We start from the raw sequence: 51,766 nt of genomic DNA, 5'->3' as shown, positions 1-51,766 counted from the left end.
TAGCTATGTTCGGAAGAGATAACCGCTGAAAGCATCTAAGCGGGAAACTTGCCTCAAGATGAGATCTCACTGGGATCTTGAATCCCCTAAAGGGCCGTCGAAGACTACGACGTTGATAGGTTGGGTGTGTAAGCGCTGTGAGGCGTTGAGCTAACCAATACTAATTGCCCGTGAGGCTTGACCATATAACACCCAAGCAATTTGCAACTGCAGATTGTGGTGGTGAAGACGAAAGACCCGAAAGTTCGCAACTTCACAANNTCACATATCCGAATTGGCTGGGTTGTCTGCAAAGACAAACCGGCAACCGAATTTCTTGACGACCATAGAGCATTGGAACCACCTGATCCCATCCCGAACTCAGCAGTGAAACGATGCATCGCCGATGGTAGTGTGGGGTTTCCCCATGTGAGAGTAGGTCATCGTCAAGATTCATTTCGCAAAACCCCTATCTGCACATGCAGGTAGGGGTTTTGTCTTTGTGCGGTAAAAAATCCTGCCTTCCCGTAGGCGCCGGCTTGCCGGCGAACACCGGCAAAGCCGGTGCCATCCAGTTGACCCAGTGTTATGGTTCCCCACCAGAACCACCCGCCTTCCAGAGAGCGCCCAATGGCCCAAACGACCTCACTGCACCCAGGTTTCATGATCGTCCAGGGTAACCGCCTGGATGACCTGCGCAACCTGGTGGTCAGCGTGATGCGTCGCTTCCCTTTGGCCCCACTGGAAAACGAAATCGCCCTGGTGCAAAGCAACGGCATCGCCCAGTGGCTGAAATTGGCACTGGCCGAAGATCCGCAAGACGATGACCAGGGCGGTTGTGGCATTGCCGCCGCCATCGATGTGCAACTACCCGGTAGTTTCATGTGGCAGCTGTACCGCCGAGTGTTGGGCCGCGATGAAATTCCCGAAGTGTCACTGCTGGACAAGGCCCCGCTGACCTGGCGCCTGATGCGCCTGTTGCCAGAAGTAATCGAACGCCCGCACTTCGAGCCGCTGCGCCGCTTCCTCACCGATGACAGCGATCTGCGCAAACGCTACCAGCTGGCCGAGCGCCTGGCCGACCTGTTCGACCAGTACCAGGTCTACCGCGCCGACTGGCTCAAGGACTGGGCAAACGGCGAGCACGTGCTCAACACGGCCCGTGGCGAGCGCAAGCCGCTCGCTGCCGGCAACCGCTGGCAAGCCGAACTGTGGCGAATCCTGCTCGAAGACGTAGGCGAGGAGGGCATGGCCCAGAGCCGCGCCGGCGTGCACCAGCGTTTCATCGAGCGCATCAACAGCCTGGAACAAGCGCCCGCCGGTCTGCCCGCACGCCTGATCGTGTTCGGCATCTCGTCGTTGCCCGCCCAGATACTCGAAGCCATGGCCGGCCTTGCACGTTTCAGCCAGGTACTGCTGTGCGTGCACAACCCCTGCCGCCACCACTGGGGCGACATCGTTGCCGACAAGGATTTGTTGCGCCACCAGTACAAACGCCAGCAGCGCAAGCAAGGCATGCCGATGCAGCTCGACGACGAACTGCTGCACCAGCACGCTCACCCGCTGCTCGCCGCCTGGGGCAAGCAGGGCCGCGACTACATCAACCTGCTCGACAGCTACGATGACCCCGGCAGCTATCAGTCCGTCTTCAGCGAAGGCCGCATCGACCTGTTCAGCGACGGCAACCCCAAGACCCTGCTCAACCAACTGCAGGACGACATCCTCGAGCTGCGCCCCCTGGCCGAAACCCGTGACCAGTGGCCCGCCGTGGACCCTGCAAAGGACCGCTCCGTACGCTTCCACGTGGCCCACAGCCCGCAGCGCGAAGTGGAGATCCTGCACGACCAGCTGCTGGCTCGCTTCAGCGCCGACCCGACCCTGCGCCCGCGCGACATCATCGTCATGCTCCCGGCCATCGACACCTACGCCCCGCACATCCGCGCCGTATTCGGCCAGCTCGAGCGCAACGACCCACGCTACATCCCCTTCACCCTGACTGACCAAGGCCAGCGTGGTCGCGACCCTTTGCTGATCGCCCTGGAGCATCTGCTCAAGCTGCCCGACAGCCGTTTCGCCGTGAGCGAAGTGCTCGACTTGCTGGATGTTCCGGCGGTGCGTGCCCGTTTCGCGATCCAGGAAAGCGACCTGCCCACCCTGCACCGCTGGATCGAAGGCGCCGGCATTCGCTGGGGCCTCAGCGCCGAGCAACGCGCCACGCTTGGCTTACCCGAAGGCTTGGAGCAGAACAGTTGGCGCTTCGGCCTACGTCGCATGTTGCTGGGCTACGCGGTGGGCGTGGGTGAAGGCTGCGACGGCATCGAACCCTATGACGAGATCGGCGGGCTCGACGCCGCATTGATCGGCCCCTTGGTGGCCTTGCTCGATGCCCTCGACATCGCTTGCCAAGCGTTGTCACAACCGGCCACCGCCAGCGAATGGGGCGAGCGCCTGCATGCCCTACTGCAGATCTTCTTCCTCGCTGAAAACGAGCACGATGAACTGCTGCTGGTGCAGCTCCAGGACCTGCGCGACACCTGGCTGGAAACTTGCGAAGCGGTCGGCCTGCAGGACCTGCTGCCGCTCACCGTAGTCCGCGAGGCCTGGCTGTCGGGCCTGGACCAGGGCAAGTTGTCGCAACGCTTCCTCGCCGGCTCAGTGAACTTCTGCACCCTGATGCCCATGCGCGCCATCCCGTTCCGCGTGGTCTGCCTGCTGGGCATGAACGACGGTGACTACCCACGTGCCCAGCAGCCGCTGGACTTCGACCTGATGGCCAGCGACTACCGCCCGGGCGATCGCTCGCGCCGTGAGGACGACCGCTACCTGTTGCTCGAAGCGCTGCTGTCGGCGCGTGACCAGCTGTATGTCAGCTGGGTCGGGCGCAGCATCCGCGACAATAGCGAGCGCCCGGCCTCGGTGCTGATCGGGCAATTGCGCGATCACCTGGCCGCCGGTTGGCAGCTGACCGGCGCCAAGCCTGCGCAGCAGGACGACCCAGGCCAGCAGCTGCTGCATGCGCTGACCCAGGAGCACCCGCTGCAACCGTTCAGCCAACGCTACTTCCAGAAAGGCAGCCCACTGTTCAGCTTTGCCCATGAGTGGCTGGTACTGCACCAAGCCCCCACCGACCAGTACACTCAGCACGCCCAGTTGTTGCCCTACAGCAGCGATGAGCCATTGAGCCTGGTGCAGTTGCAGGACTTCCTGCGCCACCCGGTCAGGCACTTCTTCAGCCAACGTCTGAAGGTGTTCTTTGAGGCCCTGGAAGCGCCAACCCCGGATGAAGAACCCTTCGCCCTCGACGCCTTGCAGCGTTACGGCCTGAGCGAGAGTTTGCTGGGCGCAGCGCTGGCCGCCCCCGATAACCCCGAGCAGGCTTTGCAAGCCCAGGCCCGGCGCCTGCAAGCCTGTGGCTTGTTACCGTTGGCCGGGTTTGGCGAGGCGTTGCAGGCCGAGCTGATCCAGCCCCTGCCCGACCTGTTGCAGCGCCATCGCCAGTTGCTGGAGCGCTGGCCGGTGCTGGTCGAGGGCGCTCTGCCGATCCAATTCCAGCACGGCGTGCACCGTCTCGAGGGGTGGCTGGGCCGCGTCCACCAGGCCGACGACCAGAGCCTGCTGAGCATCACCACCGTGCCCAATACCCTCAGTGCCGGGCGCAACAGCCTGAAGTGGCACCGGCTGATCCCGGCCTGGGTCATGCACCTGGCCGCCTGCGCCACGGGCTACCCGTTGCACAGCGCACTGGTGGCCAGCGACATCACCTTGCTCCTGGCACCGTTGCCACAAGACCTGGCGGCCGAACGGCTGGGCGAACTGCTGGTAGCACGCCAGGCGGGTATGAACGCACCGCTACCGGTCGCCGCCAAGACCGCCTTCGCCTGGCTAGCCCAGGAAGATCCGGACAAGGCACTCGCCGCTGCCATCCGCGCCTACGAAGGTGACGGCCAAATCAGCAACGGCGAGCGCAGCGAAAGCCTGGCCCTGGCCCGCCAGTACCGCGACTTCGCCGCACTGGCCATGGAGGAAACCTTCGAAGGCTGGTGCGAAGCCCTCTACCGTCCCCTGTTCGCTGCACCCTGGCAAACCCTGGGTAACCCGGAGAGCGCCCAATGACCCAAGCCCGCCCCCTGGCCCTGAGCTTCCCCCTGCACGGCAGCCAGCTGATCGAGGCCAGCGCCGGCACCGGCAAGACCTTCACCATCTCGGCCCTGTACCTGCGCCTGATCCTCGGCCACGGCGGCGAGCAGGGCTTTGCCCGCGAGCTGCTGCCGCCACAGATCCTCGTGGTGACCTTCACCGACGCTGCCACCAAGGAGCTGCGCGAACGCATCCGCGCACGCCTGGCCGAGGCCGCGCGGTTCTTCCGTGGCGAGCTGGAAGATGCCGACCCGCTGCTGCTTCTACTGCGTGACGACTATCCACAGGAAGATTGGCCACGCTGTGCCAGCCGCCTGGAAATCGCCGTGCAATGGATGGACGAGGCCGCGGTTTCGACCATTCACGGCTGGTGCCAGCGCATGCTGCGTGAGCACGCCTTCGACAGTGGCAGCCTGTTCACCCAGAGCCTCGAGACCGACCACAGCGAGTTGCTCGGCCAGGTCATGCGCGACTACTGGCGGCGCTTCTGCTATGGCATGCGCGGCGAGTCGCTGGCCTGGGTGCGGGGCAACTGGGGCAGCCCCGACCAGTTGCTGCCCCGCATCCGCCCCTTGTTCGGCCGCGTGCGCAGCGAGCAGGACGACGAAGACCCGCAACAGCTCATCGAGGCGACCCTGCGCCAGCGCAGTGAGCAGCTGTGCCAGCTCAAGGCGCCGTGGGGTGCCTGGGCCGACGAGTTGCAGCAGATCTGCCGCGACGCCGTGGCCGCCAAGCAGGCCGACGGCCGCAAGCTTCAGGCGCGCTATTTCGAACCCTGGTTCGACAAGCTCAAGACCTGGGCCGCTGACGAGCAAGCGATGGACCTCGACCTGGGCACCGGCTTCACCCGCCTGACCCCCGCCGGCATGGCCGAGGCGTGGAAGGTCGGCGAACCACCGGAGCACCCGGCCCTGCGCGCCATGCAAACCCTGCGCGGACAATTGCAGGGGCTCGCCAGCCCCGATGTGCGTGTGCTGGAGCATGCCGCCGCCTGGGTCTCGGCTCGCTTCGAAGTGGAGAAGCGCCGCCGCGCCGAAATGGGCTTCGACGACATGCTGTTGCGCTTGCAGCATGCCCTGGCCAGCGAATCCGGCGAGCGCCTGGCCGGGCTGATCCGCGAGCAGTTCCCGGTGGCACTGATCGACGAGTTCCAGGACACCGACCCTGTGCAGTACGGGATCTTCGAACGCATCTACCGCATCACCGAGAACAACCCGCAAACCGGCCTGTTCATGATCGGCGACCCCAAGCAGGCCATCTACGCCTTCCGCGGCGCCGACATCTTCACCTACCTGGCGGCGCGCCGCGCGACTGCTGGGCGCCTGCACAGCCTGGACACCAACTACCGCTCCAGCCAGGCCATGGTCGCGGCGGTGAACCGCGTGTTCCTCCAGGCCGAAGCGCGTGCTGAAGGCCGCGGCGCCTTCCTGTTCCGCAGCCATGGCGACAACCCCTTGCCCTTCGTCGAGGTCCGCGCCAAGGGCCGTAGCGAACAGCTGCTGATCGACGGCCAACCCAGCGCGGCGTTGCACTGCTGGCAACTGGAAAGCGACGACCCCGTCTCCAACACCTTGTATCGCCAGCGCCTGGCCGCCAGTTGCGCCAGCCATATCGTGGCGCTGCTCAATGGCGGCCAACAGGGCGTCAGTGGCTTCGCCGGTGGCAACGGCGCACTGCGCCCGTGCCTGCCGTCCGATATCGCCATCCTCGTGCGCGACGGCCGCGAAGCGCAGTTGGTGCGCACCGAACTGGCCGCGCGCGGGGTGCGCAGCGTCTACCTCTCGGACAAGGACTCGGTGTTCGCCGCCCAGGAGGCCCATGACCTGCTAGCCTGGCTCAAGGCCTGCGCCGAGCCCGACTCCGAGCGCATGCTCAAGGCCGCCCTGGCCAGCCTGACCCTCGACCTGCCACTGCTCGACCTGGAGCGGCTGAACCAGGACGAGCGGGTCTGGGAAGACTGGGTCATGCGCTTTCGCCGTTACCGTGACATCTGGCAGCGCCAGGGCGTGTTGCCGATGCTGCGGCGCCTGCTGCACGACTTCCAGCTGCCGCGCAGCCTGATGGCGCGCAGCGACGGCGAGCGGGTACTGACCAACCTGCTGCACCTGGCCGAGCTGCTGCAACAGGCGGCCGGCGAGCTGGACGGCGAGCAGGCATTGATCCGCCACCTGGCCGAGCACCTGGCCAACGCCGGGCAGGCGGGCGAGGAGCAGATCCTGCGCCTGGAAAGCGACGAACAATTGGTCAAGGTGGTGACTATCCACAAGTCCAAAGGCTTGGAATACCCGCTGGTTTACCTGCCGTTCATCTGCACCAGCAAACCCGTGGACGGTTCGCGCCTGCCGCTGTCCTGGCATGACGACGATGGCCTGGCGCACCTCACCCTCACCCCCGATACGCAGCAGATCGAGCGTGCCGACGACGAACGCCTGGCCGAAGACCTGCGCCTGCTCTACGTCGCCCTGACCCGCGCCCAGCATGCTTGCTGGCTCGGCGTTGCCGACCTCAAGCGCGGCACCCAGCGCAACACGCAACTGCACCGCTCGGCGCTGGGTTACCTGCTGGGTGGCGGCTTGCCGCTGGCGGCGTCCAGCCAACTCGGCGAATGGCTGCAAGCGCTTGGCGCAGGCAACCCGGCCATCGTCAGCGGGCCGCTGCCCGAGGCCGACGAACAGCGCTACCGCACACCGGCCAGCGACAGCGAGCTGCTGCCCGCACGCAAACCCCGTCGCGCTGCCGCCGAGCACTGGTGGATCGCGTCCTACAGCGCCCTGCGTGTCGGTGACCAGACGCTGATCGCCGATAGCTCCCTCGCCCAGCAACTGCTGGACGACGAAGTGCTGGACAGCCAGCTGCTGCGCGAAGTGCCGGCGCAGGCGGGCGATATCCACCGCTTCCCGCGCGGGCCCAACCCCGGGACCTTCCTTCACGGCTTGCTCGAATGGGCCGGCCACGAAGGCTTTGCCGAGATTAGCAAGCAACCCAAGGAAATCGAGCGCACGGTCGGCCGCCGTTGCAACCGTCGCGACTGGGCCGGCTGGATCCCCACGCTCAGCCAGTGGCTGCAACAGATGCTGGTGCAGCCCATGCCGCTGCAGGATGCCACCCTCACCCTGGCCGGCTTGAACCAGTACCAGATCGAGATGGAGTTCTGGTTCGCCAGCCACCAGGTCGACGCCCAGCGCCTCGACCAGCTGGTGGTCCGCCACACCCATGACGGCGCGCCGCGTCCCGCTGCCCAGCCAACCCAGCTCAATGGCATGTTCAAGGGTTTCATCGACCTGGCTTTCGAGCTGGACGGGCGCTACTACGTGGCCGACTACAAGTCCAACTGGCTGGGCCCCGACGCCCAGGCCTATGGCGCACTGGCCATGGAGCAGGCGATCCTCGACCACCGCTACGACCTGCAGTACGTGCTCTACCTGCTGGCCCTGCACCGCCAGTTGCGCGCGCGGCTGCCCGACTACGATTACGACCGCCATGTCGGCGGTGCCCTGTTCATTTTCCTGCGCGGCATCAGCTCGGCGGGCCACGGCCTGTATCACGCCCGGCCACCCCGGGCGCTGATCGAAGCGCTCGATGCGCTGTTCCGCGGTGAGCACGCCCCCGCGCAGCAGGACCTGTTTGCCGGAGCCGCGCCATGAGCCGCAGCCTTGACGATCTATTGCCCACCCCCTTGCAAGCCGAGCACCTGAGCGCCCTGGCGCCCCTGCGTGACAGCCACGACCTGCTGGCCCTGCTCGACCGCTGGGTGGAGCGCGGCTGGCTACGCGCGCTGGACCGAGCGTTTGTCAGCTTCCTCGAAGAGCGCGCCCCCGGCAGTGATTCGCTGGTGCTGCTGGCGGCGGCGCTGGCCAGCCACCAGCTGGGCCATGGCCATGTCTGCCTCGACCTGGCCCAGACCCTCGCCGAGCCGGACTTCGCCCTGTCGCTGCCACCAGAAGGCGATGCCTTGGCCGGGCCGCTGCTGCTGCCCTCGCAACTGCTGGCCAGCCTCGACCTGAACACCTGGCTGCAGCGCATTGGCCAAAGCCCTCTGGTAGCGGCCGGCGATAGCCCCGAACAGCGCTCGCGCCCCTTGGTGCTGAGCGCCGAACGCCTGTACCTGCGTCGCTACTGGGCTTACGAGCGGCGGATCGATAGCGCCCTGCACGAACGCCTGGCCCGCCAGCAAGCGCAGCAGGCCGACCTGCCGGCGCGCCTGGCGCAACTGTTCGAAGGCGGTGCCCCAGCAGGTGAAGTGGACTGGCAGAAGCTCGCCTGCGCGCTGGCCACCCGTGCCGGCTTCAGCGTGATCACCGGCGGCCCCGGCACCGGCAAGACCACCACGGTCGTGCGGTTGCTGGCCTTGCTGCAAGGCCCGGCGGTAGAGCAGGGCCGGCCCTTGCGTATCCGCCTGGCGGCGCCCACCGGCAAGGCCGCGGCACGGCTGACCGAATCCATCGGCCAGCAGGTCGAGCGGTTGCAGGTGGACGCCACGATCCGCGCGCAGATCCCCACCGACGTCAGCACCGTGCACCGCCTGCTCGGCAGCCGCCCTGGCTCGCGGCATTTCCGCCACAACGCTGGCAACCCGCTGCCGCTGGATGTGCTGGTGGTGGATGAAGCCTCGATGATCGACCTGGAGATGATGGCCAACCTGCTCGACGCGCTGCCTGCCAACGCGCGGCTGGTCTTGTTGGGCGACAAGGACCAGTTGGCCTCGGTGGAAGCCGGGGCCGTGCTGGGCGACCTGTGCCGCGATGCCGAAGACGGCTGCTACTGGCCGCAGACCCAGGCCTGGTTGGAGCAGGTAGGCGGCCAATCGCTGAGTAACGCCGGCCTGAAACCCGGAGACGGCCAGCGCAACCCGCTGGCTCAGCAGATCGTCATGCTGCGCCATTCGCGGCGTTTCGGCGAAGGCAGCGGCATCGGCCAGTTGGCAAGGCTGGTCAACCGCCAGCAGGCCCCGGAAGCCCGCGAACTGTTGAACAGCAAACCCGACGACGTGTTCTGCCTGACCCTCGGCGGCGAACACGACAAGCGCTTCGACCGCCTGTTGCTCGACGGCCTCAACCGCGGTGTCGAAGGCCCCCAGGGCTATCGCAACTACCTGCGCAACATCGGCCGCCTGCGCCCGCCGCCCGGCACCCCGGGCGACGATCCGCGCTGGGAGCACTGGGCCGGCGAAGTGCTGCGCAGCTTCGAGGACTTCCAGCTGCTATGCGCGGTGCGCAAGGGCGCCTGGGGTGTCGAAGGGCTGAACGAGCGCGTCGCCCGGGTGCTGCACAACGCCGGGCTGATCGACAGCCAGCAGGCCTGGTACGAAGGCCGGCCGGTGCTGGTCACCCGCAACGACTACGGCCTGGGCCTGATGAACGGTGATATCGGCATCGCCCTGCGCCTGCCGGACGAGCAGGGCCAGGCGCTGCTGCGGGTGGCCTTCCCGCGTAACGATGGCAGCGGTGGCGTGCGGTTCGTCCTGCCCAGCCGCCTGAGCGAGGTGGAAACCGTGTTCGCCATGACCGTGCACAAGTCCCAGGGCTCGGAGTTCAGCCATACCGCGCTGGTGCTGCCCGATGCGCTCAACCCGGTTTTGACCAAGGAGCTGGTGTACACGGGCATCACCCGGGCCAAGCACTGCTTCAGCCTGATCGAGCCGCGCACCGGAGTGTTCGAAGAAGCTGTAGGGCGCAAGGTACGCCGGGTGTCGGGTTTGATGCTGGAGCAAGTCTGATACGGGCGTACCACGCTGCTGTGCTATCGTTGCGGCATTATCTGGTAACTTTTTGAGAGATTTCCCACCATGACAGCGGCTGTCTCGGCCTTGAGGCGGGTGAAGGATTGCGCGCGCTCGCTGCTGATGGCCATGCTGATGCTGACGGGCTCAGCCGCCTGGGCGGACAACGCCGCCTCCACCGCACAAGTACAGCAACGGGCCAAGGCCGTGACCCAGGTGGTGCTGGGCATCCTCAGCTATGCGCGCTGGCCCGCCGAGCCCAACCCCCTGCGCCTGTGCCTGGTCGGTCCCACCGAATACGCCGACGACCTGATCAAGGGCAACCTGCAGAACTCCGGGCAGCCACTGAGCGTGCGCCGCTTGCTGGCAAGCGATGCGAGCCTGGCGGGCAGTTGCGAGGCGGTGTACATCGGCAAGCTCGACAAGGCCCAGCGTGACCAATTGTTCAAGGCGATCAACGGTCACCCGGTGCTGAGCATCAGCGAAGCCGACGATCCCTGCACCGTGGGCAGCCTGTTCTGCCTGCGGGTTGGCGATGAGCAGGTGGCCTTCGACGTCAACCTCGATTCGGTGGCGCGCAGCGGCGTGCGCATCCACCCCAGCGTGCTGCAGCTGTCGCGGCGGCGGGCGGCGCAGCCATGACGCGCCAAAGCCTGCGTTTCTCCCGGCCGACCCTGCGCGCGGTGCTCGGGCGTGGTCACCTGAGCGTGGCATTGCTCGCCGCCGGCCTGGCCGGTGTGCTGGTGACCCTGCTCGGGGTCGCGGCCCTGCGCGTGTACGCCAACCACAACCTGCACCTGATCGCCCGCTCCATCAACTACACCGTCGAAGCCGCCGTGGTGTTCGACGACAGCGCCGCGGCCAATGAAGCGCTGGCGCTGATCGCCAGCACCGAAGAGGTGGCCGACGCCAAGGTCTTCAACAACGACGGTGAATTGCTGGCCCACTGGCAGCGCGACGACCGCACCGTGATGGCCCGCTTGCAGAGCCAGGTGGCGCTTACGCTGCTGGAGCAGCCGATCAACCTGCCGGTGCAACACCTGGGCCGCCAGGTCGGGCATATCGAACTGGTCGGCCAGGGCGGCAGCCTGCTGCGCTTCCTGCTCAGCGGCCTGGTGGGGATCCTGCTGTGCACCGTGCTCAGCGCGGTGCTCGCCCTGTACCTGTCACGCCGGCTGTTCGCCGATATCATCCGGCCGCTACGCCACTTGGCCAGCGTGGCCCATGCCGCGCGCCGCGAACGCAGCTTCGACCGCCGCGTACCGGAAGCCCCGATCGCTGAACTCAACGAATTGGGCAACGACTTCAACGCCTTGCTCGACGAGCTGGAGGTCTGGCACAGCCATTTGCAAAGCGAGAACGAAAGCCTCGCCCACCAGGCCAGCCACGACAGCCTCACCGGGTTGCCCAACCGCGCCTTCTTCGAGGGCCGGCTGAGCCGTAGCCTGCGCAATGCCGAGCGCCAGGAAGAACGCCTGGCCCTGCTGTTCCTGGACAGCGACCACTTCAAGCAGATCAACGACACCCTTGGCCATGCGGCGGGTGATGAAGTGCTGGTCAGCGTCGCCAGCCGGGTACGCGCGCAGTTGCGCGAGCACGACCTGGTGGCGCGCCTGGGCGGTGACGAGTTCGCCGTGCTGCTGGCGCCGTTGCCGACGCGCGAAGACGCCCAGCGCATCGCCGACAAGATCGTCGCCAGCATGAAGCTGCCGATCCAGCTGGAGGACGGCACCCGCCTCACCAGCTCGCTGAGTGTCGGCATTGCCTACTACCCCGACGACGGCCGCGACCCGGCCAGTCTGCTTAGCGCCGCCGACGCGGCGATGTACCAGGCCAAGCGCGTGCGCCGTGGCCATTGGCAAGTGGCGCAGACGGAACGCTGAGCCACTGAAGCGAAAAAACAGGAGCAAAACCGTGATCGACCGTCTTTCAACCCTACGTTTGCCATTGATCGCCCTGCTGCTGGCCATGCTGGCGCTGGGCGGCTGCCAGAGCGTGCCCAAGGGCCTGACCCCGGAGCAGGTCGCCGTGCTCAAGCGCGAAGGCTTCGCCCCCACCGATGAAGGCTGGGCGTTCGATCTGTCGGGCAAGGTGCTGTTCGGCAGTGACCTGGATGGCCTCAACAGCCAGAGCGAATCGATTGTCGAGCGCATCGGCAAGGCGCTGCTGTCGGTGGATATCCAGCGCGTGCGCATCGACGGCCACGCCGACGCCTCGGGCAAGGCGGCCTACAACCAGCAACTGTCCGAGCGCCGCGCACAAAGCGTGGCCAAGGCGCTGATCGGTATCGGCATGCAGCCGCAGAATATCCACACCCGCGGCCTGGGCAGCAGCCAGCCGGTGGCGGACAACCGCACCAGCGCCGGGCGCATGGAGAACCGCCGGGTGTCGATTGTGGTGGCGTCTGACTGATTTCCCTGGGGCCGCTGCATGACCCAATCGCCGGCAAGCCGGCTCCCACTCCAAGGTTTGCACACCTTCTGTAGGAGCGGCCTTGTGTCGCGAAAGGGCTGCGTAGCGGCCCCAGGATTGTAAGTACGCCTCAGATTGCCGGGGCCGCTTTGCGGCCCACTCGTGACACAAGGCCGCTCCTACTGAAGGCCTGCAAAACAGGCCCACTCAATCTCGAGCGAACCTCATCTCCCGCGTCTCCCCCATCAACAACGGCGCATTGGCCTCCGTCACCTCACGGATGTAATCCCACAACAGGGTAATCCGCTTCAGCTTGCGCAAATCCTCGCGGCAGTACATCCAGAACTGCCGCGTCACCTCGATCTGCTCCGGCAACACCGTCACCAGCCGTGGATCCTGCGCCGCCAAAAAGCACGGCAAGATCGCCAACCCACGCCCCTGCAACGCCGCCGTGTACTGGGCGATCACGCTGGTGCTGCGCAGGTGCGCCTGGGCGTTGGGGATCAGGTTCGCCAGGTACAAAAGCTCCGAGCTGAACGCCAAATCGTCGACATAACTGATGAACGGATGATTCGCCAGGTCGCTCACCGCGCGGATCGGCGCGTGGTTGTCCAGGTAGTCCTGGGTGGCATACAGCCGCAATCGGTAGTCACACAGTTTGCAGCACACGTACGGCCCATGCTCCGGCCGCTCCAGGGCGATGACGATGTCGGCCTCGCGCTTGGACAGGCTGATGAAGTGCGGCAACGGCAGGATATCGACCGAGATCGCCGGCCAGGCATCGACGAAGTGGCTCAGTTGCGGGGTGACGAAGAAGCTGCCGAACCCTTCGGTGCAGCCCATGCGCACATGCCCCGACAACGCCACGCCCGAGCCGGAGACCTGCTCGCAGGCCATGTGCAGGGTGCTCTCGATCGACTCGGCGTAGCCCAGCAAGCGCTGGCCTTCGGCGGTGAGGACGAAGCCGTTGGTGCGGGATTTTTCGAACAGCAAGGTGCCCAGCGCCCCTTCCAGCGAGCCGATGCGTCGCGACACCGTGGTGTAGTCCACGGCCAGCCGCTTGGCCGCGCTGCTGGCCTTGCGGGTGCGCGCTACCTCAAGAAAGAACTTGAGGTCGTCCCAGTTCAGCGCGCTCAGGGAGGTGAGGTCTTTTTGCATGATGATCCGGTTTTTTTGTGCATTCTTGTTGGATGTTTGCACATCTATACTCGATCTCAGCCCCTACACGCCACCCCGTGTTCACCCCGGCGTAGGCGATCTCGTTCCGACAATAATTCCAAGGAGAGCGCAGATGAACGCACCCCACACCCCCAACCCGACCAAGGTCGAGCAGGTCAAGCTGCTGATCGATGGCCAGTGGGTCGAGTCCAAGACCACCGAGTGGCGCGACATCGTCAACCCGGCCACCCAGCAAGTGTTGGCGCGTGTGCCGTTCGCCACCGCAGACGAAGTGAACGCCGCCGTGGCCGCCGCCGAGCGCGCCTTCAAGACCTGGCGCGACACCCCGATCGGCGCGCGTATGCGCATCATGCTCAAGTTGCAGGCGCTGATCCGTGAACACAGCAAGCGCATCGCGGTGACCCTCAGCGCCGAGCAGGGCAAGACCATTGCCGACGCCGAGGGCGATATCTTCCGCGGCCTGGAAGTGGTCGAGCACGCCGCCTCCATCGGCACCCTGCAGATGGGCGAGTTCGCCGAGAACGTCGCCGGCGGTGTCGATACCTACACCCTGCGTCAGCCAATCGGCGTGTGCGCCGGCATCACCCCGTTCAACTTCCCGGCGATGATTCCGCTGTGGATGTTCCCGATGGCCATCGTCTGCGGCAACACCTTCGTGCTCAAGCCGTCCGAGCAGGACCCGCTGTCGACCATGATGCTGGTGGAGCTGGCGCTGGAAGCCGGGATCCCGGCCGGTGTGCTCAACGTGGTGCACGGCGGCAAGCAGGTGGTCGATGGCATCTGCACCCACCCGGACATCAAGGCGATCTCGTTCGTCGGTTCCACCGAAGTGGGCACCCACGTCTACAACCTGGGCAGCCAGCACGGCAAGCGCGTGCAGTCGATGATGGGCGCGAAGAACCACGCCGTGGTGCTGCCCGACGCCAACCGCACCCAGACCATCAACGCCCTGGTCGGTGCCGCGTTCGGTGCGGCCGGCCAGCGCTGCATGGCCACCTCGGTGGCGGTGCTGGTGGGCAAGGCCCGCGAGTGGCTGCCGGATATCAAGGACGCGGCCAGCAAGCTCAAGGTCAACGCCGGCAACGAGCCGGGTACCGATGTTGGCCCGGTGGTGTCCAAGCGTGCCAAGGAGCGCGTGCTGGGCCTGATCGAAAGCGGCATCAAGGAAGGCGCCAAGCTGGAGCTGGACGGTCGTGACGTGACGGTGCCGGGCTACGAGCAAGGCAACTTCGTCGGCCCGACCCTGTTCTCCGGGGTGAAGACCGACATGCAGGTCTACACCCAGGAAATCTTCGGCCCAGTGCTGGTCACGCTGGAGGTGGACACCCTCGACGAGGCCATCGCCCTGGTCAACGCCAACCCGTTCGGCAACGGCACCGGCCTGTTCACCCAGAGCGGCGCGGCGGCGCGCAAGTTCCAGAGCGAGATCGACATCGGCCAGGTCGGCATCAACATCCCGATCCCGGTACCGGTACCGTTCTTCAGCTTCACCGGCTCGCGTGGCTCCAAGCTCGGCGACCTCGGCCCGTACGGCAAGCAGGTGGTGCAGTTCTACACTCAGACCAAGACCGTCACCGCCCGCTGGTTCGACGATGACAGCGTCAATGACGGCGTGAACACCACCATCAGCCTGCGCTAAGGAGTCCGCCATGCGTATCGCATTCATCGGCCTGGGCAACATGGGCGCGCCCATGGCCCGCAACCTGATCAAGGCCGGGCATCAATTGAACCTGTTCGACCTGAACCAGACCGTGCTGGCGGAACTCGCCGAACTGGGCGGGCAGGTCAGCGCCTCGCCCAAGGACGCCGCCGCCAACAGCGAGCTGGTGATCACCATGCTGCCGGCCGCCGCCCATGTGCGCAGCGTTTATCTGGACGAAGAGACTGGCGTGCTGGCCGGCATCCGCCCCGGCACCCCGACCGTGGACTGCAGCACCATCGACCCGCAGACCGCCCGTGACGTCTCCAAGGCCGCAGCGGCCAAGGGCATCGACATGGGGGATGCGCCGGTGTCCGGCGGCACCGGCGGCGCGGCGGCCGGCACCCTGACCTTCATGGTCGGTGCCAGCAGCGAGCTGTTCGCCACCCTCAAGCCGGTGCTGGAGCAGATGGGCCGCAACATCGTGCACTGCGGTGAGGTGGGTACCGGGCAGATCGCCAAGATCTGCAACAACCTGCTGCTGGGCATCTCGATGATCGGCGTGTCCGAGGCGATGGCCCTGGGCAACGCGCTGGGCATCGACACCAAGGTGCTGGCGGGGATCATCAACAGCTCCACCGGGCGTTGCTGGAGCTCGGACACCTACAACCCGTGGCCGGGCATCATCGAGACCGCCCCGGCCTCACGTGGCTACACCGGCGGCTTCGGCGCCGAGCTGATGCTCAAGGACCTGGGCCTGGCCACCGAGGCCGCACGCCAGGCGCACCAGCCGGTGATCCTGGGTGCCGTGGCCCAGCAGCTGTACCAGGCCATGAGCCTGCGCGGTGACGGCGGCAAGGATTTCTCGGCGATCGTCGAGGGGTATCGCAAGCAGGATTGACGGGCGAGAGGGACTTCATCGCGGACCGTATGGCCTTCCCCCTTGTAACTGCGCACCTTGGGGGAGGGGCATGCGATTCGCGATTTTTTTTGCCCGACCGTCCAGCTACAGCCTGGTCTGTTGGCGCCGAATTATCCGATGACGTGCATGAGCTTTTTGTAGGAGCGGCCTTGTGCCGCGAAAGGGCCGCAAAGCGGCCCCAAGTTTTTGCGTTACCACATTAATCGCCGGGGCTGCTTCGCAGCCCTTTCGCGGCACAAGGCCGCTCCTACAGAAAACTGTGCAAGACAGGTGTTTTCACAGAACTTGCCGCGTTACCGAACGATCAGGCAAACACGAAATACTTGCGCACCGTCTCCACCACTTCCCAGGTGCCTTTCATCCCCGGCTCGATCACGAACACATCCCCCGCCTTCAGGTGCTTGGGCTCTTCACCTTCGGGGGTGACGATGCAGTAGCCATCGAGGAAGTGGCAGAACTCCCACTTCTCGTAGTTGACCTCGAACTTGCCCGGGGTGCAGATCCAGGTGCCCATGATTTTGCTGCCGTCGGCGGACAGGTAGGCGTTGAGGTTGACGGTGTGCGGGTCGCCGCCGATGCGTTTCCACTTGGTCGCGTCGACCACCGGGGTCGGGCAGGTTTCACGCAGGACGGTGATGAAATCGGACATGAGGTGGCTCCAGGCAAAAGGTGATGGACGCCTCACCATAGGGCCAGGCGCCGTCGGCCAGTTGCCTGTGCTCGACGTCCAGCTGTCTGCGCGCGCTATGCCGGGATATGCGCCTTGCAGTAAAGGACAAAAGCATTCACCCGCTCTGGCCAGTCTGCCAGGTGCTGTCGCGTATCGCCCAGGTAGGCGGCGCGGGCATCGGCTAGCAGGGGGCGATGAATCGGCGGCAAGCGTGGCAGCAACCATTCGGCGGCCACATGCTTGGCCGCGATCTCGCCAGTCGCCAGGCTGTACCAGATGCGCGCAAGGGCCAGCACTACGGTGAGCTCGTCACCCTGCCAGTCTTCAGGCGTATTCCACTGGGCGAGGGTGTCGCGCAAGGCCCGCTCCAGGTCAGCGGGTGGGACCGGGGCGAACCATTCGGCGGCCGGTGGACCCAGCAGGGTGAGGCTGTGCTGGCGCGCCTTGGTCAGCAGGATGGCCAGGTCGGGATCGGTCATGGCCGGCTCGACGTCGCCCGCCAGCAACGATTCGCGCAGCCACTCACCGAATTGCAACTCGCGTCGGGCCGGATACCGCCAGGGGTGAATGTCGGTGCGAACCAGCACGGTCACTTCAAGTGCGCGTACGTCAGGGTCGCTGGCGGGCGGCGCCGAGACGTCCAGCAATGCGCGCATGAGCGCCTGGCGTCGCGCGTCTTCAAGCGGTTGGGCCACGGTCACCAGCAAATCGAGGTCGCTCCCGGGTTTCAGGCCACCCGCCACCGCCGAACCATAGAGGTGAATGGCCAGCAACTGATCACCGAGGTGTCGGGCCAGCCGTTGTTGGGCTTCACGCAGTTGAGGGGTGATCATGCTATGCGTTACCGGTGGGGGGCGTAGCCGGCCATTGGGCCTGGAGTCGATGACGCAACGTGGTGATCGCGTCGGGTATGGCGCTACCCGGTACATCGTGCGATGTCGGGCCTTCCCCGAACTCCCGCCAGACGAACAGGGTCAGTTCCGCGCCATCGGTCCTCGACAGCGCGTGCTCCATAGACCCGAACTGCTGCAGCGCACGATAGCGTTCATCCCGCCAGAACAGTTGCTCGACCCAGTCATAGACCGGAATGAAGTGAAAGTGCAGGGGGCAGCCTGGTACGTGCCCGAAGCGCCCGATATACAGCCACTTTGGCGACAGTGCTTGTTCCATGGCCCGCTGCAACTTGCCCATCAGCAGGCCCATTTCGGCCAGCGCCTGGTCAGGCAGGTCGGCCAGGCTGTTGACCGGCGCTCGCGATCCCAGCATGAGGTAACCGGGCAGCTGCGACGTCAGGTGATGGTTGAGGATCCAGTGTTCGCTCTCGTGGACGATGTAGTCGGTGGGTATCAGCATCTACTCAGGCCCACCAGTAGCGCACGAAGTGGAAGAACACCGGCGCCGCGAAGCACACCGAATCCATGCGGTCGAGCATGCCGCCATGGCCTTCGATCATGTGCCCCCAGTCCTTCACCCCACGGTCGCGCTTGATCGCCGACATCACCAGCCCGCCGAAGAAGCCCATGGCATTGACGGTCAGCGCCATCAGCGCCGCCTGCCAGAAGGTGAACGGGGTGATCCAGCACAGCATGGCACCGACCAGCGTGGCCAGGGCCACGCCGCCGGCCAGGCCTTCGACGGTTTTCGACGGCGACAGGTTGGGCGCCACCTTGCGCTTGCCGAACAGCTTGCCGCACACGTACTGCAACACGTCGCTGATCTGCACCACCAGGATCAGCCAGGCGATCAGCAGCAGGTTGCGGCCCTCGAAGCCGGGGATGTCCAGGGTCATCAGCGCCGGTACCGACGACACGCAGTACACCGCGATCATCAGCCCCCACTGCACTTTCGAGGCCCGTTCCAGAAAGCGCGTGGTGTCGCCGCCGAAGCTGGCCAGGATCGGCAGCAGCAGGAACAGGTACACCGGGATGAAGATGCTGAACAGCCCGTACCAGTCCATGGCGATCAGCAGGTACTGCACCGGCAGCGCCACGTAGAACGCCGCCACCAGCGCCGGGTAGTCGCTGCGCCGGGTCGGGGTGAGGGTCATGAATTCGCGCAGGGCGTAGAACGACACGCCGTAGAACAGCACGATCACCCCGTACTTGCCGAACAGGAAGGCGATGCCGATCACCAGCACCATCACCCACCAGGCGTTGATGCGCGCGTTGAGGTTGTCGATCACCGCGTGCGGGGCGGGGCCGGCGCGCCACTTGAGCAGGCGGCCGATGACGCTGGCGAGCAGCAGCAGGGCGCCGATGCCGGCGAACAGTGAAAGGGTGTTGTGATCCATCTCAGGCTTCCTTCGGGGCCAGGTTCAGCAGGGCCTGGCGGGCCCGCTCGAGAAACGCGTGCTTACCCTCGTCCGCCTGCAGGTGCAGTGGCTCGCCGAAGCTCAGGGTGCACAGCAGTGGCAGCGGCAGGGCACGGCCCTTGGGCATTACCCGGTTGAGGTTGGCGATCCACACCGGCACCAGTTCGACCTGCGGGTTGGCCATGGCCAGGTGGAACAGGCCGCTCTTGAACGGCAGCAGCGGTTCGTCACCGAGGTTGCGCGTGCCTTCCGGGAAGAAGATCAGCGAATCGCCCTGGGCGAACGCATCGAGCACCGGTTGCAGCGGGTTGCCCTCGGTTGCCGTGGCCTGGCGATCGATCAGCACGCCGTTGAACACCTGGCGGATGAGGAAATCGCGGATGCCCGGCTTGCACCAGTAGTCGGCCCCCGCCACCGGTCGGGTATGCCGACGCAGGGGCTCGGGCAGGGCCGCCCACAGCAGCACGAAGTCGCCGTGGCTGCTGTGGTTGGCGAAGTACAGGCGTTGCACCGGCTTTGGCGTGCAACCCAGCCACAGGGCGCGGGCACCGGTGATCAGGCGGGCGGCGGAAGTGATGACGAAGGCGGTCAGGCTGGCGAGCATCGGGTTCATCCGGTGAAGGGCAGAGTGAGGGCCAGCAGCACCTGCACGGCCAGGCACAGGGCCTGACGGCGCAGCAGGGTCAAGGCGGCCTGGCTGCGGGCTGGCCAGTCGCGGTGGTCGCTGGCGGTCGGTTTGAGATGCAGTGCGAACAAGGCGCGGTCCAGTGCCTGGGTGTCGGCAGCCAGGTCACTGCTGGCAGCCAGGCGTGCGAACAGCTCGGCATCCAGGGCGACGCGCACGCCCCAGTACTTGTGCGCCAAGCCAATGATGATCAGCATCAGGCACAAGGCGTGGGCGAGCGCAGCCAGCGCCACGCCGAACAGTGGCGCCAGGCTGCAGGCCAGCGCCAACAGTGTGATGCCGTCCGACAGGCGCTCCAGCTGGCGGCCACGGGCAAGCAGGCAGGCGATCACGAGCAGGTTCATGACAGGGCCTCCAGTTGCCGCAGCACCCGATGATGGGCCGGGTGCAGCACTACCCCGGGGCGGCTCTTGCGGATCAGCATTTCGGCCTGGCTGGCGTCGCTGCAACGGCCGCTGATGATCAGCCAGGCGGCGACCGCGCTGGCGCTGCGCGAATAGCCCAGGGCGCAGCAGACCAGCACCGGGCCATGTTGGCGCAGGTGTTCGATGGTGGCGGCGGCTTGCTGCAACAGGTGGCTGTCCGGGGCGATCAGGTCCAGGGTGGGGAAGTGCTGGTAGTACGCTGGCGCCTGCGCGGCCGCCATCGCCGGCAAGCCGGCTCCCACAAGAGCCGGCTTGCCGGCGATGGCGGTGCAGGGCAACTCTGCACACAGGTCGACAACCGCTCTGAACGAAGCCGCCTCACCCCGTCCTGGCATCCGGCCCAGGTAAATCCCCTCGCACACTTCATCCGCCTGCGGATGCTGCCTTGTCCACAACCGTGAATTGGCCCACGCAGCCAGCAGATAGGGCGCCAGCAACACGCTCGAGGCAATCGACAGTCGGCCATCCGCGCCTTTCTGGAAACCGCCCGCGCCGAGCACGCCATAGTTCAGCGCCACCAGCAGCAGCGACACAGCCGGCCACAGCAGCCACAAGCCGACGTGCTCCAGCTTGACGGCCAGCACGGCCAGCAGCATCGCGCCGAGCCCGTAGCGCAACGCCAGGCGCCAACGCTTGGGGTCGCTTGCCAGCTGGGCATGTTGCCAGGGCAGCGGGCCTTGCTGCGGCCACAGCCACAGGCAGACGAACCCGGCCAGTGCGCCGGTCGGCAGGTCGATGAAGTGATGCTGCCAGGTGGTCAGCACCGACACCCCGATCAGCCCCATCCAGCCATGCACCAGCCAACGCCAGAAGCGCTGCTGCGCATGCCGGGCAAACATCGCCCAGATGATTACCAACAGCGCGATATGCAGTGACGGTGCCTGGTTGTAGGGTTTGTCGAAGCCCATGAGTACATCGAACAACCAGCCGAACAGCCCGGACAGCTCAGGCCGTTCGAAGGTGAAGCGCAGCGGCCAGAGCAGGAAGCAACTGATGCTGATCAACTGCGCGGTGAGCAGGGCCAGGGCATGCCGATCCATCTCCCGCCGTGTCAGGGGCAGCAGGAACGACAACCCGTACAACAGGTCGATCGACCAGTACGGGATGATCGTCCATGGCCACAGCGGCATGTGCCGTTCCCAGCCGAACACCAGGCTGCCGATATCGTCGCGGCCCGCGGTGTAGCTGTTGGTCAGGCCATAGCTCAGGAAAAACAAAGGCCCGAGCAGCAACAGCCACAACACGCCACGGCGGATCAGCCCCCTTTCACGGGCCATCAGCGCACCCGCTGGGCCAGGCTGACACTGAAGATGCCCCATTCATCGATGCGCTGGGTGATCTTGCGAAAACCTGCCGCCGCCACCAACTGGTCCATCTCCGCCTGGCTGCGCCGGCGCATCACCCAGGCCTGGCCGCCCCGGTGGCTGGTCAGTGCGCGGGCGATCATCTCCAGCTGCGGGTGCCAGGGCTGGCCGGTATACACCAGGTAGCCGCCTTCCTCGACGGCATCGGCCAACCCCGCCAGCGAGTTCCCCACCGCCTCGTTGCTGGGGAACAGCTCGTACAGGCCCGAGACCACGGCGAGGGTCGGGCGCGGGTCGAGGCTGGCCAGGCTCTGGCGGTCGAAGGCGTCGCCCTGGACGAAGCGGGCGATGTCACCCAGGCCTTTTTCAGTGATCAGTGCGTTGCCCTGCTGCACGTTCAGCTCGCTGTAGTCGCGCAGCAGGATCGAGTCGGGCAGATGCTCAAGACACTGCAGTGCTTCGAGGATGTAGCGGCCGTGGCCGGCAGCGATATCGACGATACGCACTGGGCGCTGTTGTTCGCGCAGCTGAGCGATGGCCAGGCGCAGCAGTTCCTCGACGTTCAGCTTGCGCTGGCGGATGCCGCGCCAGCCGATGGCATTGAGGTAGTTCTGGTCGATCATCTCGCCCAGCCGGCCCTTGCCGGTGGGCTGGTTGCGGTACACGTAGTCCAGGGTCGAGCCGGAATCGAAACCGGTGTCGAAACCTAGCTTCACGCCGGCACTGAGGCTTTTGCCCAGCTGTAGGCCAGCGCGATTGGCGCGCCAGTAAAGATCGCGGGCTGAGTTGCGCGGCAGAGGCGCGGCCAGGCTCTCGGCTTCGGCGCAGCTGGCGCCAGTCTTGTCGGCATCCAGCAGCGACGGTGCGGGCACGGGGGCGTCGAAGCAATGCTCGACGAAGCGCTTGATCCGCGCCAGGGCGTGGGCGCGGTCGCGCTCGCCGAGGGTGTCGTGGAAGAACCCAGGCAGGGTGTGCATCTCTTTGCGTGTGCTGCCCAGGCGCTCGAAGAAGCGCTCCTGGGGGGCGCGCTCGACCACGAAGTCCGAACCCGACACCAGCAATTGCGTCGGCAGCTGGATCGCCTGGGCATCGGCCACCACACGATCGGCGGCGTCGTACAGGCCCAACAGCATGGTCACCGAGATCGGCCGGCTGATCAGCGGGTCGGCCACGTAGGACAACACTCGCTCCGGGTCGTGGGTCAACAGGCGCGGCTTGACGTAGCTGTTGACGAAGAAGTTGCCGCGCAGGGCTTTCATCAGCCTCAGGCCGGGGCGGGCGAACGGTACGTAGAGCTTGACCTTGAACGCCGGCGAGGCGAGCACCAGACAGCGTACCTTGGGCGCGTAGTCGTGGGCCCAGGTGGCGATCAGCACTGCGCCGACACTCTGCGCCAGCACCACCATGTCGGGCTCGGCGATACCGTGCTGCGCCTGGATATGCTCGATGAAGGTCTGCACGTCGCGCACGCTGGTGGCGAAGCTCGGGCTGTCGCCGCGCGCGCCGGGCGACTGGCCGTGGCCGCGGGCGTCCCAGGCGAAGAAGTCGTAGCCGGGCAGGTCCAGTTCGTCGGCCAGGTGCGCCAGGCGCCCACCATGCTCGTGGCCACGGTGGAACATCACCACGGCGCGGCGCGGCTGGTGTTCGTTACGCGTGGCGGGCCAGTGGCGATAGTGCAGCTCGACGCCGTCATGGGTAGAGAAATGCAGCGATTGCGCTTGGCGCATGGCGAATATCCTTGTCCGGCAGCGGGAGGCTCAGCGGGTTTCGGCCAGGCCCTGGCGAACCCGGTTGTACAGGGTATAGAGCGAGAGCAGCAGGATGACCAGCAACAGGCCATTGATCCAGGTGGCATTGAGCAGCCCGGTCGCCACCCCGGTGCCCAGCACACCGAAGGCGAAGGCCCGGTCGCTCTTGCCCATCGGCCCGTCGTAGCGTCGCGACGCCCCGGCCAGCGGGCCCATCACCCCGGCGTATTCGCTGATGACGGCGAATAGCACCACCAGCACCACCAGCGTGGGTGACACGCCGGCCAGCAAGGCGAAGGGCAGGTACAGCGCGGCGTCGGCGATCACGTCGCACAGTTCGTTGAGGTAGGCGCCGAGCTTCGATTGCTGGCCGAATTCCCGGGCGAGCATGCCGTCGACCGCATTCAGTGCCATGCGCAGCAACATCCACACCGGCACCAGGATGAACAACCTGGCCACATGCGGCAGCCAGGCCAACAAAAGGCCGATCAGCACGGACACCACGGCGGCACTGACGGTGACCTGGTTGGCGGTGACGCCGCGGTCATACAGGCGCTGCACGGACGGGCGCAGCAGCGCCTGGAAGCGGGGTTTGAGCTGGTAGATCGATGGCACGTGGAACTCCCTGTCGTGGTGCGGCATGGCGACGATTGTGAAGAATCCGTCAGGACGACGGCAAGCTGAAAGCGCCTATTCGTGGACCGGAACAGAGCCACCCAAATCGGGAAATGTGCCGCTTGTCGGCTTCTGTGTGCATGGTGTGTATTTGGTTTTGTTCAAACCCATATTGATGTGTACGCTACACATCACCTGCCAAAGGACGGATGCATGCGCAGCAGGGACGTGATCCAGCTAATCGAGGCTGACGGCTGGTATGAGGTCGAAGTGAAAGGAAGCCATCATCAATTCAGGCATCCGTGCAAACGAGGGCGGGTTACGGTACCCCACCCCAAGAGCGAGCTGCCCAGGGGCACTGTGCACAGCATTCTGAAACAGGCGGGTCTGAAATGAGGCCGGTTGTGCTGGATGGAGCGCTTGGCGACCTACAGGATCAATGGAGACAGACGATGAAATTTCCCGTTGTGCTGCACAAGGATGAGGACTCGGACTACGGCGTGATCGTGCCCGATGTGCCTGGCTGTTTCTCTGCTGGCGCCACGGTGTCACAGGCGCTGGAGAATGTGCAGGAAGCCCTGGCCCTGCATTTCGAGGGGCTGGTGGCTGACGGCGAGGCGCTGCCCCAGGCCGAAGAGGTGGATGTGCATGTGGCCAACCCCGATTACGCGGGCGGTGTATGGGCAGTGGTGGACTTCGATGTCACCCCGTACCTGGGCAAGGCAGTACGTTTCAACGCCACGCTACCGGAAAACCTGCTGCAGCGGATCGACGAGAAGGTGAAACGCGACCACCGTTACGCCTCGCGCTCCGGTTTCCTGGCCACGGCCGCGCTGCGTGAGCTGGCAGTCGCCTACTGACAGGTGGCATTTGCGTTGTTTGTACCGGCCTCTTCGCCGGCAACCGCGGCTCCCACAGGTACAGCGCAAATCTTGAGCATGGCGCGGTCAGGGTGAGGGCAACTGTCTTGCGCAGGCTTCTGTAGGAGCGGCCTTGTGTCGCGAAAGGGCCGCAACGCGGCCCCAGGTTTCTCTGTGGCATTCAAAATTGCCGGGGCTGCGATGCAGCCCTTTCGCGACACAAGGCCGCTCCTACACGGTGCCGTGCAAGGTTTTGGGTGGGAGCGGCTTTAGCCGCGAAGCAGACGACGCGGTGGATGGCAGCGGCTCTGCCGGTGTTCGCGGCTAAAGCCGCTCCCACAGCGACCTCGTCGAATCAGAGACTTGCGATTTATTCCGTGAGAGCAGCCCGCGCGATGTTCAGCTCGTCAGCAAATGCTCGACCAACGCCCCCGCATACCCCGGCAGCGCGGCGAAATCCCGGGCGCAGACCAAGAGTTGCCGATTCGCCCAATCCTCCCGCAGCGCCACCCAGTGCAATGGCAACACCCCCTCCCAACGCCGCACCGAGGCCAGTGGCACCACCCCCACGCCAGCCCCGCCAGCGACCATGCGCAGCACCCCATCGAAACCCTCGGCGCGTACCCGCACCTGCATCCTTCGCCCCAGTCGCAACGCCTGTTCTTCAAGGTGCAACGCCAGCGCGCTGTTCGGGCCCAAACCCACATGCCCATAAGCAAGGCTGTGCATAAAGTCGGGCTCGGCGGCTTCAGCCAGCGCATGCCCCTGCGGCATCACCAGCACCAGCGGATCATCGCGAAACGGCCGGGTTTGCAGGTGCTCGCTGGGTGCCGCGGTCGACACGACCCCAAGATCCGCCATGCCTCGGGTGATGGCCTGGACGATACGCAGGCTTGGTTGTTCCTGCACATCGACACTCACCCCAGGGTGTTCGACCAGGTAGCGCGCCAGCAACTCGGGCAAATACTCGGTGAGCGCGGCAGTGTTGCACAGCAGGCGCACTTGCCCCTGCTGGCCTTGGGCGTATTGCGCCAGGTCGTATTGCAAACGCTCGACCTGCTGGGCGATCAGCCGCGCATGCAGCAGCAGCGCCTGGCCAGCCGGTGTGGGCTGTACGCCACGGCGGTTGCGTTCGAGCAACGGGATCCCCAGCGAAGCCTCCATGGCGCGGATGCGCGCGCTGGCCGCCGGTAGCGACAAGTGGCTGTGGCGGGCGCCGGCGGTGATGTTGCCGTGCTCCAGGGTGTGCTGGAACAGCGCGAGGTCGGTCAGGTCGAAATGCATCAGCCTCTGTCCTGGCAAGAGTCTGGCTGAGTATATGGCGAATTTTCAGGCCCGCCTCGTTACGCCAGGATGGCGTCATGAATACCTACCTCGCGTTCTATCAAGGCATCGGCCCGGCACTGACATTGCTGGTGGTATTGACCTTCCTGGTGGCCGGGGCGGTCAAGGGCGTCATCGGCCTGGGGCTGCCGACCGTCGCCATGGGGCTGCTTGGTCTGGCTCTACCCCCGGCACAGGCTGCGGCGCTGCTGATCGTACCCTCGACGCTGACCAACCTATGGCAGCTCGCCGCAGGTGGGCATTTGCTGGCGCTGTCGCGGCGTCTGGGCGGCATGTTGCTGATGATCTTCGTCGGCACCTTGCTGGGCAGCACCTGGGTGGGAATCGACAGTGGCCCGTGGGCCGCCCATGCATTGGGAGGGGCATTGCTGGTGTATGCGCTCTACGGCCTGATCGGGCCCGAGCTGCGCGTGGCACCGGGTAACGAACGCTGGCTTGGCCCGCTGTGTGGCCTGATCACGGGGGCAGTCACTGCCGCCACTGGCGTGTTCGTGATGCCTGCCGTGCCCTATCTGCAAAGCCTTGGCCTGAACCGTGACGAGCTGGTCCAGGCCCTTGGCCTTGCGTTCACCGTCTCGACCCTGGCGCTGGCCATCGGCCTGGCCGGGCAGGGTGCACTGGGCGGCCAGGCGCTGGGCGCGTCATTGGTGGTGCTCGCCCCGGCACTGCTGGGCATGCTCGCCGGGCAGTGGCTACGCAGCCGCATCAGTGCAGCGCTGTTCAAGCGCTGCTTGTTCATCGGGCTGGCGCTGCTCGGTGGGCACCTGTTGATCAACGGTTAGCGGAAGACGCGCTGAGCATCTCGATCATCTGGAAGTCGAAGTCGCGTTCCAGGTACTCCATGCGCTTGGCGAAAAATTCAGCCATGTGCGGCAGTGCCGAGTGAACGTCCAGTGCCGCCTGGCTTGCCCACACCTCGAAGAACACGAACAGGCTTGGGTCTGCCTTGTCGCGCAGCATGTGGTACTCGATGCACCCTGGCTCCTGGCGGCTGGGCTCGACGAAGGGACGGAACAGTTGTTCGAACGCTTCGGCCATTTCCGGGCGGGTCTTGGCTTGGAGGATGAAGGCGACTTGCTGGTTCATGGTGGTGCCCCAATGGATGAAAAGTGAGCAAATTCTAAGGCAATAATTGGTCAACAATTCGTGATTTACAGGCAAATGTATTTTGCCAAGGCTGGCCTTTTTCCCGCCCCCGTGACTGCCTAATCTGCCGCCATCCAATTGAATCGGTCGGCAGGCACAGCGCCTCGGACCGCCCAAGACCTTCGAGGCACAGCATGAAAAAGATTCTCCTGATCAATGGTGGCAAACAGTTCGCCCATTCCGACGGCCGCCTGAACCAGACCCTGCACGACGCCGCCCTGGCCCATCTGGACCGCGCCGGTTTCGATGTGAAGCAGACCTTCATCGATGGCGGCTACGACATCCAGGAAGAGGTCGAGAAATTCCTCTGGGCCGATGTGGTGATCTACCAGATGCCCGGCTGGTGGATGGGCGCGCCATGGACGGTGAAGAAGTACCTCGACGAGGTGTTCACCGCCGGCCACGGCAGCCTGTACGCCAACGACGGCCGCACCCGCTCCGATGCCTCGCAGAAGTACGGCAGCGGCGGGCTGGTCCAGGGCAAGCAATACATGCTGTCGCTGACCTGGAATGCACCCCAGCAGGCATTCGACGACCCGTCGGACTTCTTCGAGGGCAAGGGTGTGGATGCGGTGTACTTCCCGTTCCACAAGGCCAACCAGTTCCTCGGCATGAGCGGCTTGCCGACCTTCCTGGCGGTGGATGTGATGAAGCGCCCGGATGTGCCGGCGGTGCTGGCAGCGTATGAGCAGCATCTCGACCAGGTGTTTGGTAGCGCTCATTAAGGCTCGTTTGAATCGCGGGGCAAGCCCGCTCCCACGTATTGGCGCTGACGTTGTGGGAGTGGGCTTGCCCCGCGATGCGGTCTCGACTTGCATGGGCTGCCGCCAACAGCTATCAATCACCGCACTCCCACACCAAGGCCGCCCCGCGTGAAAACCCGCTCCGAAGAACTCCAGGTATTCGTCGCCGTCATCGATTGCGGCTCGATCTCCGCCGCCGCCGAGCTGATGGGCCAGACCCCGTCGGCCGTCAGTCGCACGCTGTCGCGCCTGGAGGGAAAGCTCGGCACCACGCTGGTCAACCGCACCACCCGACGCATGGACCTGACCGAAGAAGGGCGGTTCTTCCTCGAGCGCTCGCGGTTGATTCTCGAGCAGATGGACGACATGGAAGAGCGCCTGTCGCTGCACCGCCAGACCCCGTCGGGGCGCCTGCGGATCAACGCCGCCGGGCCGTTCATGCTGCACGCGATCCTGCCGTGGATCGGCGAGTTCCGCCAGCAGTACCCCGGCATCGAACTGGAATTGAACACCGACGATCTGATCATCGACCTGCTGGAGCAGCGCACCGATGTGGCGATCCGCATCGGCGAGCTGGCCGACTCCAGCCTGCATGCCCGTGCGTTGGGCTGCAGCCCGGTGCAGGTGCTCGCCAGCCCCGGCTATCTGGCCCGTCACGGTACCCCACGCCAGGTCGAGGACCTCAACGAACACTGCCTGCTCGGTTTCAGTGCCCCTGAATCGCTCAACCAGTGGCCGCTGCGCCACGCCCAGGGTGACCGCTGGCCGATCCGCCCGCAGCTGCTCGCGTCCAGTGGCGAGACCCTGCGCCAGCTGGCCATCGCTGGCGAAGGCATCGTCAGCCTGTCGCACTTCATGACCCACGACGATATTCGCAGCGGCCGCTTGCAGGTGGTGCTGGCCGAGCACCACAACGGCTATCGCCAGCCGATCCACGCGGTCTACTACCGCAACACCCAGCTGGCGCTGCGTATCCAGTGCTTCCTTGACTTCATCCAGCAGAAGCTCGCGGCATACGCCTGCGCAGTTGCCTGAACGCGACAACTGCTGTCCGTCTGCGTCGGAATCTTCCTACGGTGTTTGTTTAGTCGAAGCGCTTCGGCCTTAATGACTGATCAACAAAAACAACACCAAGGAAGTGCCCATGCGTCTCGTCATGTTCCAGCCCCTGGCCCTCGGGGTCGCGATCCTGAGCTGTTCCTCCGCGTTTGCGGTGACGTTGGAAGGCGGGGCGGTGGCCGCGCCTGATCAATATGGCGCACAGGTGGCCGCCGATATCCTCAAGAAGGGCGGTAACGCCGTGGACGCGGCAGTGGCCACCGCCTTCACCCTCGCCGTGACCTACCCCGAGGCCGGCAACATCGGCGGCGGTGGCTTCATGACCCTGTTCGTCGACGGCAAGCCGTACTTCCTCGACTACCGCGAAGTGGCGCCCAAGGCCGCCACCAAGACCATGTACCTGGATGACAAGGGCGAGGTGATCGAGAACCTCAGCCTGGTCGGCGTGCGCGCCGCGGGCGTGCCGGGCACGGTGATGGGCCTGTGGGAGGCGCACCAGAAGTTCGGCAAGCTCAAGTGGAGCGAGCTGCTCACCCCGGCCATCGGCTATGCGAAGAATGGCTTCAAGATCGCCCAGAAACAGTACCAGTACCGCGACGACGCCCAGGGCCTGTTCAAGACCGCCACCAACTTCAATGACTACTTCGGCAGCATGAAGGTGGGCGAGCTGTTCAAGCAGCCGGAGCTGGCGCAGACCCTCGAACGCATCGCCGACAAGGGCGTCAGCGAGTTCTACCAGGGCAAGACCGCCGACCTGCTGGTGGCGCAGATGCAGGCCGACAAGGGCCTGATCACCAAGGAAGACCTCAAGGACTATAAAGCGCTGTGGCGCAACCCGATGGCCATCGACTGGCGCGGCAACGTGGTCTACACCGCGCCACCACCAAGCTCCGGCGGCGTGGCCCTGGCCCAGCTGCTGGGTATCAAGGAAGACCGCGCGGCCGACTTCAAGGGCGTCGAGCACAACTCGGCGAAGTACATTCACCTGCTGGCCGAAATCGAAAAACGGGTATTCGCCGACCGCGCCGACTACCTGGGTGACCCGGCGTTCACCCAGGTGCCGGTGGACAAGCTGGTCGCCAAGGACTACCTGGCCAAGCGCGCAGAGCAGGTCAACCCGAATGCGATCTCCGAGACCGACAAGGTCAAGCCGGGCCTGGAGCCGCACCAGACCACGCACTTCTCCATCGTCGACAAACAGGGCAACGCGGTGAGCAACACCTACACCCTCAACCTCGACTACGGCAGCGGCGTGGTGGTGAAGGGCGCAGGCTTCTTGCTCAACGACGAGATGGACGATTTCAGCGCCAAGCCGGGCGCGGCCAACGCCTTCGGTGTGGTGGGCGGTGACGCCAACGCCATCGCCCCGGGCAAGCGCATGCTTTCGTCGATGAGCCCGACCCTGGTGACCCGTGACGGCAAGGTGGTGCTGGTGGTGGGCACTCCGGGCGGTTCGCGGATCTTCACCTCGATCTTCCAGGTGATGAACAACCTGTACGACTACAACATGCCGCTGGAGAAATCGGTGGCGGCGCAGCGGGTGCATCACCAGTTGCTGCCCAAGGACACCATTTACTTCGACAGCTATGCGCCACTCACCGGCGAGGTGGCCGATGACCTGAAGAAGATGGGATATGTGCTGGAGGACCAGGGCTGGGAGATGGGCGATATCCAGGCGATCCGGGTGACCGGGGAGAAGCTGGAAACCGCGTCGGATCCGCGTGGGCGTGGGGTGGGGATGATCGTCAAGTAACCTCGGCCGGAAATGATCGCGGGGCAAGCCCGCTCCCACAACTTGTGGGAGCGGGCTTGCCCCGCGATGCTTTCAAGGTCAGACGCGGAACTGGCTGACCAGTGTCTGCAAGTGCCCACCCAGGCGCGCCAACTCAACGCTGGACGCAGCGGTCTCATCACTGGCCGCAGCGGTCTGCTCCGACACATCACGCACATTCAGGATGCTGCGGCTGATCTCTTCGGCCACGGCGCTCTGCTGCTCGGCGGCGGCGGCGATCTGCTGGTTCATCGACTGGATGTTGGACACCGTGCGGGTGATGTTCTCCAGCGAACCACCGGCCTTGCGCGCCAGCTCCACACTGCTGTCGGTCAGCCCACGGCTGCTGTTCATCACGTCGGCCACCTGTTGCGTGCCGTTCTGCAGGCTGGCGATCAGCCCTTCGATCTCTTCGGTGGACTGCTGGGTACGCTGGGCCAGCCCGCGCACTTCGTCGGCAACCACGGCAAAACCACGCCCGGCTTCGCCAGCGCGGGCGGCTTCGATGGCGGCGTTAAGCGCCAGCAGGTTGGTCTGCTCGGCCACCGACTTGATCACATCCATCACGCTGCCGATCTTCTGGCTTTCGGCCTGCAACAGGCCCATGGCTTCGGTGGAGCGGTTCACTTCGCGGGCCAGGCGCTCGATCTGGCTGATCGCTTCGCCCACCACCTTGTCGCCGCTGCGCGCTTCGCCGTCGGCGTTGGTCGCGGCGAAGGCAGCCTGTTCGGCGTTACGCGCGACTTCCTGCACGGTGGCGGCCATTTCATGCATGGCGGTGGCCACCTGGTCGGTCTCGACCTTCTGGCTGTTGGCGCCGGCGCTGGTCTGCTCGGTCACCGCCGACAGCTCTTCGGCGGCGCTGGCGATCTGGGTGACGCCATCGCGAATGCCGGTGATCAGCTCGCGCAGGGTGGTGCCCATGCGGCCGATGCCTTGCTGCAATACACCCAGTTCGTCGCGGCGGGTGACGCGCAGGTTCTGGGTGAGGTCGCCACCGGCGATGCGCTCCACGGCGTCCAGCGTCTCGCGCAGCGGGCGAGTGATCTGGCGGGTGATGATGAACGCGGCGAGCACGCCGACCAGCAGCGCCAGCAGCGTGGCAATGGTTTGCAGGCTGCGGGCCTGGGTGCTTTCGATGTCGCGGCGGTCGAGCTGGATCTGGTACAGCGCATCGCTGCGCTTGACGATGTCGGCGCCCTGCACGGTCATTTCGGCGCGGGCGGTGGCAATGTTGGCCACGGCATCGCGGAAACGGCGCACGCCGTCACGGTAGGCCAGCACCGATTGTTCGAACTGTTGCAGGCGTGCTGCTTCGTTGGGCAGCTGACGCTTGAGGCCGTCGACTTCGGCCAGCGCGGCGTCCAGCTGGCGCAGGGCGGCGGCTTCGTTGGCGGCGGTGTTGTCGGCGATGTAGCCGCGCACGTCGATGCGCACTTGCAGCAGTTGCTGGCGCGCCTTGCTGATCAGCTGGTACTGGGCCAGGCGCACGCTGTCGCTTTCGGGGCGCGCCATCACGTCCTGGCTCAGGGCGTCCATGGCCTCGTCGGCGCGGTTGGCCGAGGCGGTCATGCCTTCGCGGGTGCTCAGCGAGGCGTTGTAGCCGGCGCGCATCTTGGCCAGCGAAATCTTGTACGCACTGATGGTCTGGCCCAGCTCATTGAGCAGCTTGACGTTCTCGGGGCTTTTGAAGGTGCGGGCCAGGTATTCCTGCTGCTTGCTGAACGCGTCCAGCTTGGCCTGGGTGTTGGCCGCCGCCGCGTCGTCGCCGTTGGCGATCATGTATTGCAGGCGGGCGATGCGCAGGTCGGTCAGGTCCTTGTTGAGCTGGGCGATGTCGCCCATCCAGTTGCTGCGGTCGATCAGGCTGCCCAGGCTGTTCCAGCCAGTCAGGGCCAGCAGGCCGGTCAGTACCAGCACCAGGCCGAAGCCCAGGCCGAGTTTGAGGTTTACGCTGATGTTGGCGAACCAGCTGTTCATGCACGCTCTCCCAGAAAATGATTTCGCTCACTTGATCTCAATCGCTGGGCGTTGTTGTTATGGGAGCCCTGCTGATTCGTGCAGGAGTTATCGGCAGGGCAGGGGGAAGCTGAAACGCTTTTTCAGCAGATTTGTAACTGCCTGAAAACGTTTGCGTTCTGAGCGAAAGCTGCGCGGGGCAAGCCCGTTCCCACATCGCGTGGGAGCGGGCTTGCCCCGCGATCATCAGAGGCTACGGCTGGAAAAGGTATCGCACTGGTTCACATCGCCACTGCCGAACCCGGCCTTGAACCAGCGCACCCGCTGCTGCGAGGTGCCATGGGTGAACGAGTCGGGCACCACGCGGCCCTGGCTCTTTTGCTGCAGACGGTCGTCACCGATGGCATTGGCGGCGTTCAGCGCTTCCTCCACGTCCCCCGGCTCCAGCCAGTTCAGGCGCTTCTGTGCCTGGTAGGCCCATACCCCGGCCAGGCAGTCGGCCTGCAATTCCTGGCGCACCAGCAGGCCATTGTCGCCCTCCATGCGTTGGCCGTTGCGGCGGGCGGCGTCGACCTTGGCCGAGACCCCCAGCAGCGTCTGCACGTGGTGGCCGATCTCGTGGGCGATCACGTAGGCCTGGGCAAAGTCGCCGGCGGCGGCGAAGCGGGTTTCCATCTCGCGGAAGAAGGTCATGTCCAGGTACACGCGCTGGTCGGCCGGGCAGTAGAACGGCCCGACCGCCGCCGAGGCGAAGCCGCAGGCCGAATTGACCTGGCCGCTGAACAGCACCAGCTTCGGGTCGCGGTATTGCTTGCCAGCCTGGGCGAACAGGGCCTTCCAGGTGTCTTCGGTGTCGCCCAGGATCGAGGCGACGAATTCGGCCTGCTGGTCGTTGGCCGGTGGCGCCTTGCCGCCGACATTGGCCGGGGCGGTCTGTTGCTGCTGGTCCATCTGCCCGGCCAGTTGGCCGAGGATCTGCAACGGGTCCTGGCCGGTAAGCCAGCCAATGCCGACGATCAGCAGGATGGCGCCGAGCCCCAGGCCCTTGCCGCCGCCGAAACGCATGCCGCCGCCACCGCCACCTTCGCCACGGGCATCGACCACGTTGTCGCTGCGTCGGCCTTTTCGCCATTCCATGTGTGTTCTCCGGTTGGTGAAACAAGAAGTCAAAGATTAGTTCAGCGTGGTCATGGGCGTCGGCGCGGTCGCCTATACATAACCAAATGGTTATGCCTATGACCGTGGAATTCAATATTCATCCCGTTGCACCTGCCGGAAACTGCAAGTCCGCCTGCCACGCCCAGGCGCTTCGATAATTCCAAGAGAGGAAACCGGCATGCCCGCCCAGGACACCAGCCGCTTCGTGATCCGTGATCGCAATTGGCACCCCAAGGCCTTCACTCCGGACTACAAGACGTCCATCGCCCGTTCGCCGCGCCAGGCGCTGGTGAGCATCCCGCAGTCGATCAGCGAGACCACTGGCCCGGACTTTTCCCACTTGCGCTTCGGCGAGCATGACCACGACCTGCTGCTGAACTTCAACAACGGTGGCCTGCCGATCGGCGAGCGCATCATCATTGCCGGCCGAGTGGTCGACCAGTACGGCAAACCGGTGCCCAACACCCTGGTGGAGATGTGGCAGGCCAACGCCGGTGGCCGCTACCGGCACAAGAACGACCGCTACCTGGCGCCGCTGGACCCTAACTTTGGCGGTGTCGGCCGCTGCCTGACCGACCGCGACGGCTACTACAGCTTCCGCACCATCAAGCCCGGCCCGTACCCCTGGCGCAACGGCCCCAACGACTGGCGCCCGGCGCATATCCACTTCTCCGTCAGCGGCCCGTCGATCGCCACCAAGCTGATCACCCAGCTGTACTTCGAGGGCGATCCGCTGATCCCGATGTGCCCGATCGTCAAGTCGATCGCCAACCCGGATGCGGTCGAGCGGCTGATCGCCAAGCTCGACATGAGCCACGCCAACCCCATGGATTGCCTGGCCTACCGCTTCGACATCGTCCTGCGCGGCCAGCGCCAGACCCACTTCGAAAACCGCTGAGGAGTACCGTCATGCCTATCGAACTGCTGCCGGAAACCCCCTCGCAGACCGCCGGCCCCTACGTGCACATCGGCCTGGCCCTGGAAGCGGCCGGCAACCCGACCCGCGACCAGGAAATCTGGAACCGCCTGGCCAAGGCCGATGCCCCGGGCGAGCACATCCTGCTGATCGGCCAGGTGTACGACGGTAACGGCCATCTGGTGCGCGACTCGTTCCTGGAGGTCTGGCAGGCCGATGCCAAGGGCCTGTACCAGGACGACTACAACCAGGAAAACGTGTTCAACAGCTTTGGCCGCACCGCCACCACTTTCGACGCCGGCGAGTGGACCCTGCACACGGTCAAGCCAGGCGTGGTGAACAACGCTGCGGGCGTGCCGATGGCGCCGCACATCAACATCAGCCTGTTTGCCCGGGGCATCAATATCCACCTGCACACGCGGTTGTATTTCGATGACGAGGCCGAGGCGAATGCCAAGTGCCCGGTGCTGAACCTGATCGAGCAGCCGCAGCGGCGTGAGACGTTGATCGCCAAGCGTTGCGAAGTGGAGGGGAAGACGGCGTATCGGTTCGATATCCGTATTCAGGGGGACGGGGAGACGGTGTTCTTCGATTTCTGAGAATGCTGGGGCCGCTTTGCGGCCCTATCGCGACACAAGGCCGCTCCTACAGGTACCGCGCAATCCCTGTAGGAGCGGCCTTGTGCCGCGAATGGGCTGCAGAGCAGCCCCAACAATCTGGCGGTCAGCGCCGAACCAGCAGCACGCCGCTTTCCATGTGATGGGTATACGGGAACTGGTCGAACAGCGCACAACGCTCGATGCGGTGGGTGTCCTGCAACTGGGCGATGTTCTGCGCCAGGGTCTCGGGGTTGCACGAGATGTACAGGATCCGCTCGAAGCGTCGGGTCAGCTCGCAGGTGTCCGGGTCCATGCCGGCGCGTGGCGGGTCGACGAACACGGTGCCGAACGCGTAGCTTTTCAGGTCGATCCCTTCCAGCCGGCGGAACGGCCGCACCTCGTTCAATGCCTGGGTCAGCTCTTCGGCCGACAGGCGCACCAGGCGCACGTTGTCCACGCCATTCTCGTCGAGGTTGTGCAGCGCGGCGTTGACCGAGGTCTTGCTGATCTCGGTGGCCAGCACCTGGCGGGCACGGGTGGCCAGCGGCAGAGTGAAGTTGCCGTTGCCGCAGTACAGCTCCAGCAGGTCGTCGTCACGCTCGCCCATGGCCTCGAAGGCCCAGCCGAGCATCTTCTGGTTCACCGCGCCGTTGGGCTGGGTGAACGCGCCTTCGGGTTGGCGATAGCTGAAGGTGCGGCCGGCGATGTCCAGCTTCTCTACCGCGTAGTCGCGGCCGATCACCAGGCGCTTGCCTTTGGAGCGGCCGATCACGCTGACCTTCAGCTCGGCGGCCAACTGCTGCGCAGCGGCTTCCCAGGCGTCGTCCAGCGGGCGGTGGTAGCACAGGGTGACCATGGCATCGCCGGCCAGGGTGGTGAGGAACTCCACCTGGAACAGGCGGTTGTTCAGCGCCTCATTGCCCTGCCAGGCGGCCTTCAGGCGTGGCATCAGTTCGTTGATGCGCTGGCTGGCGATGGGGAAGTCGTCGATCAGGATCGCCTTGTGCTTTTCGCCCGGGGCGAACATCGCGTAGTGGCGCTGGCCGTCCTCGCGCCACAGGCGGAACTCGGCGCGCAGGCGGTAGTGCTCGCGCGGCGAGTCGAATACCGCAGGCTCCGGGGCGCCGAATGGCGCCAGCAGCTCGCGCAGGCGGGCGACCTTGGCCGCCAGCTGCGCGTCGTATTGCGTCGGGTCGAAGGCAGCACTCATGCGTTGAACCAGCCCAGCTTGATGACAAACAGAATGGACAGGATCACCAGCGCCGGGTTCAGGTCCTGGCGACGGCCGGACAGCAGCTTGATGGCGGTCCAGGCGATGAAGCCGAAGGCGATGCCGTTGGCGATCGAGTAGGTCAGCGGCATGGCCAGGGCGGTGACCACCACCGGTGCGGCCTCGGTGACGTCATCCCAGTTGATCTCGGCCAGGCCCGAGGCCATCAGCACGGCGACGAACAGCAGCGCAGGCGCAGTGGCGAAGGCGGGCACGCTACCGGCCAGCGGGGCGAAGAACAGCGCCAGCAGGAACAGGGCGGCGACCACGATGGCGGTCAGGCCGGTGCGGCCACCGGCGCTGACGCCCGCGGCGGATTCGATGTAGCTGGTGGTGGTCGAGGTGCCCAGCAGCGAACCGGCCATGGCGGCGGTGCTGTCGGCGATCAGCGCGCGGCCCATCTTCGGCATGTGGCCGTCCTTGCCCATCAGGCCGGCACGTTTGGCTACGCCGATCAGGGTGCCGGAGTTGTCGAACAGGTCGACGAACAGGAAGGCGAAGATCACGCTGATCAGGCCGACGTCCAGAGCGCCCTTGATGTCCAGTTGCAGGAAGGTCGGCGCCAGCGACGGCGGCATCGACACCACGCCACCGAATGGGGTGACGCCCATGGCGATCGAGGCCACGGTCACGGCGAGGATGCCGATCAGCACCGCGCCACGGACTTTCATCGCCTCGAGCGCAACGATCAGGAAGAAGCCCAGGGTGGCGAGGATCGGCGCCGGCTGCTTGAGGTCGCCCAGGCCTACCAAGGTGGCCTGGTTATCGACGACGATTCCGGCGTTATGCAGGGCGATCAGTGCCAGGAACAGGCCGATACCCGCAGCGATGGCCGAGCGCAGTGGCAGCGGGATGCTGTTCACGATCCATTCGCGGATGCGGAAGATCGACAGCAGGAAGAACAGCACGGCGGAGAGGAACACCGCACCCAGCGCCACCTGCCAGGTGTGGCCCATGTGCAGGACCACGGTGTAGGTGAAGAACGCGTTCAGGCCCATGCCCGGCGCCAGGGCGATCGGGTAGTTGGCGATGATGCCCATGGTCACCGAGCCGATGGCCGCGGCCAGGCAGGTGGCGACGAAGATCGCGCCCTTGTCCATGCCGGTCTCGCCGAGGATGCTCGGGTTGACGAACAGGATGTAGGCCATGGCCAGGAAGGTGGTGACGCCCGCGAGAATCTCGGTGCGCACGTTGGTGTTGTGTGCTTTTAGTTGAAACAGCCTTTCCAGCATGCCTGCTCCCAGGGCGCCTCGCGCCGTGAATGTATCGACCCCATCAGCAAAGCACAGACCGTACCGGATGCCGTGGTTTTGCGTGGGGCGCAAAAAAGCCGCGCATCATACCAGCATGGGGGGCGGGGGCCTATGGCCGTTGGGGAGGGCAAACGAGGTCTGTCTGTTCTGCCCTCATCGCCGGCAAGCCGGCTCCCACAAAGGCCGCGCAAAAACTGTGGGAGCCGGCTTGCCGGCGATGAGGGCGGCTGCTCGATCAACCGTTATGCAGGCGGTCGCGATGGGTCAGGGTCGGGAACAGCTTCATCCACACCCCGGTCACCACCAGCGTGCCCACGCCACCGAGCACCACCGCCGGCACTGTGCCAAACCAGTGCGCGGTGAGCCCCGACTCGAACTCGCCGAGCTGGTTCGAGGCACCGATGAACAGCCCGTTCACTGCGCTCACCCGGCCGCGCATCTCATCCGGGGTCTCCAACTGCACGAAGGCACCGCGGATGACCATGCTGATCATGTCCGCCGCGCCCAGTACCACCAGCACCGCAAGCGAGAACCAGAACGAGGTGCTCAAGCCGAAGGCGATGGTCGCCACGCCGAACACCCCCACGGCGGTGAACATGACCAGGCCCACCTTGCGCTCCACCGGGAAGCGCGCCAGCCACAGCGACATCAGCAAGGCCCCCACCGCCGGCGCCGAACGCAGCAGGCCCAGGCCCCAGGCGCCGGTGAGCAGGATGTCCTTGGCGAACACCGGCAGCAGCGCGGTGGCGCCACCCAGCAGCACGGCGAACAGGTCCAGCGAGATGGCACCCAGGATGTCGGGGCGGCTGCGGATGAAGCGGATACCCGCCAGCAGCGAGTCGAGGCTGGCGCGGCCTTGTTGGAGTGGTTGCTGGCGTGCGTCCAGGCTGAGCATGAGCAGGCAAGCGACTGTGTAGAGGATCACCGTCGGGGCATACACCCAGAGGCTGCCGAAGGCATAGAGAAAACCGCCCACCGCCGGGGCGACGATGGTCGCCGCCTGGGTGGCCGACGCCGACGCGGCCACCGCGCGCGGGAACAGCCCCGGCGGCACCACGTTGGGCAGCAGGGCCTGGGTCGCCGGCATCTCGAACGAGCGGGTGGCGCCGAGCAGGAACGCCAATACGAAAATCAGCTCGCGGCTGACATTGTCGGTGGCACTGCCCAGCACCAGCGCCAGGGCGATAAGTGCCTGCAGGGTCTGGCACAGGGCGGCGACCTTGCGCCGGTCATAGCGGTCGGCGACGTGGCCGGTGTGCAGCATGAACAGCACCCGCGGGGCGAACTCGACCAAGCCGACCAGGCCCAGGTCGAGCACATTGCCGGTCAACTGGTAGAGGTGCCAGCCAATGGCCACGGTGAGCATCTGGAAGCCGCTGGCGGTGAACACCCGGGCCAGCCAGAAGGCGATGAAGGGGCGGTGATGACGCAGCAATTGCGGGGCGGAATCGGACATCGGCAGGCCTGCAACCTCGGAACTAGAGGGGCCTGAAGCGTAACATCTGTTTGTAACATTTAGTTGCTGAATGTCGAGGTGGACACTTTTTCAGGCCCGGGAACAGGGGGTGGGACAACCGGTCACGCGGCAATCAACCACACATCCGGGCGGGTGATTCGGGACTATGCTTGCAGTCATCCGTTGATCTGGATCAATCGTTCCAGATGCAACGAATAGGGCCTTCGGGCCGCAATCCCTGCGATCGAACAGAACAATTCCAACGAGCCACTCTCGATCACTGTGGGGGCAGTGGGCGACAAGGGCCACAGGCCTGGACGCCGGATTATCTGAAGAGGAAGCACCATGTTCGGATTAGAAGCCCTAGAGCTCGCCCGAATCCAGTTTGCCTTTACCGTGTCCTTTCACATCCTGTTCCCGGCCATCACCATTGGCCTCGCCAGCTACCTGGCGGTGCTCGAAGGCCTCTGGCTGAAGACCGGCGACAACACCTACCGTGACCTCTACCACTTCTGGTCGAAGATCTTCGCCGTCAACTTCGGCATGGGCGTCGTGTCCGGCCTGGTGATGGCCTATCAGTTCGGTACCAACTGGAGCCAGTTCTCCGACTTCGCCGGCTCCATCACCGGCCCGCTGCTCACCTACGAGGTGCTGACGGCGTTCTTCCTCGAGGCCGGCTTCCTCGGCGTCATGCTATTCGGCTGGAACCGTGTCGGCCGTGGCCTGCACTTCTTCGCCACTTGCATGGTGGCGCTTGGCACGCTGATGTCGACCTTCTGGATCCTGGCCTCCAACAGCTGGATGCAGACGCCCCAGGGCTACGAAATCGTCAATGGCCAGGTGATCCCGGTGGACTGGATTGCGGTGATTTTCAACCCGTCCTTCCCTTACCGCCTGATGCACATGGCTACCGCGGCCTTCGTTGCCACCGCGTTCTTCGTCGGCGCCTCGGCGGCCTGGCACCTGTTGCGTGGTCGGGACAACCCGGCAGTGCGCAAGATGCTGTCGATGGCCATGTGGATGGCGCTGATTGTCGCGCCGGTCCAGGCGGTCATCGGTGACTTCCACGGCCTCAACACCCTCAAGCACCAGCCGGCGAAGATCGCTGCCATCGAAGGGCACTGGGAGAACAAACCGGGCGAGCCGACGCCGCTGATCCTGTTCGGCATCCCGGACATGCAGGCCGAGACCACCCGTTACAAGATCGAAATCCCGGCCTTGGGCAGCCTGATCCTCACCCACAGCCTGGACAAGCAGGTCCCGGCGATGAAGGAGTTCCCGCCCGAAGACCGGCCCAACTCGACCATTGTGTTCTGGTCGTTCCGGGTCATGGTCGGCCTGGGCATGTTGATGATCTTCGTCGGCCTGTGGAGCCTGTGGCTGCGCAAGCGCGGCACGTTGTACAGCTCGCGGCCGTTCCTCTACCTGACCCTGTGGATGGGGCCCTCGGGATTGATCGCGATCCTTGCCGGCTGGTTCACCACCGAGATCGGTCGCCAGCCCTGGGTGGTGTACGGGCTGATGCGCACCGCCGACGGTGTGTCCAACCACAGTTATGCCCAGCTCGGCTTCACCCTGGTGATGTTCGTGGTGGTCTACTTCGCGCTGTTCGGCACCGGCATCGGCTACATGATGCGCCTGGTGCGCAAAGGGCCGAAGACTGGCGAAGGCGAGGAGCACACCCCGGGTGGCCCTGGCCAGAAACGCACGCCGGCACGGCCGTTGTCCGCCGCCGATGAAGGCCATGAGGCCGACTCCACCCGCCTGAGCAAGGGGAACTGAGATGGGTATCGATCTTCCGCTGATCTGGGCCGTGATCATCATCTTCGGCGTCATGATGTATGTGGTAATGGATGGTTTCGACCTGGGGATCGGCATGCTCTTCCCGTTCGTCCAGGATGAGCGTGACCGCGATGTGATGATGAACACCGTGGCCCCGGTATGGGACGGCAACGAGACCTGGCTGGTGCTGGGTGGCGCGGCGTTGTTCGGTGCCTTCCCGCTGGCCTATTCGGTGGTGCTGGAGGCTTTGTACCTGCCGCTGATCCTGATGCTGGTGGGCCTGATCTTCCGTGGCGTGGCCTTCGAGTTCCGCTTCAAGGCCCGGGCCAACCGGCGGCATATCTGGGACAAGGCGTTCATCTGGGGCTCGCTGGTCGCGACCTTCTTCCAGGGTGTGGCGCTGGGGGCCTTCATCGAGGGCTTCAAGGTGGTCGACCGCAAGTTCGTCGGCGGCTACCTGGATTGGCTGACGCCGTTCACCCTGTTCTCTGGTTTGGGTTTGATCGTCGCCTACACCCTGCTGGGCTGCACCTGGCTGATCATGAAGACCGAAGGGCCGCTGCAACGGAAAATGCACGACATGGCCCGGCCACTGGCACTGGTGCTACTGGCGGTGATCGGTATCGTCAGCCTGTGGACGCCGATCGCCTACCCGCAGATCGCCGACCGTTGGTTCAGCATGCCTAACCTGTTGTGGTTCATGCCGGTGCCGATCCTGGTGCTGGTGACCTTCTACGGCTTGCTGCGGGCGGTGGCACGCAATGCGCACTACACGCCGTTCCTGCTCACCCTGGTGCTGATCTTCCTCGGCTACAGCGGCCTGGGCATCAGCCTGTGGCCGAACATCATCCCGCCGTCGATCAGCATCTGGGACGCCGCAGCGCCGCCACAGAGTCAGGGCTTCATGCTGGTGGGCACGCTGTTCATCCTGCCGTTCATCCTCGGGTACACCTACTGGAGCTACTACGTGTTCCGCGGCAAGGTGACCCACGACGATGGCTATCACTAGGAGCGGTGTGATGATGAGCAGCGAAGAGAAAAAACCATTGTGGCAGCGTGTGGGTTGGCTGGTACTGATCTGGGCACTGAGTGTTGCGGCGCTCGGGGTGGTGGCCTATGGCATGCGCATGTTCATGAGCGCGGCGGGGTTGAGCACGCACTGAGCTGAAAGCGGGGCTGGCTCCTACAGGTTACGTGAGCCCCTGTAGGAGCCAGCCTTGCTGGCGAAGGGCCGCACAGCGGCCCTGCTTCATTTCCGGGCCTTGAGCACCACGAACTTGGGTGTGGCGGCAACCTGCTCCACCCCTCGGAACAGCCGCGCCAGCTTGCTGTGGTAGCCCAGGTGGCGGTTGCCGACGATGTACAGCGCACCACCCACCTCCAACGCCTCGCGGGCCTGCTGGAACATGCGCCAGGCGAGGAAGTCGCCGACCACCTGCTGCTGGTGGAACGGCGGGTTGCACAGCACCACGTCCAGCGACTGCTTTTCCTGCCCCGCCAGGCCATCCGCCGCCTGGATCACCGCTTTGCGATCACCCAGTGCGGCTTGCCAGTTCTCCCGTGCCGACTGCACCGCCATGTACGACTCGTCCACCAAGGTGAAATGCGCATCCGGATTGGCCAGGGCGCTGGCGATTGCCAGCACGCCGTTACCGCAACCCAGGTCGGCCACCCGTGCGCGGCCCAGGTCGCGAGGCAGATGCGGCAGGAAGGCGCGGGTGCCGATGTCCAGGCCTTCGCGGCAGAACACGTTGGCATGGTTGACCAGCTCCAGGGCCGGCTTGTCCAAGCGGTAGCGGCTGGGATAGGGCGAGCGGGCGAGCGGGCGTTCGGCTACGGTGGCGATGAGCAGGCGGGCTTTCTTCTGCGCAAGCGAAGCCTGCACAGGGCCGATGTACTTCTCCATCAGGTCGCCTGCGGCTCGTGGCAGGTGCTTGATCATGGCCCCGGCAATCACTTCGGCGCCGGGGGCCAGCTGGCCCTGCAGCCGAATCAGCTGTTCTTCGAGCAGCGCCAGGGTTTTTGGCACCCGGACCAGCACGCGGTCGAACAGCCCCTGCCACTGCTCGTTGGCGGGCACGAATGGTACGGCATCGAATGGCTTGCCGTTGCCTGCCAGGTTCTTCTCCAGGGCCATGCGCGCCAGGTGCGAGTCGCCGCTGCTGGTGACATCCAATGTACCGGCCAGGCTGGCGGCCAGCGCGCCGAAGCTGTCGTTGAGTACCAGGACTCGACAGTTGGCCTGGGGCGCTTGGGTGGCCAGGTGCTCCAGCAGGTATTGGTCGGCGGCATCGAAGGCCAGCAGCGGGTCATTGGCCTGGGGCGGCTGGCGAATCAGGTCGAGGTTGGCGAAGGGCGTTTCGAACAAGGGCATGGCATACGGCTCGGCGCGGATCTGGCCGCCGCGAGGGGCGACGGACTTGAGGCCTGGGATTCTACAGGTCTTTGCGCTTTGGGGGGCTACAGCAGGCCGTGGCGGACCACGTTGACGATGGCGGCTACTTTGTTGGTGGTGTTGGTTTTCTGGATGACGCTACGGATGTGGAAGTTCACCGTGCTGGTCGACAGTGAAAGTATCTTCGCGACATCTTCGGCGATCTTGCCTTCCGCGGACCACTTGATCACCTCCAGCTCTCGCTTGCTGAGGTGTGGGGCCGAGCCATTGCATGTCAGGTAGTGTTCGCTGAACACGGCATGCAGCACCTGGCACAACCACATGATCTGCGCGCCTTTCTCGTAAAGCTCGAAATTGCTTACAGGCGTCGTGGGCCTGGCCACACTCAATTGGCACTCGTTGTGACGCATGTCATACAACGACTGGGTCCATCCATGCTTGAGGCCATGGGCGCAGGCCGCTTCGCGCAGCAAGGGGACCTCGTTGTACAGGTCGTCGTGCCACAGCAGGGGCAGGGTGGATTTACGACACTGGGTGATGACAGGGTCGATGCTGACGAAATTGCAGTCCCGGTAGGCTTCGATCCAGCCACGCGGGTAATTGCTGTGCAGGATGATCTGTGGATCGTGACCGGCAAGGTGAAGGTGCAGCGTCATGCCGAGAAAATCCATCTCGAATAGCTGAACCAAGTCGACCGCCCGGCGAAACAATGCGTGAGGGTCACGTTCGCTCAGCATCTGCTGAAGCTGTTCGCTGGTCCACTGTGACATCGGTGAAGCTCCCTGAAATCCGTTGGATCCAATAAGCAGACTGCACGGGCGAAGTGTAGGAAAAGTCCTCGTTCTGTGCTGGGTTTTTTTGTTATAGCTGCCGGGGTTTTTGCGCAGTTTCTTGTCCGTTAAAGTCGATGCCCTACAAACCGGTGGTGTTTATCTCCATCGCTTTGCGCGACACTTGGCGCATCTGTTTTTTGGAGCCCGTCATGACCGCCAGCGCCGACAAGTTCACCCGCCAGACCCTGCTCGATGTCCAGCCGCTGACGCCGAACCTGTTCAGCCTGCGGGTCACCCGCGACCCGGGCTTTCGTTTTCGCTCCGGGCAGTTCGCCCGCCTGGGCGTGACCAAGGCCGATGGGAGCGTGGTATGGCGTGCGTACTCGATGGTCAGCGCGCCCCACGACGAATACCTCGATTTTTTCTCCATCGTGGTGCCGGGCGGTGAGTTCACCAGCGAGCTTAGCCGGCTGGGCAAGGGCGATACCCTATTGATCGACCGCCAGGCATTTGGCTACCTGACCCTCGACCGCTTTGTCGGTGGCCGCGACCTGTGGCTGTTGGCCACCGGTACCGGCATCGCGCCCTTCATGTCGATCCTCCAGGACTTCGAGGCTTGGGAGCGATTCGACAACATCAAACTGGTGTATTCGGTGCGCGAAGCCAAGGAGTTGGCCTACGTGGACGAGATCGCCGGGCTGGAGCAGCGCGACTACCTGGCCGAATTCGCCGGCAAGTTGCAATTCATCCCGGTGGTCACTCGCGAGGCGCATCCGGGGGCGTTGAATGCGCGGATCACCACGCTGATCGAGAACGGTGGGCTGGAGAAGGCGGCGGGGCTGGAGCTGTCCACCGAGCACTCGCGGATCATGCTGTGCGGCAACCCGGACATGATCGACGAGACGCGCAAAGTGCTCAAGGCGCGTGACCTGCAACTGAGCCTGAGCAAGCGGCCGGGGCAGGTGGCGGTAGAGAACTACTGGTAACGAAACGGCGCCCATCGGGCGCCGTTTTCATGTGCAGCCTCAGGGCTGGCGGTTCTGCGCCTTGAGCAGGTCGCGGATCTCGGTCAGCAGGGTTTCTTCGGCGCTCGGTACCGGCGGGGCGCTCGGTGCCACGGCTTCTTCGCGCTTGAGGCGGTTGATCGCTTTCACGCCCATGAAGATGGCGAAGGCGACGATGATGAAATCGAGGACGGTCTGGATGAACTTGCCGTAGGCCAGCACCACGGCTGGTACATCACCTTCGGCGGCCTTGAGGGTGACGGCCAGGTCACTGAAGTCCACACCCCCGATGAGCAGGCCTATCGGTGGCATGATCACGTCGCCGACGAACGACGAGACGATCTTGCCGAAAGCCGCGCCGATGATGATACCAACGGCCATGTCCACGACATTTCCCTTGACCGCGAAGGCTTTGAACTCACTGAGCATGCCCATGTTCGATTTCCTTGTAACAAATGGTGAGGTAGACGCAGTGTAAGCCACTAAAACGCTTCATGCGTTGCATTCAGGGCTACAGACTGCGGTTAGATCGAATAGTTTTGTCGCATCCCGGCGCGTTCGAGACACGTGCTGCTTCGGCTATCATGGCGGTTTTTTCCAGGAGACCCCGCCCATGGCCAAGGCCAAGCGTTTGTATGGCTGCACCGAGTGCGGCGCGACCTTCCCCAAATGGGCCGGCCAGTGTGGTGATTGCGGGGCCTGGAACACCCTGGTCGAGACCATGATCGAAAGCGGTGGCGCGGCGGCGCCCAGCGGGCGCACCGGCTGGGCCGGGCAGCAGGCGCAGATCAAGACCCTCGCCGAGGTCAGCGTCGAGGAAATCCCGCGCTTCACCACCAGCAGCACCGAGCTCGACCGGGTACTCGGCGGCGGCCTGGTGGATGGCTCGGTGGTGCTGATCGGCGGTGACCCGGGCATCGGCAAGTCGACCATCCTGTTGCAAACCCTGTGCAACATCGCCACGTACATGCCAGCGCTGTATGTCACCGGGGAAGAATCGCAGCAGCAGGTGGCCATGCGCTCGCGGCGCCTGGGCCTGCCCCAGGACCAGCTCAAGGTGATGACCGAAACCTGCATCGAGGCGATCATCGCCACCGCCCGCCATGAAAAGCCGCGGGTGATGGTGATCGACTCGATCCAGACCATCTTCACCGAGCAGCTGCAATCCGCGCCCGGTGGCGTGGCCCAGGTGCGCGAGAGCGCGGCCTTGCTGGTGCGTTACGCCAAGCAGAGCGGCACGGCGATCTTCCTGGTTGGCCACGTCACCAAGGAAGGTTCGCTGGCAGGGCCACGGGTGCTGGAGCACATGGTCGATACCGTGCTGTATTTCGAGGGTGAATCGGACGGCCGCCTGCGCCTGTTGCGGGCGGTGAAGAACCGTTTCGGGGCGGTCAACGAGCTGGGCGTGTTCGGCATGACCGACCGTGGCCTCAAGGAAGTGTCCAACCCCTCGGCGATTTTTCTCAACCGCACCCAGGAAGAGGTGTCCGGCAGTGTGGTGATGGCCACCTGGGAGGGTACCCGGCCGATGCTGGTGGAGGTGCAGGCACTGGTCGATGACAGCCACCTGTCCAACCCGCGGCGGGTCACCCTGGGCCTGGACCAGAACCGGCTGGCCATGCTGCTGGCGGTGCTGCATCGCCACGGCGGCATTCCCACCCACGATCAGGATGTGTTCCTCAACGTGGTCGGCGGGGTGAAGGTGCTGGAGACCGCCTCCGACCTGGCGCTGCTGGCCGCGGTGATGTCGAGCCTGCGCAACCGGCCGTTGGCGCATGGGTTGCTGGTGTTTGGCGAGATTGGCTTGTCGGGTGAGGTGCGCCCGGTGCCGAGTGGCCAGGAGCGTTTGAAGGAAGCGGCCAAGCATGGCTTCAAGCGCGCGATCGTGCCCAAGGGCAATGCACCCAAGGAGGCGCCGGCGGGGTTGCAGGTGATTGCGGTGACGCGCCTTGAGCAGGCGTTGGATGCCTTGTTCGAATGATCAGCGTTGTGCCAGGGCCTTTTCGCGGGTAAACAAAAAGGGGAGCCGACGATGCGCGTCGACTCCCCTGCGTGACCGCTTCAGTCAGCGGTCAGTGCTCGGCGACCGCACTGCGCCTGGGCGCCTGGTTGCCATGCTCGTCCACCTCCATCACCGGCACTTCATTGCCGTCGGCGTCGAACAGCTTGCCATCCTTGAAGTAGTCGCCATCGCGCAGGCACGAGATGTCCGAGTACTGGATGGTGCGCTCGTAGGCGGCGGCGAATACCGACTGGTTTTCCGAGTTGCCCGTGGTGAAGTGGTTGAACATCAGGTTCAGCAGGATGGCCATGATCGCCGCCGAGCTGATACCGGAGTGGAAGATGGTTTCGAACCAGCTTGGGAAGTTGTGGTAGAAGTTCGGCGCGGCGATCGGGATCATGCCAAAGCCGAGCGACGCGGCGACGATGATCAGGTTGACGTTGTTCTTGTAGTTGACCTTCGACAGGGTGCGGATACCGCTGGCCGCTACGGTGCCGAACAGCACGATGCCGGCGCCACCCAATACTGGGGTCGGTACCGCAGCGATGATCCGGCCCATGATCGGCAGCAGGCCGAGCACCACCAGGATCACGCCACCGGTGGCCACCACATAGCGGCTTTTGACCCCGGTCACGGCCACCAGCCCGACGTTCTGGGCAAAGGCGCTCTGGGTGAACGAGCCGAAGATCGGCGCCAGGATGCTCGACGCCATGTCGGCGCGCAGGCCATTGCCCAGGCGCTTGGAGTCGACCTTGGTGTCGATGATTTCACCGACCGCGAGGATGTCGGCCGAGGTCTCGACCAGGGTCACCATGATCACGATGCACATCGACAGGATCGCGGCGATGTGGAAGGTCGGCATGCCGAAGTGGAAGGGGGTGGGGAAGGCGAAGATCGGGCCTTCGGTGACCTTGCTGAAGTCGGTCATGCCCAGTGCCCAGGCGATCAGTGTGCCAGCGACCATGGCCAGCAGGATCGACAGTCGCGAGATGGTCGCGTTACCCAGTTTGCTCAGCAGCAAAACGATGGCGAAGGTCAGCGCCGCCAGGCCGATGTTGGCCACGCTGCCGAACTCCGGCGAAGCGCTGTTACCGCCCATCACCCAGCGCGCGGCCACCGGCATCAGGGTCAGGCCGATGGTGGTGATGACGATGCCGGTCACCAGCGGTGGGAAGAACTTGGTGATGCGCGAGAACACCGGGGTGATCAGGAAACCGATCAGCGAGGCCGCCATGACCGCACCCAGCACCGCAGGCAGGCCACCACCGCCCTGGCTGCCGAGGATCGCCCCCATGGTCGCGACGCCAGCGAACGACACGCCCTGCACCAGCGGCAACTGGCAACCGAAGAACGGTAGGCCGAGGGTCTGCAGCAGCGTCGCCAGCCCGCCTGCGAACAACGAAGCCGCGATCAGCAGGCCGATCTCCGCCGGGGCCAGGCCGGCTGCCTGGCCGAGGATCAGCGGTACGGCAACGATACCGCCATACATGGTCAGAACATGCTGCAGGCCGTAGGCCAGGTTGGCGCCAATACCGAGGTTTTCGTCCTCGGGGCGCTGGGTGGGAGACGTGCTAGGGGACGTAGTCATGGAGCAGGCTCTCAGTTTTATTTTTGTGGCACTACTGTAGACAAAACATGGATTCGATTGCCATCAAAATTGTATACAAGATTTTGATCCAAGCGCGTGCAGGGCTGCCTCCAGAGTTCACCATTTCTGGATGCAGAATACGTTCCAAGTCGTGGAATGGCGGGTTAGATGGGTGTGTACACCACCCAGAACAGCTTGCTGAAAGCTGCCTGGGTAGACAGGAAACACAATGGGGTGATTTTGATAGCTAGCTAAGAGATTTCAATCTTCGATCAATTCCCGCAGCTCACGCATCATTTCGGTGCTGTCGGCCACGTTCAGTTCCACCAGACGGTGCAAGTGGCTCATCGAATCGAGGTCGATATACAGGCAGACGAAGCCCAGGCGCGTCGGCTCTTCGTGGCGCAGTTCGACCTGCATCTGCACCTTGGTGGTCATGTCGTTGAGGTGGATGATCGCTTCGAAGTCTTGCGTCAGATCGGCGTCCCAGGGGTTGGGGCATTCGATCAGAAGGCCTTTGAGCGACAGGTCGAGGAGCTTGACCGGCCAGCGGCGTTCGCCTTGGCGCAGTTCGGTGGGGGCATCGAAGGCGATGCGTTGGAAGCGGCGGCGTTCGTCGTGATCGCTCATGGGGAAAGCCCTCGGGGGTTCAACCTGACTATAGTTAGTTTTGCGCTCGTATCAGGTACCGCAATCTGGCCGCAGAGGCTCTAGACCAAAGCAAGTGTGGCAATGCGCCTTGACACGCCCTAGACTCGATGGGCGGTCTTTTCCAATCCACCAGCTGGAAGTAAACCATGAACAACAATAATAGCCTGCTACGCCACGTTCCGTGGCTGGCGCTGGCAGTCATAGGGGCCTGCGCGCTGGGTGTGGTTGCCCTGCGTCGTGGCGAGGCGATCAATGCCTTGTGGATCGTGGTCGCGGCAGTGGCCATCTACCTGGTTGCCTACCGTTACTACAGCCTGTTCATCGCCACCAAGGTGATGCAACTCGACCCCCGCCGGGCCACGCCCGCGGTACTCAACAACGACGGTCTGGACTACGTACCGACCAACAAGCACATCCTCTTCGGCCACCACTTCGCCGCCATCGCCGGCGCCGGCCCACTGGTGGGCCCGGTGCTCGCCGCGCAGATGGGTTACCTGCCCGGCACCCTGTGGCTGATCGCCGGTGTGGTGCTGGCCGGCGCGGTGCAGGACTTCATGGTGCTGTTCCTCTCCACCCGCCGCAACGGCCGCTCGCTGGGCGACATGGTGCGTGAGGAAATGGGCCGCATACCGGGCACCATCGCCCTGTTCGGCTGCTTCCTGATCATGATCATCATCCTCGCGGTGCTGGCGCTGATCGTGGTCAAGGCCCTGGCCGAGAGCCCGTGGGGCATGTTCACGGTGATGGCGACCATCCCGATCGCGATGTTCATGGGCATCTACATGCGCTATATCCGCCCAGGCCGCATCGGCGAGATCTCGGTGATCGGCGTGGTGCTGTTGCTGCTGTCGATCTGGCTGGGGGGCCAGATCGCCGCGGATCCGGTCTGGGGCCCGGCCTTCACCTTCACTGGCGTGCAGATCACCTGGATGCTGGTGGGCTACGGTTTCGTCGCCGCCGTGCTGCCGGTGTGGCTGGTGCTGGCGCCGCGCGACTACCTGTCTACCTTCCTCAAGATCGGCACCATCGTCGGCTTGGCCATTGGCATCCTGATCATCGCGCCCGAGCTGAAAATGCCGGCGCTCACGCAATTCACCGACGGCACCGGCCCGGTATGGAAGGGCACCCTGTTCCCGTTCCTGTTCATCACCATCGCCTGCGGCGCGGTGTCCGGCTTCCACGCGCTGATCTCCTCGGGGACCACGCCCAAGCTGCTGGACAACGAAACCAACGCCCGTTACATCGGCTACGGCGGCATGCTGATGGAGTCGTTCGTCGCCATCATGGCCATGGTCGCCGCCTCGGTGATCGAGCCGGGCGTGTACTTCGCCATGAACAGCCCGGCTGCGGTGGTCGGTGCCGACGTCGCCTCGGTGGCGCAGACGGTCAGCAGCTGGGGCTTCCTGATCACCCCCGAGCAGCTCGAAGCGGTCGCCCGTGATATTGGCGAGCACACCATCCTGGCCCGTGCCGGTGGTGCCCCAACGTTGGCCGTCGGTATCGCGCAGATCCTTCACCAGGTGCTGCCGGGTGAGAACACCATGGCCTTCTGGTATCACTTCGCGATCCTGTTCGAGGCGCTGTTCATCCTCACCGCGGTGGACGCCGGTACCCGTGCCGGGCGCTTCATGCTGCAGGACCTGCTGGGCAGCTTCGTACCGGCGCTCAAGCGCACCGAGTCGTGGGGCGCCAACCTGCTCGCTACCGCGGGTTGCGTGGCGATGTGGGGTTACCTGCTCTATCAAGGTGTGATCGATCCGCTGGGTGGCATCAACACCTTGTGGCCGCTGTTCGGTATCTCCAACCAGATGCTGGCCGGTATTGCCCTGATGCTCGGCACCGTGGTGCTGATCAAGATGAAGCGCCAGCGCTACATCTGGGTCACCTTGGTACCTGCGGTCTGGCTGTTGATCTGCACCACCGCCGCAGGCCTGATCAAGCTGTTCGACCCGAACCCGGCGGTCGGCTTCCTGGCCCTGGCCAAGAAGTACAGCACCGCGCTGGACGCAGGCCAGGTGTTGGCCCCGGCCAAGGACATCGGCCAGATGCAGCACGTGATCTTCAACGCCTACACCAACGCCGGCCTGACGATCCTGTTCCTGCTGGTGGTGTTCAGCATCCTGTTCTTCGCCCTCAAGGTCGGCTATGCCGCCTGGGGTCGCAAGGAGCGCAGCGACAAGGAAACCCCGTTCCAGGCCCTGCCTGACGCTTGAGAGGAATGCCGTGATGTTCAACGACTTGAGTCGACTGGGTAAGTACCTAGGGCAGGCAGCCCGCCTGATGGTCGGCATG

45 protein-coding genes and 2 rRNA genes (1 of these 47 running past the window's edge) are annotated in these 51,766 nt (G+C 64.8%); 25 read left to right on the top strand and 22 right to left on the bottom strand.

The genetic code is table 11. The features are described from left to right. The 8 genes from IX761_RS13295 to IX761_RS13260 form a co-directional block, all read left to right on the top strand. Positions 1-185, top strand: a 23S ribosomal RNA gene (locus tag IX761_RS13295); the annotation flags it as partial. 130 nt (positions 186-315) lie between these two features. Next, positions 316-431 (top strand): 5S ribosomal RNA (rrf, locus tag IX761_RS13290). 178 nt (positions 432-609) lie between these two features. Further along, the gene (gene recC, locus IX761_RS13285) at positions 610-4,092 is read left to right on the top strand and encodes an exodeoxyribonuclease V subunit gamma (protein ID WP_194790040.1); all 3,483 of its coding nucleotides are present in this window, start codon (positions 610-612) and stop codon (positions 4,090-4,092) included. After that, positions 4,089-7,760, top strand: coding sequence for an exodeoxyribonuclease V subunit beta (gene recB / locus IX761_RS13280; protein WP_194790039.1), 3,672 nt, complete (start codon positions 4,089-4,091; stop codon positions 7,758-7,760). Before recC ends, recB begins: the two co-directional genes overlap by 4 nt. Further along, positions 7,757-9,832 (top strand): exodeoxyribonuclease V subunit alpha, encoded by a 2,076-nt coding sequence (gene recD, locus IX761_RS13275; protein ID WP_194790038.1) that lies wholly within the window; start codon positions 7,757-7,759, stop codon positions 9,830-9,832. Before recB ends, recD begins: the two co-directional genes overlap by 4 nt. A gap of 69 nt (positions 9,833-9,901) precedes the next feature. Next, positions 9,902-10,477, top strand: coding sequence for a YfiR family protein (locus IX761_RS13270; RefSeq protein ID WP_194790037.1), 576 nt, complete (start codon positions 9,902-9,904; stop codon positions 10,475-10,477). Continuing rightward, a complete protein-coding gene (locus IX761_RS13265; protein ID WP_194790036.1) occupies positions 10,474-11,718 on the top strand; it encodes a diguanylate cyclase domain-containing protein in 1,245 nt (414 codons plus the stop codon). The genes IX761_RS13270 and IX761_RS13265 overlap by 4 nt, the downstream gene beginning before the upstream one ends. Positions 11,719-11,803: 85 nt before the next feature. After that, positions 11,804-12,247 (top strand): OmpA family protein, encoded by a 444-nt coding sequence (locus IX761_RS13260; protein ID WP_194790045.1) that lies wholly within the window; start codon positions 11,804-11,806, stop codon positions 12,245-12,247. A gap of 207 nt (positions 12,248-12,454) precedes the next feature. Here IX761_RS13260 and IX761_RS13255 read toward each other — a convergent pair whose 3' ends face one another. Then, on the bottom strand, positions 12,455-13,405 hold the full coding sequence (locus IX761_RS13255) for a LysR family transcriptional regulator (protein ID WP_194790035.1): 951 nt from the start codon (positions 13,403-13,405) through the stop codon (positions 12,455-12,457). Between the two features lie 133 nt (positions 13,406-13,538). On the opposite strand from IX761_RS13255, the gene IX761_RS13250 reads away from it, so the two are divergent. Further along, positions 13,539-15,065, top strand: coding sequence for a CoA-acylating methylmalonate-semialdehyde dehydrogenase (locus IX761_RS13250; protein WP_194790034.1), 1,527 nt, complete (start codon positions 13,539-13,541; stop codon positions 15,063-15,065). A 10-nt stretch (positions 15,066-15,075) separates the two neighbouring features. Next, positions 15,076-15,966, top strand: a complete 891-nt coding sequence (gene mmsB / locus IX761_RS13245) for a 3-hydroxyisobutyrate dehydrogenase (RefSeq protein WP_194790033.1) — start codon at positions 15,076-15,078, stop codon at positions 15,964-15,966. Positions 15,967-16,291: 325 nt separating this feature from the next. On the opposite strand, the gene IX761_RS13240 is transcribed toward mmsB, so the two are convergent. The 9 genes from IX761_RS13240 to IX761_RS13200 all read right to left on the bottom strand — a co-directional run bounded on the left by IX761_RS13240 (position 16,292) and on the right by IX761_RS13200 (position 23,745). Next, on the bottom strand, positions 16,292-16,636 hold the full coding sequence (locus tag IX761_RS13240; protein ID WP_125465629.1) for a cupin domain-containing protein: 345 nt from the start codon (positions 16,634-16,636) through the stop codon (positions 16,292-16,294). 95 nt (positions 16,637-16,731) lie between these two features. Then, on the bottom strand, positions 16,732-17,490 hold the full coding sequence (locus tag IX761_RS13235) for an aminoglycoside adenylyltransferase family protein (protein WP_194790032.1): 759 nt from the start codon (positions 17,488-17,490) through the stop codon (positions 16,732-16,734). A gap of 1 nt (position 17,491) precedes the next feature. Beyond that, entirely contained in the window at positions 17,492-18,010 is a 519-nt protein-coding gene (locus IX761_RS13230; RefSeq protein WP_194790031.1) for an HIT family protein, read from the bottom strand. A gap of 4 nt (positions 18,011-18,014) precedes the next feature. Further along, positions 18,015-18,947, bottom strand: coding sequence for a phosphatidate cytidylyltransferase (locus tag IX761_RS13225; RefSeq protein WP_194790030.1), 933 nt, complete (start codon positions 18,945-18,947; stop codon positions 18,015-18,017). Position 18,948: 1 nt separating this feature from the next. Beyond that, positions 18,949-19,572: a lysophospholipid acyltransferase family protein gene (locus IX761_RS13220; protein WP_194790029.1), complete on the bottom strand. Its 624-nt coding sequence runs from the start codon at positions 19,570-19,572 to the stop codon at positions 18,949-18,951. A gap of 5 nt (positions 19,573-19,577) precedes the next feature. Next, complete coding sequence (locus IX761_RS13215) at positions 19,578-19,997, bottom strand: hypothetical protein (RefSeq protein ID WP_194790028.1); 420 nt, start codon at positions 19,995-19,997, stop codon at positions 19,578-19,580. Next, positions 19,994-21,355, bottom strand: a complete 1,362-nt coding sequence (locus tag IX761_RS13210; protein ID WP_194790027.1) for a phosphatase PAP2/dual specificity phosphatase family protein — start codon at positions 21,353-21,355, stop codon at positions 19,994-19,996. Before IX761_RS13210 ends, IX761_RS13215 begins: the two co-directional genes overlap by 4 nt. Beyond that, positions 21,355-23,109 carry a bifunctional alpha/beta hydrolase/class I SAM-dependent methyltransferase gene (locus IX761_RS13205; protein WP_194790026.1) on the bottom strand — a complete coding sequence of 585 codons (1,755 nt, stop codon included), beginning with the start codon at positions 23,107-23,109 and terminating at the stop codon, positions 21,355-21,357. Before IX761_RS13205 ends, IX761_RS13210 begins: the two co-directional genes overlap by 1 nt. Before the next feature lie 30 nt (positions 23,110-23,139). Continuing rightward, positions 23,140-23,745 (bottom strand): CDP-alcohol phosphatidyltransferase family protein, encoded by a 606-nt coding sequence (locus tag IX761_RS13200; RefSeq protein WP_194790025.1) that lies wholly within the window; start codon positions 23,743-23,745, stop codon positions 23,140-23,142. Between the two features lie 213 nt (positions 23,746-23,958). Here IX761_RS13200 and IX761_RS13195 point away from each other — a divergent pair, with 213 nt between their 5' ends. Both IX761_RS13195 and IX761_RS13190 read left to right on the top strand, forming a co-directional pair. Next, the gene (locus tag IX761_RS13195) at positions 23,959-24,141 is read left to right on the top strand and encodes a type II toxin-antitoxin system HicA family toxin (RefSeq protein WP_194790024.1); all 183 of its coding nucleotides are present in this window, start codon (positions 23,959-23,961) and stop codon (positions 24,139-24,141) included. A 56-nt stretch (positions 24,142-24,197) separates the two neighbouring features. Beyond that, the gene (locus IX761_RS13190) at positions 24,198-24,605 is read left to right on the top strand and encodes a type II toxin-antitoxin system HicB family antitoxin (protein WP_194790023.1); all 408 of its coding nucleotides are present in this window, start codon (positions 24,198-24,200) and stop codon (positions 24,603-24,605) included. Between the two features lie 399 nt (positions 24,606-25,004). Here IX761_RS13190 and IX761_RS13185 read toward each other — a convergent pair whose 3' ends face one another. After that, positions 25,005-25,889 carry a LysR family transcriptional regulator gene (locus IX761_RS13185; protein ID WP_194790022.1) on the bottom strand — a complete coding sequence of 295 codons (885 nt, stop codon included), beginning with the start codon at positions 25,887-25,889 and terminating at the stop codon, positions 25,005-25,007. Positions 25,890-25,966: 77 nt separating this feature from the next. Between IX761_RS13185 and IX761_RS13180 the strand changes: the two genes are divergently transcribed. Further along, positions 25,967-26,731: a sulfite exporter TauE/SafE family protein gene (locus IX761_RS13180; RefSeq protein ID WP_194790021.1), complete on the top strand. Its 765-nt coding sequence runs from the start codon at positions 25,967-25,969 to the stop codon at positions 26,729-26,731. Here the strand turns inward: IX761_RS13180 and IX761_RS13175 are convergent. Beyond that, complete coding sequence (locus IX761_RS13175; RefSeq protein ID WP_194790020.1) at positions 26,721-27,035, bottom strand: putative quinol monooxygenase; 315 nt, start codon at positions 27,033-27,035, stop codon at positions 26,721-26,723. The two genes, IX761_RS13180 and IX761_RS13175, sit on opposite strands and share 11 nt — an antisense overlap. Positions 27,036-27,229: 194 nt before the next feature. Here IX761_RS13175 and IX761_RS13170 point away from each other — a divergent pair, with 194 nt between their 5' ends. The 3 genes from IX761_RS13170 to ggt all read left to right on the top strand — a co-directional run bounded on the left by IX761_RS13170 (position 27,230) and on the right by ggt (position 30,650). Beyond that, complete coding sequence (locus IX761_RS13170; protein ID WP_194790019.1) at positions 27,230-27,820, top strand: NAD(P)H-dependent oxidoreductase; 591 nt, start codon at positions 27,230-27,232, stop codon at positions 27,818-27,820. A gap of 147 nt (positions 27,821-27,967) precedes the next feature. Further along, the gene (locus IX761_RS13165) at positions 27,968-28,873 is read left to right on the top strand and encodes a LysR family transcriptional regulator (protein ID WP_194790018.1); all 906 of its coding nucleotides are present in this window, start codon (positions 27,968-27,970) and stop codon (positions 28,871-28,873) included. A gap of 109 nt (positions 28,874-28,982) precedes the next feature. Beyond that, positions 28,983-30,650 carry a gamma-glutamyltransferase gene (gene ggt, locus IX761_RS13160; RefSeq protein ID WP_194790017.1) on the top strand — a complete coding sequence of 556 codons (1,668 nt, stop codon included), beginning with the start codon at positions 28,983-28,985 and terminating at the stop codon, positions 30,648-30,650. 78 nt (positions 30,651-30,728) lie between these two features. On the opposite strand, the gene IX761_RS13155 is transcribed toward ggt, so the two are convergent. Both IX761_RS13155 and IX761_RS13150 read right to left on the bottom strand, forming a co-directional pair. Further along, entirely contained in the window at positions 30,729-32,648 is a 1,920-nt protein-coding gene (locus IX761_RS13155; protein ID WP_194790016.1) for a methyl-accepting chemotaxis protein, read from the bottom strand. A 225-nt stretch (positions 32,649-32,873) separates the two neighbouring features. Continuing rightward, positions 32,874-33,764: a neutral zinc metallopeptidase gene (locus IX761_RS13150; RefSeq protein ID WP_194790015.1), complete on the bottom strand. Its 891-nt coding sequence runs from the start codon at positions 33,762-33,764 to the stop codon at positions 32,874-32,876. Between the two features lie 199 nt (positions 33,765-33,963). Here IX761_RS13150 and pcaH point away from each other — a divergent pair, with 199 nt between their 5' ends. Then, positions 33,964-34,683: a protocatechuate 3,4-dioxygenase subunit beta gene (gene pcaH / locus IX761_RS13145; protein WP_194790014.1), complete on the top strand. Its 720-nt coding sequence runs from the start codon at positions 33,964-33,966 to the stop codon at positions 34,681-34,683. Between the two features lie 11 nt (positions 34,684-34,694). Beyond that, complete coding sequence (pcaG, locus tag IX761_RS13140; RefSeq protein ID WP_194790013.1) at positions 34,695-35,300, top strand: protocatechuate 3,4-dioxygenase subunit alpha; 606 nt, start codon at positions 34,695-34,697, stop codon at positions 35,298-35,300. Between the two features lie 124 nt (positions 35,301-35,424). Here pcaG and trmA read toward each other — a convergent pair whose 3' ends face one another. From trmA to IX761_RS13125, 3 genes are all read right to left on the bottom strand, one after another. Further along, positions 35,425-36,510 carry a tRNA (uridine(54)-C5)-methyltransferase TrmA gene (trmA, locus tag IX761_RS13135; protein ID WP_194790012.1) on the bottom strand — a complete coding sequence of 362 codons (1,086 nt, stop codon included), beginning with the start codon at positions 36,508-36,510 and terminating at the stop codon, positions 35,425-35,427. Further along, positions 36,507-37,802 carry an NCS2 family permease gene (locus IX761_RS13130; protein ID WP_194790011.1) on the bottom strand — a complete coding sequence of 432 codons (1,296 nt, stop codon included), beginning with the start codon at positions 37,800-37,802 and terminating at the stop codon, positions 36,507-36,509. The genes trmA and IX761_RS13130 overlap by 4 nt, the downstream gene beginning before the upstream one ends. 256 nt (positions 37,803-38,058) lie before the next feature. Continuing rightward, positions 38,059-39,279, bottom strand: coding sequence for an MFS transporter (locus tag IX761_RS13125; RefSeq protein WP_194790010.1), 1,221 nt, complete (start codon positions 39,277-39,279; stop codon positions 38,059-38,061). A gap of 345 nt (positions 39,280-39,624) precedes the next feature. Between IX761_RS13125 and IX761_RS13120 the strand changes: the two genes are divergently transcribed. Genes IX761_RS13120 through IX761_RS13110 form a run of 3 tightly spaced genes read left to right on the top strand, consistent with a single transcriptional unit; the run spans position 39,625 to position 42,224 of the window. Continuing rightward, entirely contained in the window at positions 39,625-41,061 is a 1,437-nt protein-coding gene (locus IX761_RS13120; protein ID WP_194790009.1) for a cytochrome ubiquinol oxidase subunit I, read from the top strand. 1 nt (position 41,062) lies between these two features. Beyond that, entirely contained in the window at positions 41,063-42,070 is a 1,008-nt protein-coding gene (gene cydB, locus IX761_RS13115) for a cytochrome d ubiquinol oxidase subunit II (protein ID WP_194790008.1), read from the top strand. A 13-nt stretch (positions 42,071-42,083) separates the two neighbouring features. Further along, a complete protein-coding gene (locus IX761_RS13110; RefSeq protein ID WP_416366782.1) occupies positions 42,084-42,224 on the top strand; it encodes a DUF2474 domain-containing protein in 141 nt (46 codons plus the stop codon). Positions 42,225-42,310: 86 nt separating this feature from the next. Here the strand turns inward: IX761_RS13110 and IX761_RS13105 are convergent, their stop codons facing one another. After that, on the bottom strand, positions 42,311-43,435 hold the full coding sequence (locus IX761_RS13105; RefSeq protein WP_194790006.1) for a methyltransferase: 1,125 nt from the start codon (positions 43,433-43,435) through the stop codon (positions 42,311-42,313). A gap of 86 nt (positions 43,436-43,521) precedes the next feature. Continuing rightward, entirely contained in the window at positions 43,522-44,226 is a 705-nt protein-coding gene (locus tag IX761_RS13100; protein ID WP_194790005.1) for an autoinducer binding domain-containing protein, read from the bottom strand. A gap of 212 nt (positions 44,227-44,438) precedes the next feature. On the opposite strand from IX761_RS13100, the gene IX761_RS13095 reads away from it, so the two are divergent. Next, positions 44,439-45,215 carry a ferredoxin--NADP reductase gene (locus IX761_RS13095; RefSeq protein WP_194790004.1) on the top strand — a complete coding sequence of 259 codons (777 nt, stop codon included), beginning with the start codon at positions 44,439-44,441 and terminating at the stop codon, positions 45,213-45,215. Between the two features lie 39 nt (positions 45,216-45,254). On the opposite strand, the gene mscL is transcribed toward IX761_RS13095, so the two are convergent. Beyond that, the gene (mscL, locus tag IX761_RS13090; RefSeq protein ID WP_194790003.1) at positions 45,255-45,668 is read right to left on the bottom strand and encodes a large-conductance mechanosensitive channel protein MscL; all 414 of its coding nucleotides are present in this window, start codon (positions 45,666-45,668) and stop codon (positions 45,255-45,257) included. A 178-nt stretch (positions 45,669-45,846) separates the two neighbouring features. On the opposite strand from mscL, the gene radA reads away from it, so the two are divergent. After that, entirely contained in the window at positions 45,847-47,214 is a 1,368-nt protein-coding gene (radA, locus tag IX761_RS13085; protein WP_194790002.1) for a DNA repair protein RadA, read from the top strand. A 91-nt stretch (positions 47,215-47,305) separates the two neighbouring features. On the opposite strand, the gene IX761_RS13080 is transcribed toward radA, so the two are convergent. Next, complete coding sequence (locus IX761_RS13080; protein WP_194790001.1) at positions 47,306-48,823, bottom strand: nucleobase:cation symporter-2 family protein; 1,518 nt, start codon at positions 48,821-48,823, stop codon at positions 47,306-47,308. A 261-nt stretch (positions 48,824-49,084) separates the two neighbouring features. After that, positions 49,085-49,453 carry a PilZ domain-containing protein gene (locus IX761_RS13075; protein ID WP_194790000.1) on the bottom strand — a complete coding sequence of 123 codons (369 nt, stop codon included), beginning with the start codon at positions 49,451-49,453 and terminating at the stop codon, positions 49,085-49,087. 167 nt (positions 49,454-49,620) lie between these two features. Between IX761_RS13075 and IX761_RS13070 the strand changes: the two genes are divergently transcribed. Further along, positions 49,621-51,687 carry a carbon starvation CstA family protein gene (locus IX761_RS13070; protein WP_194789999.1) on the top strand — a complete coding sequence of 689 codons (2,067 nt, stop codon included), beginning with the start codon at positions 49,621-49,623 and terminating at the stop codon, positions 51,685-51,687. A gap of 13 nt (positions 51,688-51,700) precedes the next feature. Beyond that, positions 51,701-51,766 carry the beginning of a YbdD/YjiX family protein gene (locus IX761_RS13065; RefSeq protein ID WP_194789998.1) on the top strand. It continues 132 nt past the right edge of the window, so the window shows 66 of its 198 coding nt (coding positions 1-66); the start codon lies at positions 51,701-51,703; its stop codon lies off the right edge, out of view.

The sequence above is a fragment of the Pseudomonas sp. UFMG81 genome (genome assembly GCF_015354575.1).
In the GTDB taxonomy this organism is placed as follows: Bacteria; Pseudomonadota; Gammaproteobacteria; order Pseudomonadales; family Pseudomonadaceae; genus Aquipseudomonas.
Note: the sequence above shows the minus strand (reverse complement) of the source record. Positions and strands in the feature narration are given on the sequence as shown.

Coding starts and splice junctions, on each gene's coding strand:
- IX761_RS13250 (WP_194790034.1), top strand. CDS start 13,539: ATGAACGCACCCCACACCCCCAACCCGACCAAGGTCGAGCAGGTCAAG.
- recB (WP_194790039.1), top strand. CDS start 4,089: ATGACCCAAGCCCGCCCCCTGGCCCTGAGCTTCCCCCTGCACGGCAGC.
- IX761_RS13170 (WP_194790019.1), top strand. CDS start 27,230: ATGAAAAAGATTCTCCTGATCAATGGTGGCAAACAGTTCGCCCATTCC.
- IX761_RS13265 (WP_194790036.1), top strand. CDS start 10,474: ATGACGCGCCAAAGCCTGCGTTTCTCCCGGCCGACCCTGCGCGCGGTG.
- IX761_RS13225 (WP_194790030.1), bottom strand. CDS start 18,947: ATGGATCACAACACCCTTTCACTGTTCGCCGGCATCGGCGCCCTGCTG.
- IX761_RS13120 (WP_194790009.1), top strand. CDS start 39,625: ATGTTCGGATTAGAAGCCCTAGAGCTCGCCCGAATCCAGTTTGCCTTT.
- cydB (WP_194790008.1), top strand. CDS start 41,063: ATGGGTATCGATCTTCCGCTGATCTGGGCCGTGATCATCATCTTCGGC.
- IX761_RS13130 (WP_194790011.1), bottom strand. CDS start 37,802: ATGCTGGAAAGGCTGTTTCAACTAAAAGCACACAACACCAACGTGCGC.
- recC (WP_194790040.1), top strand. CDS start 610: ATGGCCCAAACGACCTCACTGCACCCAGGTTTCATGATCGTCCAGGGT.
- IX761_RS13260 (WP_194790045.1), top strand. CDS start 11,804: ATGCTGGCGCTGGGCGGCTGCCAGAGCGTGCCCAAGGGCCTGACCCCG.
- IX761_RS13240 (WP_125465629.1), bottom strand. CDS start 16,636: ATGTCCGATTTCATCACCGTCCTGCGTGAAACCTGCCCGACCCCGGTG.
- IX761_RS13270 (WP_194790037.1), top strand. CDS start 9,902: ATGACAGCGGCTGTCTCGGCCTTGAGGCGGGTGAAGGATTGCGCGCGC.
- trmA (WP_194790012.1), bottom strand. CDS start 36,510: ATGAGTGCTGCCTTCGACCCGACGCAATACGACGCGCAGCTGGCGGCC.
- recD (WP_194790038.1), top strand. CDS start 7,757: ATGAGCCGCAGCCTTGACGATCTATTGCCCACCCCCTTGCAAGCCGAG.
- IX761_RS13190 (WP_194790023.1), top strand. CDS start 24,198: ATGAAATTTCCCGTTGTGCTGCACAAGGATGAGGACTCGGACTACGGC.
- IX761_RS13080 (WP_194790001.1), bottom strand. CDS start 48,823: ATGACTACGTCCCCTAGCACGTCTCCCACCCAGCGCCCCGAGGACGAA.
- ggt (WP_194790017.1), top strand. CDS start 28,983: ATGCGTCTCGTCATGTTCCAGCCCCTGGCCCTCGGGGTCGCGATCCTG.
- IX761_RS13195 (WP_194790024.1), top strand. CDS start 23,959: ATGCGCAGCAGGGACGTGATCCAGCTAATCGAGGCTGACGGCTGGTAT.
- IX761_RS13150 (WP_194790015.1), bottom strand. CDS start 33,764: ATGGAATGGCGAAAAGGCCGACGCAGCGACAACGTGGTCGATGCCCGT.
- pcaH (WP_194790014.1), top strand. CDS start 33,964: ATGCCCGCCCAGGACACCAGCCGCTTCGTGATCCGTGATCGCAATTGG.
- IX761_RS13175 (WP_194790020.1), bottom strand. CDS start 27,035: ATGAACCAGCAAGTCGCCTTCATCCTCCAAGCCAAGACCCGCCCGGAA.
- mmsB (WP_194790033.1), top strand. CDS start 15,076: ATGCGTATCGCATTCATCGGCCTGGGCAACATGGGCGCGCCCATGGCC.
- radA (WP_194790002.1), top strand. CDS start 45,847: ATGGCCAAGGCCAAGCGTTTGTATGGCTGCACCGAGTGCGGCGCGACC.
- IX761_RS13075 (WP_194790000.1), bottom strand. CDS start 49,453: ATGAGCGATCACGACGAACGCCGCCGCTTCCAACGCATCGCCTTCGAT.
- IX761_RS13230 (WP_194790031.1), bottom strand. CDS start 18,010: ATGCTGATACCCACCGACTACATCGTCCACGAGAGCGAACACTGGATC.
- IX761_RS13095 (WP_194790004.1), top strand. CDS start 44,439: ATGACCGCCAGCGCCGACAAGTTCACCCGCCAGACCCTGCTCGATGTC.
- IX761_RS13235 (WP_194790032.1), bottom strand. CDS start 17,490: ATGATCACCCCTCAACTGCGTGAAGCCCAACAACGGCTGGCCCGACAC.
- IX761_RS13070 (WP_194789999.1), top strand. CDS start 49,621: ATGAACAACAATAATAGCCTGCTACGCCACGTTCCGTGGCTGGCGCTG.
- IX761_RS13125 (WP_194790010.1), bottom strand. CDS start 39,279: ATGTCCGATTCCGCCCCGCAATTGCTGCGTCATCACCGCCCCTTCATC.
- IX761_RS13255 (WP_194790035.1), bottom strand. CDS start 13,405: ATGCAAAAAGACCTCACCTCCCTGAGCGCGCTGAACTGGGACGACCTC.
- IX761_RS13220 (WP_194790029.1), bottom strand. CDS start 19,572: ATGCTCGCCAGCCTGACCGCCTTCGTCATCACTTCCGCCGCCCGCCTG.
- IX761_RS13100 (WP_194790005.1), bottom strand. CDS start 44,226: ATGTCACAGTGGACCAGCGAACAGCTTCAGCAGATGCTGAGCGAACGT.
- IX761_RS13185 (WP_194790022.1), bottom strand. CDS start 25,889: ATGCATTTCGACCTGACCGACCTCGCGCTGTTCCAGCACACCCTGGAG.
- mscL (WP_194790003.1), bottom strand. CDS start 45,668: ATGGGCATGCTCAGTGAGTTCAAAGCCTTCGCGGTCAAGGGAAATGTC.
- IX761_RS13205 (WP_194790026.1), bottom strand. CDS start 23,109: ATGCGCCAAGCGCAATCGCTGCATTTCTCTACCCATGACGGCGTCGAG.
- IX761_RS13210 (WP_194790027.1), bottom strand. CDS start 21,355: ATGGCCCGTGAAAGGGGGCTGATCCGCCGTGGCGTGTTGTGGCTGTTG.
- IX761_RS13155 (WP_194790016.1), bottom strand. CDS start 32,648: ATGAACAGCTGGTTCGCCAACATCAGCGTAAACCTCAAACTCGGCCTG.
- IX761_RS13105 (WP_194790006.1), bottom strand. CDS start 43,435: ATGCCCTTGTTCGAAACGCCCTTCGCCAACCTCGACCTGATTCGCCAG.
- pcaG (WP_194790013.1), top strand. CDS start 34,695: ATGCCTATCGAACTGCTGCCGGAAACCCCCTCGCAGACCGCCGGCCCC.
- IX761_RS13215 (WP_194790028.1), bottom strand. CDS start 19,997: ATGAACCTGCTCGTGATCGCCTGCCTGCTTGCCCGTGGCCGCCAGCTG.
- IX761_RS13180 (WP_194790021.1), top strand. CDS start 25,967: ATGAATACCTACCTCGCGTTCTATCAAGGCATCGGCCCGGCACTGACA.
- IX761_RS13110 (WP_416366782.1), top strand. CDS start 42,084: ATGAGCAGCGAAGAGAAAAAACCATTGTGGCAGCGTGTGGGTTGGCTG.